Here is a 57671-nt window from a genome sequence, read left to right as displayed (position 1 = left end):
ATCGCGGCCGGAGTGAGGTCGACGAGGGTGCGGCCGAGCGGGCGCAGCACCTCGTCATGGTGGCGGTGGGCCCCGGCCGAGGTCGCGTCGAAGACGATCTCCACGTCGGCGAACTCGTCCAGGCCGATGAGCCCTTCGACGCCCTTGTGGGTGGTGGCGACCTTCAGGCGGCGGGCGCGGGCCAGGCCGTCGGAGTCCGGGTCGATGCCGGCCATCGCCGCGATGTCGAGGGTCTCCGACAGCCGCAGCAGCTTGATCATCAGGTCGGTGCCGATGTTGCCCGAGCCGATGACCGCGACCTTGGTGCTCATCGCTCACTTCCTTCCTTCACGAAGCCGACCCGTACGGATCCCAGGTCCGAGACGTGGGCCTCGAACACGTCGCCCGGGGCGGCGGGGGCCATCGGGCCCAGGGCCCCGGTCAGCACCAGGTCGCCCGCACGCAGCGGGTCTCCCCGCTCGGCGAGCGCCGAGGCCAGCCAGACCGCCGCGTTGAGGGGGCCGCCGAGGCAGTCGGCGCCGGTGCCCTCCGAGACCGTCTCGTCGTTTCGGGTCATGGTCATCGTCACGGCGCGCAGGTCGATGCCGGTAAGCGGTACGGGCGTGCCGCCGAGGACGTACAGCCCGCTGGAGGCGTTGTCGGCGACCGTGTCGACGAGGGAGATGTCCCACCCCTGCACCCGGCTGTCGACGATCTCCAGAGCGGGGAGAGCGAAGTCGACCGCCCGCAGCACGTCCACCACGGTGCACTCGCGGTGCGGCAGATCACGGCCCAGCACCAGCGCGACCTCGGCCTCCACCTTGGGCTGCAGCAGCCGCCCGGCGGCCACCTCACCGCCGTCGGGTACGGCCATGTCCGCGAAGAGCGTGCCGAAGTCGGGCTGTTCGACGCCGAGTTGCCGCTGCACGGCAGGCGAGGTCAGGCCGATCTTGCGGCCGACGATCCGGCGGCCGGCGTCCAGGCCGCGGCGGACGTTCAGTTGCTGGACGGCGTACGCGGACGTCAGGTCGCCGTCGTCGAAGAACGTCCGCACCGGCGGGCAGGCGGCCCGGGTGCGGGTGGCCTCGGCCAGCACGTCGGCGGCCTTGGCCACGGCCGGGGGAACGGCGTCCGCAGGGACGCGGTCGGGCGGAGTCGACACGGGCTGCCTCCAGGGGAGTGGTGCCGTCGGTGCATCCGTCGGCCTGTTCTGGTATAGACAGAACACCCTCGCGGCGACAAACTTTGTTCCGTGACACGGAACAACGCGAGCGGCAGTATGCTGGAGAAAGCTGCTCTTATCCTCGACAGTTTCACTCCGAGCGGTGGTCCGTACCGTCTGTCGGAACTCTCGGAGCGCACGGGCCTGCCCAAGCCGACCGTGCACAGGCTGGCGGCCGACCTCATCGGGCTGGGCTGGCTGGAGCGCACGGGCCCTCAGTACAGGCTCGGTGCGAAGCTGTTCGAACTCGGTTCGCTGGTCCCGCACCGGCTCGATCTGCGCGAGGCGGCCCTGCCTTTTCTCCAGGACCTGTTCGAGGCGACCCGTGAGACCGTTCACCTCGGCGTCCGCGAGGGCCTTGAGGTGGTCTACCTCGAACGCATCCACGGCCACGAGGCGCTGCGGCTGCCCTCCCGGATCGGCGGCAGCCTGCCGCTGAGCTGCACCGGCGTGGGCAAGGCCCTGCTCGCCTTCTCCGGTACCGAGCTGACCGAGGACGTGCTGTCCCGGCCGCTGCCGCGCCTCACGCCCCACTCGATCACCGACCCGGCGCGTCTGCGCACGGCCCTGGAGAAGATCCGGGTCTCCGGCCTGGCCTACGAGGAGCAGGAAGCCGCGTCGGGGGTGAGCTGCATCGCGGCTCCCGTGTTCGCCGGCGGCACCATCGTGGCCGCCCTCTCGGTGGCCGTACCGCGCTCCCGCTTCAGCCCCGCCCAACTAGCCCCCGCGGTGCGGACGGCGGCCCTCGGACTTTCCCGCGTCCTGCGCGGGGGCGGTTGACCGCATGGCGGTGCGGCACGTCCTGGGCCAGGGTGACCTCGACCGGCAGATGCCGATTGCGGTTGAGGAAGTCGAAGAAGTCGAAGCGGATGAGGGGGTCGGCTCCGGGCAGGTGGATGGGAAACCGCGGCGAAATCACAGTCGCTGAGGCACGTGCCGAGGGAGGCGTTCTCGCAGCGGTCGTCAGGATGTCGCGCAGTCACTCGTGCGCCGGGTGGTAACGGTTCAGCGGGGCTACCACATCGTCTCGAGGAGCGGGCCAGAAGTGTTGCGTCCGTCGGTCGTGAGTGCGAGGCATGTCGTCACCGGATCGCTGTCTCGGGCGATGACGTCGGGGCCTGGCGGTAGCCGGCGACGGCCGCGGGGCGAGAGTCCGGTGTTTAGATCGGCCTGACGTGGCGAGGGCGCCTCACCGCAACACCCGATGCTTCGGCCATCTGGGCGGCCGCGTGATCGTCGACGTCCGGCTGGGGTGACCGGAGCCCCGCTCACCCCAAGACGTCTGCGCCATCGGGTCTTGGTTCTGGTCCTCGTCGAGCATCGCGAGGTGCAGTTCGGCGATGAGGGAGGGGGCGTCGCGGTTTCGGCCGGGCGCGGAGCAGCCCGGTTCAAGTGGTCACGCACGCGGCACAGCCAGATCATTCACGCGTGATCACTGGACGTGAGCGGGGGCCTGCCGGTGGTGGCTTCGATCGCGGGGCTGGTGCGGCGTCGCCAATCGCTGCGGCCGGCTCCCGGCGCGACCCCTTCCGCGTGGGCAACTGTGGCACGTGGGGCACGCGTGGCCACCTCCTGACGCCGGTCGGCACATCTCCGCCCGTCCGGCGTTCGATCCGCAGCGGCCGGTGAACCGGCATGCGCACGGTGCCTGAGACGTGACGGATACACAACTGAGTAGGGTTCGAGCCGTGGCCGCTACCGAGGGCAAGAGGAGCGGATACCTGGAGTGTCGATCATCGACGGCACCACAGATCCAGCACCACAGGAGTGCCATGAATGCCTTGCCTTCCACCGAAAGGCTCCAGGCGCCCGCAGCCCCGCTCCCTCGTATCGTCGGGCTCGATGTCGCCCGCGGACTCGCGGTGATCGGCATGCTCGCCCAACATTTCGCCTCGCTGCCCCCGAGTCCACCGTCCCTGTTCCAGCCCGGCAGTTGGGCCGGGTTGGTCAGTGGCGGATCGACCATCCTGTTCGCCGTCATCGGCGGGATCTCGATCGGCATCATCACCGGCGCCGCCCGCCGGCTCGACGGTCAGCAACTCCTCCGGGCCAAGATGAAACTCCTCGCCCGGGCGGCGGTCATCTTCCTTCTCGGCGCGGTGCTGAACGCCATCAGCCCCGGGGTCGGCGTGATCCTCTGCGTGTACGCGTTGTGCTACATCGCGGTGATTCCGCTGCTGCGTGTCCGGCCCCGGACGCTCGCGCTCGGCGCCGTGGCCGGCATGGTCGTGGTCCCCGTCCTGCTGGCCTACCTCACGGCGTTCAAGCAGTGGCGTCTTCCGGTCAACGCGTCCTTCGAGGAGTTCGATCTGCTCTTCGCCCTCAACGGGCTGTCCGTGGCCCCGCTGACGCTGTACTTCCTGCTGGGCATCGCCCTCTCCCGGTTCGACATCTCGTCGGGCCGTACGGTGCTCGGCATGCTCGTCAGCGGGGTCGTCCTGGTCGTCGTCGGCTACGGCGGTGGCTGGGCGGTGACCGAAGGGGAGGGCGCCGGGACGGCTGCCGTTCCCCCGGCGCCCGCGGGCGGGCCCGCCACGGCCCCGCCCGACAACGCCGCCCTCACCCGCGGCCTGCTCTGTATGCCGGAGCCCGGCCAGGTCACCTGCATAGACCCGAACTTCGACCCCGACACGTACAAGCCGGCGTGGCAGGCTCCCGAACTCGCCGATCAGGCCCGGCGGGTGCCGCACTCCAACCACGTTGCCGAAATGCTGGGCGGAACGGGAGTGGCGCTGCTGGTCACCGGGCTGAGCCTGGTCGTCGCGCCCCGCGTGCGGCGCTTGGTCGTGCCGTTGGCGGCGCTCGGCACCATGGCACTGACCGCGTACTCGCTGCAGTTCGTGCTGCTGTACACCGTCTCCTACCTCGGCGGCTCCGACCTGCTGTCCGACAACCAGAGCTTCCTCGTCATGACGGTCGCCCTGCTCGTCGTCTGCCCGGTCTGGCGGCGGCTGCTGGGGCAGGGACCGTTCGAACGGCTCCTGTCCGCCGCAGCCCGCCGCGCCGCGCACGTCGGCTGAACCCGGTTACCTCTGTTCCAGCGCTCGCGCCACCGTTCCCGCGTACAGCCTCGCGCCCGCGGGACCGGGGTGCACGCCGTCGTCCGCCAGGAGGTCGTCCCTGCCCCGGACGGCACGGTCCCAGTCCGCGACCACGACGTTCGGATGTGCCGCGGCGGTCTGCCGGACGGCGGTGTTCACCTGGTCCTTCCAGGCGAGCGGGCCGTGCACGGTGACCAGGACGACCGTACGGCGGGCGCCGGCTTCCCGGACGACCTGTTCGAGGTCCGTACGGCCGCCGACGCCGTTCGTGCCGAGGCCGACGAGCAGGACCGGGTTCAGACGGTCCTCGGATCCGAGGGAACGTACCTCGGAGGGGGCCGCGGACAGCTGGCGGCTGACCTTGGCGTCGATTTTGATGCCGGGGAAGCGTTCCTTCAGCGCCGGGGCCGCGGCGAGCATGACGGAGTCACCGACGGCCGTGATCCTTTCGGCCCGTGCGCGCGCGGACGTGCCCGGCGGCACCGGGTCGTCGCCCTGTACGGCGCGTTCACCGGCCGCGATCCGGTCGGCGGCGCTGTCGCCGCCGCCGGCCGAGGCGATGCCCCAGGCGGCGACGAGAACGGCCGTCCCGGCGAGTACCGCCACCGCGCGCGGACCCCACGAGCGCCGGTCATCGGTCCCGCTGCCTTCGGAATCGCCCGGTCCATGAGGACCACCGCTCGGGCGGCGCGAAATGCCGCCCACTCCACCGAGGTCGCCGCCCGGGACACGAGCCCTGTCCGCCGTACCGCCCCACGACTTCCCGCGCTCCCCGGACAGCGCCCCGCGCACCGCTGCCGCAGTCCGGCGCAGGCCGTGGCGGCGTACGGGTTTCTCCACCCAGCGGTACGAGGCGGCGGCCACGGCGACGGAGACAGCTGCCGCGAGCAGTCCTCGTAGAGGTGCCCGGCCCGGCCCGGGCCCGTCCGGCACGGCCAGGGCGATCAGCGGCATGTGCCACAGGTAGATCCCGTAGGACCGGCGGCCGATCCAGCGCAGCCACGGGGTGCTCATGAACCTGGCGAAGACCGATCCGCTCTGCGCGGCGGCCAGGACAACGGCTCCGGCGGCACACGCGGCGACGGCGAAGCCCCACGGGTACAGGTGCGGGGTGTCGGAGTGGATCCCCCCGGCCAGCACTGCGAGGACCACCGATCCCATGACACCGGCTGCTCCGTACAGGAGGGGTGCCCGATGGTGGTTCCGGGCACCGGCAGCGGGAACCGCGAGGGCGAGCGCGGCGCCGAGCAGGAGGCCGAAGGCGTGGGTGTCCGTGCCGAAGTAGGCACGGGACGTGTCCTCGCCGGGCCGGTGCAGCAGCGCCATCGCGGTGAGGGACGCGATCACCGCCGCCGGCACGACGGCCACGCGAATTCGGGTACGGGCGCAGGGGCCGGTCATCCGCAGCAGCCCCAGGATCACCAGGGGCCAGGCGAGATAGAACTGCTCCTCCACGCCGAGGGTCCACAGGTGCTGGAAAAGGGGCGGCGGCCCGAAAGAGGCGAAGTAGGAGGCATGGGTGCTGATCTGCCACCAGTTGTTGGTGAAGGTCAGCGCCGACAGCACGTCCCGCCCGGAGGCGTCGATCCGCTCCGGGCGCCACAGCGCCGCCGCGGCGGTCACGGTGACCAGGAGGACGACCAGCGCGGGGAGCAGCCGTCGCGCCCGCCGTACCCAGAACCGCGCGAGGTCGATCCGGCCGGTGCGCTGCCGTTCGGCGCACAGCAGGTCGGTGATCAGCCAGCCGCTGAGTACGAAGAACACGTCGACGCCGAGAAAGCCGCCGGGCAGCCAGGAGGGGGCGATGTGGTAGACGACCACCAGGAGCACGGCCACCGCGCGGACGCCGTCGAGTCCGGGCCGGTACAGGCGTAGGGCCTCAGGCGGCTCAGGGGCGGCGGGGCGCCGCATCATCAGGGTCGCGGAGTCGCTCACGACTGCTCACCTCCCGGCAGAGGCCGGTCCTCGATGAGCGCTTTCCATACGGCGTTCGCCTTCGGTTCCTCGGGGACGACCCGGTTGGGGTCGTGCGGGGCGGGGGCGACCGGCAGGGTGCGGAAGTCGACCTGGCCGGCGTCGAGGCCGTCGAGGGAGCGGGCGAAGGACGTCAGCGACGAGAGGGAACCGAGGCCCTTGTCCGTGCTGATGGCGCTGGTGAGGTCGTCGAGCAGCCGGTAGAGCCGCACGGGGTTCGTCAGCAGGTCGGTGGAGCGTATCTGGCCGATCAGGGCCTTCATGAAGGTCTGCTGGAGCTTGATGCGGCCGAGGTCGCTGCCGTCGCCGATTCCGTGCCGGGTGCGTACGAGCCCGAGGGCCTGTTCGCCGTTCAGGCGCTGAGGGCCCTTGCGAAGGTGGGTGCGGCTGTCGGGGTCGTCGATGTCCTGCGGGACATTCACCCGGACCCCGCCGAGCGTGTTGATCATCTTTTTGAATCCGGTGAAGTCGATCTCCACGACATGGTCGATCCGCAGCCCGGAGAGCTGCTCGACCGTGGCGACCGAGCAGGCCATGCCGCCGACGGAGAAGGCGGAGTTGAACATGACGGATTTCGCGGCCGGTACGACACCGGACCCGGTGGCGCAGGCGGGCCGGTCGATCAGGGTGTCCCGGGGAAGGCTGATCACCGAGGCGCCCCTGCGGCCGTCGGCGAGGTGGACGACCATGGCGGTGTCGGAGCGGGCGCCGCCTTCGTCGCGGCCGTACTCGCTGTTCGCCCCCGACCGGGAGTCCGAGCCGAGCAGCAGCACGTTCACCGCTCCCGGTGCCTGCCGGTCCGGTCGGGATCCGGTGTTCAACTGCCCGTCGACGTCCTGGGAGTCGATGTTGCCGTCGAGGTTCTGGTAGGCGAAGGCGGCGCCGGCCGCCATGAGCGTGACGAAGACGGCCGTCGTCACCAGGAGCCGGCGTTTCCGGTGGCGGGACGGGCGCCGGGAGGCCGGGCGGGCCCTGATGCGTCGCCGGTGTGCCGAGGGGTCCCTGGCGTGCCGGCGCGGCTCACGGACCGGAAGGCGTGGGTCGGTCATGCGCTCTCCCATTCGGACAGCCCGCGAACGTGCTTCGCGGTGGGTGCTGCCGATGGTCGATCGCGCAGGTCTACGGCCTGCCTCCGGCGGCCGTCCGCGGGCGATCGAAACCCGCTCCGTTGTGTATCTGTTCTGTACCGGCGAGAGTTCGCCGCGGGTTACAGGGGCTCGTCAGGGGCCGCGGGCAGGGTGAGAACGGCCTCGGCGCCGCCGTCGGGCGCGTTGCCGAACCGGAGCCGGGCACCGATCACCTCGGCCTGCCCCAGGGCGATGGTCAGCCCCAGACCATGTCCTTTGCCGCGCTCCGGAGCGTGCGTGCGGAAACGCTGGGGGCCGTCGGTCAACAGCTCCTCGGGGTATCCCCGCCCGTGGTCGCGCACGGTCACCGAGGTCGCCGTGACGGCGACCTCCACCGGGGGCCGGCCATGCCGGTGCGCGTTGGCCAGCAGATTGGCGAGGATACGGTTCAACCGACGTGGGTCGGTGCGGACCAGAGTGGCCGTGTGTCCGTCCTCCACCGGGTCCACGCGGACCGGGAAGTCGGCGCGCGCCACGGCCTGTTGGACCAGCAGGCCCAAGGACCAGGCGGCCAGGTCGGGTTCCTCGGCGCCGGTGTCCAGCCGGGAGATCTCCAGCAGATCGTCGGTCAGGGAGCACAGGGCCCGCACCCGCTCGCGCACGTGGTCGGTGATCCGTCCCTCGGGCAGGTTCTCGGCAGCCGTCAGCAGCCCCATCAGGGGCGTACGCAGTTCGTGGGCGACGTCGGCGGTGAACCGCTGCTCCGTCAGCAGGCGGGACTGCAAGGCTGCCGCCATGGTGTCGACGGCGTGCGAGATCTCGTCGATCTCGTCCCGGGGCCGTTCGGGTACGCCGATCCGCGCGTCGAGTTCGCCGTGGCTGATCCGCGTCGCCGTGGCCGCCGCGAGCCGCAGGCGCCGGCTCAGGCGGGAGGCGGTGAAGGCGCCGGCCGGGAGCAGCACCCCGGCGGTCAGCGCCCCGGCCACGGCGATGCTGGCGTCCAGCGCCTCCAGGTCGCGCAGCGTCGGCTCCACGTTCGCGGTCACCGACAGCGTCCGGTCACCGGCCGGGCGGGCCGCCCACATCTGTCGCCCCCGAGGCCCGTCGACCAGTTCGGTGCCGTGATGCCCGCGGCGCACCAGCCCGGCCAGCCCCTCGGGGAGCTCGGCGTCCAGGCGGGCACCCGTCCCGCGTACCTCGCCGGTCCGGGCGTAGACCGATGCGGCCCGGTCAAGATCCGTGCGGACGGCTGACCGGGCCTGCTTCAACTCCCGGTTGTAGGCGTCCACATGCACCCACACGCCCACGCACGCCACCGCGGCGGCCGTCGTGGAGACGACCAGCGTGCCGATGCGCCACCGGAGATTCATCGACGCATCTTGTAGCCGAAGCCACGCACCGTCTCGATGTACCCGCCGCCGATCTTCGCGCGCAGCCGCTGCACATGCAGGTCGACCACCCGGGTGTCGTGGTCCCACTCGTGTTCCCACACCCGCCGCAGCAGAGTGCCCCGATCCAGCACCGTGCCCGCGTGGGCGGCGAACTCCAGCAGCAGACGCAGCTCGGTCGGGGTCAGGGCGACCGGCGCGCCCGCCCGGGTCACCTCCATCCCGTCGGTGTCGATGCACAGATCACCGAACCGCAACAGCCGCTCCGCCCCGGCCTGCTCCGATGCCGGGGACGGTCGCCCGTTCCCCTCGGGGGAGGCCTGGGCCGCGTAGGAGACCCGCCGCAACAGGGACCGGATCCGGGCGACGACGACCGAGCTCTCGCACGGCTTGACGACGTAGTCGTCGGCACCCGACTCCAGACCGGAGACGACATCGAGGGCGTCGCCCCGGGCGGACATCATCAGGATCGGCACGGTGCTCGTCTCCCGGACCCGGCGGCACAGGCCGATCCCGTCGAGTTCAGGCAGCATCACGTCCAGCAGCAGAAGATCGGGCCGGAGCTCGCGGAACAGCTCCAACCCCGTCAGCCCGTCCCCGGCGGAGAACACGGTGAAGCCGTAGCGCTCCAGCGACACCTGGAGCATGTCGCGGATCACCTCGTCGTCCTCCACCAGAAGCAGGCGGGCCTCGACCGGCGTGCCGGAGGTGTGCGACGTCACGACGCCCCCGGCTCGGGAAGGTCGGTCCGGTCGGACCGGGTTGCGTCGCGCAGGGACAGGATCTCTCCGTTCCATCGGTAGCGGCTGACCGTGGTGGTGCGTGTGCCGGGGTCCGACGACGTCACCAGCAGTTCGCTGCCGATCGTGGACGCCGTGGTGCCCAGCGGCAACCACGTCGACAGAACGGGACGGACGTCCGCCGGACCGTTGATCATGTAGACCTCCAGAAGGGTCCGGGAGTCGACGGGATCATCCAGTGCCACCACCGCTTCGGCCTCGCCGTCCCCCGTGAGATCCCGGTTCGCCACCGGCCGCATCCGGGGGCACTCCTCCCTCGCCGCACCGGCACAGGCGCCCGCGGCACTGCGGAAGTAGGAGGACAGATTGGTGTCCGCCGCCACCAGATTCCAGGCATCGGCGCGGCTCACGGGCGTCGAGACCCGCACGCCGACGATCGGCGCGTACCGGTCCTCGTACGGCGCGTTCTGGCCGCGCGTGACGGGCGGGGTGTAGCCGGGCCACAGCGGCTTGGGTTTCGCCGGGGGTGTCAATGACGCGGCCGGGCCGTCGTCCACCGTGCCCTTCCCGCCCGCGCACGAACACAGGGCCAGTGCTCCCGCCACAGCGGCGACGACGGCACACCAACTGCGCGCACGCCCGAAGCGCTGCTCTGCTGACGACATCCCGGGTATCACGACGAGCTTGTACACCTCACTCCGCGAGCGTACCAACAGCACCAGAGCACACTCCGGCCCGGAGTTGAGTCCTCGTGTGGGGAGATCACCGTCGAGGACGTCCGGACGTACGTGTCCGAGCACCGGGCCCGCTACAAGCTGCCCCGGCGCCTGACCGTCGTGCCCGTCGTCCCCCGCAACGCGTCCGGATAGCCGGACAAGGTGGTGAGCCGTCAGCTGGTGGTCCAGGACAGCGGAACCCATGGTTGCTGACTCCTGCACGACCGACGCTGACAGCTTGCTGACCCTCACCGGTGAGGAATACCGCGGACCTGCACTGGTGTGCGCAGGGTCCGCTATGTTCTGGAGCTGGATCGGGGGGCCGCAGCAGGAGATCGAGCAGCCGCGCCGGGACTGGATGGAGGGGACGCGGTTCGGGGAGGTGAAGGGGTACGACGGTGCCCCACTGGCTGCTCCGGAACTGCCGCCTGTGCCGTTGAAGCCGCGAGGCAGAATGCGCTGACCTGTGGCGGCTGTGGTCCAGCCCGATTTCGGGGCACTGTCGCGCCGCCGCGAGCGCCGCCGCCTGGGACCGGTTGCTGCTTGAGGGGCTGCGGACCGACCCCGTCGGCACGCGGCCCGGACGACGACTCGGTGCGGCCGGCCGGCCACAGCAGATATGTGGCAGGTACCGTCAGGCCCCGGCGTCGCCCCGGTCGGCCAGGAGGCCCAGCAGGATGATGTCGAGCGCGCCGGCGATGCGCTGGTGGAGGTCGAAGGGGGGCGGTTCCTCGCGGACCCAGCGCAGGATCGTCGAGAAGTAGCAGGCGGCCAGCAGTTGGCCGACCTGGTCGCAGTCGGAGCCTGCCCTGATTTCCCCGCGTCGCCGTCCCTCGTCGACGATCCTGCCGAGTTCCCTTTCCAGCGACGGGTCGTGCAGGAGGTTTCCGTAGCGCGCTGATGCGTCCATCAGGACGGTGGTCTCGGCGCGCGAGGCGACGTTGAGGTCGCTCATCTCCTTCAGATAGCGCCGCAGTCGGTCGCCGACCGGCAGGTCCTCGGCGTGCTCCGCGCCGAGGATCTCGGCGACACGGGCACGGCGGCGGACTCCCCATTCCTCGAGGAACCCCACCTTCTGTGCGAAGTGGTTGAAGACAGTCGCCCGGGCGACATCGGCGGACTCGGCGATCTGCTCCATGGTGGTCGCCTCGTATCCCTGGACGACGAAGAGGCGGATCGCCGTCTCGTACAGCTCGTCGTGCAGCTTGCGGCGTCTGCGCTCCTGGCGTCCGACGGCCCTACCGCCTTCGGCTGCCCCGTCCCCGGTTTTCATGGCCCTCAGTACAACACAGGGCCGCACACCTCTTGACCCCTCCCTGGCGACTACCTAGATTCCTCTCCACTGCTGGACTTCAGTCCAACAATGGATGCAAGTCTCGCGCTGTTGATCGCGCTGGACGCTGACAAGGAGGCAACGTGGCTTCCGTGACATCCCGGACAGGCTGCGTCGATCTCGGACACGGCTGTCACGCCTGGATCGCGGGCGATGTCGGATGGGGCATGAGCAACGCCGGGTTGATCACCGGACGGGGTGAGTCACTGCTCGTCGACACCCTCTACGACCTGCCGTTGACCAAGACCATGCTCGACGCGCTCGCACCGCTGACGGCGGGCGCGCCGATCTCCACCGTGGCGAACACCCATGGCAACGGCGATCACTGGTTCGGCAACCAGCTCGTCGCCCATGCCGAGATCATCGCGGCGCGCGGGTCCCTGACGGACATGCGTCAGGTCGGCCCGGCCGAGATGCGGGCGCTGACCGGCATGGACAGTCCCGCCGGACGCTTCGCCCGCCGCATCTTCGGCCGCTTCGACCACACCGGCATCGACCCCGTTCTGCCCAACCGGGTCTTCGACGGCGAGACCGTCCTGGACGTCGGCGGCACCGAGGTCTGCCTCATCGACGTGGGCCCCGCGCACAGCGCCGGGGACACGATCGTGCACGTGCCGCATGCCCGGATCGTCTACACCGGCGACATCGTCTTCGCCGGGGCGGCCCCGGTCGTCTGGCACGGCCCCTTCGCCCGCTGGCTCTCCGCCTGTGACCTGCTGCTCGCCCTCGACGCCGACATCGTCGTACCCGGCCACGGCCCCGTCACCACGAAGCAGGCCGTCCACCGGATCCGTGACTACCTCGAGTACGTCCATGAGCAGGCCGCCACCCGGTTCGCCGCCGGTATGCCGGCCATGGACGCGGCGCACGACATTCCCCTCGGCCGCTTCGCCGACCTGGACGAGAGCGAACGCCTCGCCGTCAACGTGCACACCGTCTACCGGGAGCTCGACCCCTCACTACCCCCGCTCGACGGTCCCGGGCTGTTCGGTTGCATGGCCGAGCTCTGCCCCCGCGTCTGACGAAGCTCCCCGCACCAACAGTCCCCTTCGTTCCGCGGGCCGTACGTCCCGCCGCCCCTCCAAGGAGGAGACATGGTCTCCACCCCCGCCTACGACCCACCGGCCGCCTCGTCCGACACCGCACCAGCCACAGCGGCACGGCACACCGGCACGATCATCGCCGGCTGTCTGGCCGTCTGTCTGGCTCAGATCGGGCTCGTGCTGCCCGCCGCGATCAACGGCGTCATGCAGCGCACACTACAGGCGTCCGGCTCCGAACTGACCTGGATCAGCGACGCCTTCCTGGTGCCCGCCGCCGTCCTCGCCCTGACCTTCGGTGTCGTGGGCGACCTGTACGGCCGCAAGAAGCTGGTCGTGGGCGCGTCGTTGCTGGCCGCCCTCGGCTACCTGGTCTCCGCCGCCTCCGACACCCCCGCTCAGCTGATCACCGGACAGGCGATCTCCGGCGTCGGAGCCGCCGCGCTCTTCCCCGCCTCCCTGTCGATGATCACCGCCATCACCACCACGCCGGCCGCACGGGCCAAGGGGCTGGCCTCCTGGACCACGGCCCTGTCGCTCGGTGCCCTCATCGCCCCGCTTCTGTCCGGCAGCATCGTCGAACACGCCTCATTCCAGTGGGCGTTCGGCATGACCGGAATGGTCGCCGTCGTCACCGCCGTGGCGGCCTGGCTGCTGGCCACCGAGTCCAGTGCCCCCGAGGGCCGCTCGCTCGACTGGCTGGGGCAGATCACCATCGCCCTGGCTATGCTCAGCTTGCTGTACGGCATCATCCAGGGCCCCTCCGTCGGCTGGGGCTCGGGGCCCATTGTGCTGTCGTTCATCGCCTTCGTCGTCTTCCTCGCCGCGTTCGTGGCGGTGGAGCACCGCAGCGCGGCTCCGATGCTGAGGCTGGAGCTCTTCCGCATCCCGGCCTTCGCCGCCTCGGCCGCGATGGCAGTGATCGGCATGTTCGGCTTCCTCGGCGGCGCGTACGACCTGAGCATCCGCCTGGGCGTCATCCAGCACCAGAGCCCTCTCCAGGCCGCTGTGCCCTTCCTGATCATTCAGGGCATCACACCGTTCATCTGGCCCCTGCTGGTGCGCCTGCTGCACCGCGTCGGCCCCGGCCCCATGCTCGTCACTGGCTTCGTTTCGCTGGCCGTCGCCCAGATGTGGCTGCGGGCAGTGCCGGTCCATGAAACCGGCCTGGTGCCGCTGCTCGGACCGCTGGTGCTCAACGGTGTCGGCTTCGGCCTGGTCGTCGCCGCGATCACCGCCGCCGCCGTCAACGTCGTACCGCACAGCCTGACCGGCATGGCCGGCGCCACCACCAGCCTGGTTCGCGACCTCGGCCAGACCCTCGGCCCGGCCGTCGTCGGCGCGGTCGCCCTTGGCATGGCCGCGAGCCAGCTCACCGGCGGCCTCGCGGGCGCCGGACTCACCCCGAAGGAGCACGGCATCGCCACCGCCGTCCTGAACGAGGGCGGCCCGCTGGCCCTGCACACCGCCGACCTCGGCCCGCTCAGCGCCAAGCTCGCCCCGTTCACCACGGACGCCCTGGCCCACGGCTACAACAACGGACTGCTGCTCACTGCGGGCGCCTGCGTCGTCGCCGCCGTGATCGCCGCCGCTTTCGTCGGCCGCCGGCCCGGTGGCACCGCGCCGGTCGAGGCGGCGGAGAGTGCGGCGTGAAGTTCGCGACCTACATCCACGCCGGGAAACGGCAGTCGGGAGTCATCGCCGACGACCGGGCCCACCCCTTCGAACGCCCCGTCGACCTGCTGGCCCTCATCATGGAGGGCAAGGATTCCCTGTGCAGGGCCGGAGAACGCGCCCTTACCGGCTCCCTGCCGGTGCCCCTGGCAGACGTACGGCTGCTACCGCCGCTTCAACCGCCCACCGTTCGTGACTACATGACCTTCGAGAGCCATGTCGCGGGCGTGGCGCGCGGGTACGGCGACACGGTCCCCGACGAGTGGTACGCCGCGCCCGCGTTCTACTTCACCAACCCGTACGCGGTCATCGGCGCCCACGACGACGTACCCATGCCGCCCGGCTGCCTCCGCTTCGACTTCGAACTCGAAGTCGCCGCCGTCATCGGAAAGGCCGGCCGGGACCTCACCCCCGAGCAGGCACACGAGCACATCATCGGCTACACGATCCTCAACGACTGGTCGGCCCGCGACCTCCAGGGCCGCGAGATGAAGGTCAAACTCGGCCCGGCCAAGGGCAAGGACACCGCCACCACCCTCGGCCCGTGGCTGGTCACCGCCGATGAACTCGAACCCCACCGCAACACGGAGGGGTTCCTGGACCTTGCCCTGAGCGTCGCCGTCAACGGCGAGACGGTCGGACGGGACCGACTGGCCAACATGGCCTGGACGTTCGAGGAGATGGCGGCTTACGCCTCCCGCGGCACCTGGATCCGCCCCGGCGACGTCCTGGGCTCAGGCACGTGCGGCAACGGCGGTTGCCTGGCCGAACTCTGGGGCCGCAACGGCGACTTGCGGCCACCACCGCTCACCCCCGGGGACACCGTCACGATGGCGGTCGAGGGCATCGGCACCCTCAAGAACACCGTCACCGAGGGCGTCCCGCCGATACCTCTGCCACCTGCCCGCCTCAGGCAATGAACCCTGGGCCCTGGGCGGCCCTGCTCGTCGGCTCGGGCCTCTCCGGCGCTCACCTGGCCGGGACGCGCATGTCCGTCCACGGCGCCTGCCCCGAACAGGATAAGGATGAGCGGTACCCGCTCATCGCTGACAAGCATCCCAAGCCTCGCGGAGGAGAGGATCTTCTGTCCGCTCGGGATGAACGACACCTCCTGCGGTCTGCCTCCCAAGGAGCCGCGCCGGGTGCCCGTCGTCATGACCGGCACCTCGTCGGGGCCGCCTCGACGGCCACGGCCACCATGGAGAGTCTGCACGAGGTCGCCTCAGGACCCGCGAACCGTGTCCGTCACCCGGGCGAGCAGCGTCTTCAGTTGAGCGGCGTCGTCCGGGCCCAAGGCGTCGGTGACCGTCTGCTCGATCCGGGTGATCACGGTGTCGGCCGCCCGCAGGGCCTCGCGGCCCGTGTCTGTGAGGTGGAGCTCCTGTACATGGCGGTGGCGCGGGTGGGCGTGACGCTCCACCTGGCCCCGGTTCTCCAGGCGGGCGACCAGGGACGCCACCGCCTGAGGAGTGACGTTCAGGCGGCGGGCCGGCTCCGCTCCGGTCAGGCCGGGCTCGGCGTAGATGAGCACCAGCAACTGGTAGTGCGCCACCCCCATCCCCAAAGAGCGCAGTTGCTGCTCCTTGAGCCCTTGCACGACCACCTCGGTCCGGCGCAGCGCCCGGATGACCCGGTCCTGCGCGTCGGCGGCCACTGGTTTGTCGGGCGCCTCCTCCGGGATCGGCGCCGCCTACGCCCGCCCGACCACGACCTCGTCCTGGTGGCCCGGAGCTGGTGGTATCCCGTCCTTGTGGTGGGGAATCTGCGGTTGTCCAGCAGCGCTCCGGTCGTGGTGACCACCGCGGCTGCATGGACGTCGTTGTGGGTGTCCACCCCGAGCACCACCTCCTCGCTGGGGTCAGTTGTGCCGCGGTGACGTGGATGGGTGTGCTGGGTCATGCTGGTCACGGTCGACTGTCTCCTGAACGCTCGGGGAACACCGGCCGACGCCGGGCCGAGTGCGGCGGTCACGACTGTGACGGTGCCTGTCGCGAAGGCCCCTATCGGGACACGCCCAGCGGTCCGGTGGCAGCATGCGCCGCCCCAGATAGAGGTCGGCAGATCAAACGCAAGGCACAAAGGCCAGTCGTACCGAGGGCCAGACCACCACCCGCGGCGGCACCCTCACATCCTCACAGTGGTATCTCGACAGCGAGGTGTCGATAGGAGACGGGCGTCGTGGCCAGGGCGCCGGCGTCTGTGGACGTGGCCGCTCGGGAGAGGGGCGCTCCAAGACCGCCCAGAGGAGCGGTTCCGACGCCGACAGCGGTTGCGGCAGTGAGGAAGCTCCGCCTGGGCAGCCGGGGGTGTCAGATGTCACCGATCGGCCCCTTTTTGGTGGGTGGGGTGGTAGGCGTGTAGGAAGCCGCACATGCCCAGGGTCTGCCAGGACGGTCGGGCGATGCGCGAGAGCTCGGCGTCGAACAAGTGGCGGAAGTCGCCGCGCCGCAGCGCGTCGATCTGCCGCAGTGCCGTGTGCGCGGCGGCCAGCGCGCCGTCGTTGACCGTCTTCTCCCAGGTGTCCAGGTGGGGCTGGACAAGCCGTGCCGCCGCCGCGCAGAAGTTTTCGTACGCCGAGCGGTTTCCTCGCCGCCACTGCCGCTTCAGCTCGGTGAACCCTTCGACGGCCAGATCCCTGCGTGCCCGCGCGCGCTCGTGGCTGGGGTTGCCGTCGGCGTCGAGGAGCGAGGACGCGTCCGGGTAGGTCTCGGGGGAGAGGTACTCGGGCGGGAACGTCATGACCGCGTCGCCTGCCTCGGGGAGGCCGCTGTTCTGCATGACGACGATCACGCGGAGGTCCTCGTCGTTGACGGCGCGGTGGATCGTGCCGGGGGTGAACCAGACGACGTCTCCGGGGTGCAGTTCGGTCGTCGTGTGCCCTTGGTCGTTGAGGGTTTCCAGTCGGCCGCGGCCACTGACGACGACGTAGCACTCCGAGCAGGTGAGGTGCATGTGGGGCGAGCCGCCGTGTTCGTCGTCCGCCGCGGGCCAGGGATACACCTGGAGCTGGCTGAGTCCCACGGCTCCGGGGAAGCCGGGCACGGAGGTCACAGCGCGAACTCCCCTGCGATCACTTCGACTTCGCGGCGGTCCATCCTGCGGTCGAGGAACACGAAGCGGTGGCTCAGGGACAGGGTCTCACCAGGTTCCAACTTGATCTCCGTGTCGAAGGCGGGGGAGGGGTTGAGGCAGGCGAAGGCGCTGCTGCGGGCGAACCACGTCAGCGGGGTGGCGGCGCTGGTGGTGCCGGCGTAGGCGAGGACCGTGGCGCCGCCGTCGATCTCGTCGTGCTCGCCGGTGATGGCCACCCAGGCACCCCGCGTGCCCATCACGGCGTCGCCTTCCTCGCCCCCTTCGGCGATGACGTCCGCACCGGTCCAGGCCCGGGGCCCGCGCCAGAACAGCCCCGTGTAGCCGGCGTTGGGGCGGCCGTGGGTGGTGGGGCTGCCCATCTCCAGCGGCTCGTGGTGCACGTTGGTCAGGGCGGTGGTGAAGTCCAGCGCCCAGATACCCTCGTCGGCGTCGGCGCTGTGGAAGCGCAGGGTGCGGGTCTCGTCGATCCACACCTCGTCGCTGGAGGCGAACCAGTCCAGGCCCTGGACGACCGACACCTCGCTGCCGCCGTTGTCCTGCCGCTCGAAGGCGCGGTGCACCTGCTGGCCGTGGTTCTCCCGCCAGACGTAGCCGTGGCCGGGCGCGCCCTGTTCGAAAGTGGGCCCGCCCCAGAAGTTGTCGCCGGACAGATGCGACCAGGTCATCTGCAGGCCCTTGTGCCAGCGGTGGTCCCAGGGCCGATAGACACCCACGGGCGCGCCGGAGATGGTCTTCAGCGGATAGAGGTAGGGCTTGGGGGATTCCTCGAGCAGGGTGTCCGGCCGGTACACGTACGTGGCGAGGTCGGTGCCGGCGGCCGACACCACGAACTGGGTCCCGGCGTCGTCGTAGTCGATCGTGAAGTGAGTGTCAGACACCGGTCTTCTCCTTGGCGGCGTTGTCTCTGGCGGCGCCGGGGCGACCGCTCATGGAGTGGTAGAAGGGGTTGGCCGGGGTGATCATGTCCGGGGTGACGGGGCGTCCGGTCGTCGCCGACTCGTACAGGGACGCGATGAAGGCCAGGACACGGCGGCCGTCGTCGCCACTGGCCTCGGGGCGTTCCCCGGCGCGCAGCGACCGCAGCAGCGCGCGCAACTGCGCGGCGTGCGAACTGGCTTCGTCGTCGAGCGGTGCTCCCAGCTCCGTGGCCGTGGCGTCGGCCCGATGGGGTGCGGGGGTCCACGTCCAGTGGGAGTTGTCGTAGCCGTAGAGGTGGGACAGCTCGACCGTGGCCTCGGGGAAGTCGAAGCGCAGGTAACTGGTCTCGCGGGGGGAGAGGAGGCTGTTGACCATGGAGACCATGGCGCCACCGGCGAAGCGGACCATCGCCATGGAGACGTCCTCGGTCTCCACGTCGCGGGCCAACGTGCCCATGGCGGCGCGGACTTCGGTCCATTCGCCCATCAGGGACAGCATGAGGTCCATCTGGTGGATGCCGTGGCCCATGGTGGGGCCGCCGCCCTCGGTCTCCCATTTGCCGCGCCAGGGGACCTCGAAGTAGGCGTCGTCCCGGTACCACAGGGTGTGGCAGACGCCGACCAGGGGAGTGCCGAGGCGGCCGGTGCGGATGTGTTCGCGCAGGGCTCGGGCGGCGGACCCGAAGCGGTGCTGGAAGACGTAGGAGACGTACGGGCCGCCCTCGCGCTCGTGGGCGGCGATGGCGTCGTACTCGGCCACCGAGAGGGTGGGGGGCTTCTCGCACCACACCCACACACCGGCGTCCAGACAGGCGGTGATGGCCGCGCCGTGGGCGATCGGGGGCGTGCAGACGACGGCCAGGTCGGGGCGCTGCTCCTGGAGCATCCGATCGAGGCTGGTGTAGGCGGCGGGGACGTTCCAGCGGGCGGCGAAGGCCTCGGCGCGCTGCTGGTCGACGTCGACGACCGCGACGACGGTGGCCTCGCCGCTCTGGGCCTGGACGGCGGGCATGTGGCAGCCGTCGGCGATGTTTCCGGCGCCGACGATCGCCACCCTCACGGGCTGGCTGTACTCGGTCATGTGGCTCTTTCGTGAAAGCTCGGGCGGTGCCGTGGGCGCGACACCGGGTCTGGGAACCGCTGACGAAGAAGGTCGGTTCGACCCGCCCGGCCCAGGGCGTGCACGCGTGGTCGTGCGGTCGAAGAGGGAACGGCACTGATCGGATGACCCCGGCGCTCGCCGTGTGACGCGGCGGCAGCCTGAACGTAGTGAACGATCACCTTTGGGGTCAAGAGGTGGTGCAGTGATCGTTCACATTCCATGGTGGATCGCGTCGTGCGGGCACCCGACAGCGGACCCGTCGAGGGGCGCCTAGCGGGGGGCCGGGCCGCTCGACTCTCGCGGAACGATGTGGAACAGCTCGGCGACGTCGGCCACCGGCGCGGGCTCCCCGCGCAGGAGGGCGAGCAGCGACAGCATCGCCCGGCGGCCGACCTCTTCCTTGTCCATGTGCACCGTCGAGATGGTCGGCGAGAAGTACCGGGTGAACTCCTCGTCGTCCCAGCCGAAGACGCTCATGTCCTGGGGCACGCGCGTGCCGCGGTCCTGGAAGCCGCGGATCACGCCCATGGCGACGTAGTCGTTGGCGGCGAGTACGGCCGTCACGCCGGAGTCGGCGGGCAGGTCCCGGGCGGCCTCGTATCCGGAGCGCACGGACCAGTCCCCGTCGACGACGCCGTAGGACTCAAGGCGCAGTCGCTCGATCGCCTCCACGTAGACCGCCCGGCGGTTGCGCGCGGAGGCCCACTCCTGCGAGCCGGCGACGTGGAGGAACCGGCGATGCCCCTGGTCGGCGAGGTGACGCAGGATCTGCTCGGCGGGCCGGCCGTCGGCCAGCCGTCCCCGGGCGTGCAGATCGTCGTCGTACTCGCCCAGCACCACGACGGGCCGCTGCCCGGCGTCCGGCCCGCCGGTGAGCTTCCCCAGCGGCACCAGTGACAGCACGCCGTCCGCCTGCCGGGTGTCCAGCAGGGACAGCACGCTCCGCGCACGCCGCGACTCCCCGCCCTGCAGGCCGATGACGTCCGTCAGGTAGCCGGCCTCGTGCGCGGCGGCCGAAGCGCCCCTCAACAGGGGGATCGGAACGAAGCCGCTCAGTTCGGGCAGCACGATCGTGATCCGGTGGGACCGCCGGGTGCGCATCGAGCGCGCAACGAGGTTGGGTCGATAGTCCAGCTCGGCCACGGCCCGCTCGATCCTCGCCCGTGTCGTCGGCCGCATGCCGCTGTCGTTCTTCAGGTACCGGGAAACGGTCTGATGCGACACCCCGGCCCGCTCGGCTACCTCCCAGATGGTCGCCCGCTTCCCCTGCGAGCCGGCTGTCCTGGTGGCGGCCCGGGCGGCCTTCCTCGCGCGCAGGGGGCGTCCCGCCTGCTCGCACAGGAACTCCAGCAGCTCCGCACCGGACGCCTCCGCGGGCAGGCCGTAGGCAGCGGCGAAGGGCCCGACCCGCGCCGCCAGGTCGTCGACACGCACCAGGTCACGGGAGACTGCTTCGGCGAGGACCGTGCCCACGCGGGCGGCGTCGGCACGGGCGTCGAGCAGGTCGACGACGGTGCGCGGCACCGTGGTGACGGGCAGACCGTCGACGACGGTGATGTCGTCGGCATCCATGCGCGCGCGGTGCAGCACGACGGTCTCGTCACGAGTGGTACGGCGTGACGAGACCGTCAGCTCCACAGGATCGGTGGGCCGGCCGCCCAGGCCGTGCACCGCACACGCGGAGGCGTGGGAGACGACGCCCGCCCCGGGGCCCTCGATGTCGCGGTCCCGCGCCGGCGTCCTGGGATCCAGCCGCAGCCACGCGACCTTGATCCCGAGGTGCTCCGGCGGGGGAGAGGCGAGGATGCGGTACACGCCGTGGCCGACGCTCTCCAGCAGCCCGGCCCGCTCCAGCCTCAGGAGCTGCACGCCCTGCACGGCGTCCAGCTTCGCCTGGGCGGTGGTCACCAGGCCCCACTGGTCGGCGGCCCGCGCCTCCAGCACCTTCAACACGTCGGCCCGACTCATCCAGCAATCATTACAGAGGCGTCGTGCATCGAATATTTCATTGCGCGAGGGCCTGCGACTATTTCAGTGCGCGAGGGCCTGCGACCCGCCGCCGAGACGGCAGAAGGGCGTGCGACCCCCCTGTGACGGACGAGGAAGCGTGACGCCCTCCCTACCGGATGCCCCCGCCACGCAGGGGCCGCCGGCTACCTCGGCTGGAATTCCCAGACGGTGCTCGCGTCCTGCGTTCCCGTGTTCCACTTCGCCTCACCCGCGGAGTTCCCGTACAGGAACGCCCTTCCCGTGAGGGTGTTCCTGACGCGGAGCCCGCCTGCCCCGACGCCTTCCAGGTTCCAGAGCGAGGCGTCCGAAACAGCGCCGGTGTTCCAGATGACGTTGTTGTCGGTGGCGCTGGTCTCCAGATAGAAGCGTCCCGTTCGCACGTTCCTGATGGTCCAGGATCCGGAGGAGTCCTTGGCGACGATCCAGTCCTGGTCGTCGTAGGTGGTCGCGGCCGCGACGATGACCGCACCGTTCGCGTCGGTGTCGAGGTACTCGCCCGAGGACGTGTTCCTCAGCTTGTACCGCGCGCCGCTGACGAGGTAGGCGACCCGCACGCACTCGCCGGCCGCCAGGGCGACGACGGTGTCCCCGGACACCGTGCTGTACGTCTTGGTGCCGGACTTCACCCAGGTGTCGTTCGCGTCGTACCGGCCGGTTTCGACGGACCGTACGACGCCGATGGTTCCCGGCAGGGTGAACGTGGCCTGGGTCGTGGTGGCGAAAGCGAATTCGGCCGCACCACGCCTGACGCCGAATGCCTGCGCACCGCTCGATGTCGTAAACGTGATGTTGACGCCGCCCACGGGCTTGGTGGTCGTGGTGCTGGCCGTCGCGTTCCGGTTGAAGGTCTGCAGGTCGGTTCCGCCGCGTTCCACAGGAGACTTGCCGGCGAGGTCCCGGTGGATCTTGTTCAGCACGTGGTTGAGTCGGGCGACCTTGTCCGAGATGGCCTTGCGGGTGACCACCTTGGTGGTGGGGTTGAAGTTGTACAGGCCGTAGTTGCTGCTGCCCGTGCTGGAGTCCGGGTCCAGGGCGGCGTACAGATTGTGGGCGCTGTTGCCGGCGATGGCGTTGAACTTCTCGACGTCCGCCGCCGCGGTCCCTCCGAAGTTCTCCATGATCATGGGGAAGTTCTTCCCTTGGGCCCAGACGGCGTCCTGCCCGTAGTTGTAGATCGTGTCGAGGCCCGTGGTGTACGGGTCCTTTCCGAAGAAGTCGATGGTCGCCGTTCCCTGGGCCCGGAGGGCCTCGTTCTCGGCGACCGGCACCGTGTCCCCGCTGCCGGCGATGTTGGTCCGGGTATAGACCGAGTAGTCCGACTGCTTGATCACCTGTCCCAGCTGGGTCAGGTAGTCCAGCAGCACGTCCTTGCGGAACTTCGTCGCGTCGGTGTATCCGCCGCTGTTCCAGCGGGCGGTGCTGTAGGTGCTGTAGCTCCGGTCGATGGACTGGCCGCCCTGCTGTTTCGACACGTTCGGTTCGTTCAGCACCTGGATGCCCACGACGGTGTGCGCGGTGTCGGCGGACGCGAGGTGGCTCATGAGTCGGCCGAGTACGAACTTCTCCCTGGCGAGCAGGTTCGGATCGGTCTTGTCCAGGAGGGGGTTGCCGTTCAGGGTCAGCCTGGTGCCGTCGGATCGCACCACGAACTGGTGGTCGTTCATCACGTAGTCCGGCATCCGGTCCGGCATGGACGAACCGGTCGATTCGTGGCTGAACCACAGGAGTTCCAGCTTGAGGCCGTACTCCTTGCACCAGGCCAGGTACTTGTCGAGGTCGGTCCAGTCGAAGGTGTCCTTCGAGGGCTCGATCTGCGACCACCAGATCGGGATGTTCACCACGTTGAACCCGTCGTCGCGGATCATCCCGAGCACCGGCTTCAACTGGGCGTCCGTCCAGCCGAACGTGTACTTGTGCTTCTCGTACCGGAACTGGACGCCGCTGTGGTAGAAGGGCTTCCCGTCGACCATGAGGGTGATCTTGTCGTAGGTGGACCTCGACGTGTCGACGTAGGACACCACACTGCCGGCCGCGGCGGCCCGCGGGAGGCCGCCGACGAGGTTCAGCGCCATGCCCCCGAGGGCTGCCGCCCCGCTCGTGGCGAGGAATCGACGGCGCGACCAAGGGCCGGTGTTCGACTTCATTGCACTACCTCCGTGTCAGGTGAACGTGTGCCGGATAGTGAACGATCACGATTAGGGGCTTCGATGGCGCCCGTCAGGAACCTTCGAGGCAGGGGTGTCGGGCGCAGCGCGATCAAGTCGACAGGCGACGGCGCGGCCCTGGCGATCAGCGGTTGACTGAAGCCGGGTGGCGCACATAAGACTGGCTGAGACGCTTGTGTGTCAATGGTGTGAACGAGATGAGTTCCGCGGCGTCCCTCGCAGGTCGGCTCGGCTCGAAGGGCTGACGGCGCAGCGGGGTGAACGAGCGCGCGCAGACATCTTGACCGTCATGGTGAACGATCACTATCTTGCCCGTGCAGTCGTCGGAACCTCATCTTCCCGGTGGTTCGTGGCTTTCTGTGGCGCCTTCGGGCTGACGCCACGGCCTGGGACCTCTCTCCCCGCCGGGCACAGGTCGGCATCACCAGAGATCAAGGGAGATCATGTGTATACGGTCATGCGCAGATGGGGCATACGGCCCCGAAGATGGGCCGGCCCCCTGGTCGCCGGGTTCCTGGTGGTCCCGGCCCTCCTCGTCCCTCCGGCCGCCTCGGCCGCCGAAACCCCGGGTGCGACGCTGATCAACGAGACGTTCGACGCTCAGACGGACCCGGCGAACTTCGGTTTCCCGACCGGGGCCGCCATCGGCAACGGCGTACTGACCATCACGAAGGGCATGCCCAATTACTCGACGTCCGTGCGGCCCTTCGCGTCGTCCGTCACGCAGGAGAAGACGCTCGATCTGCGCTTCGACTGGAAGACGGACATCGCCAGTACCGGGATGAAGACCGGCCTGGAACTGCGTGACAACGCCGGACACCTCGTCTTCGGGCTGGCCGCGACGGCGGCGGAACTCCGCTACGCCGTGACCGGCCTCGACTCGGACTCCACCGCCGCCCCGGACACGCTCAATCCCACCTGGACCAGAATCGGCTTCGACCGGTCCAAGTGGTACACGGTCGATCTGCACATGGACTTCACCCTCCGCAAGGTCCAGTACACGATCACCAGCAAGGAGTCAGCGCCGGTCGTCCTGGCTTCCGCCACGGGCAGCATCACGGGGACCGGCCTGGCGAAGCTCGTCGCCTGCAACTACTACGGAACCGGCGTGCAGTCGATCGACAACTTCCGGCTGACCCGCCCCGCGAACTCCGCCTACGGAAGCCTCGCCGGCTCCTCCGTCTACGCCTTCGGGGACAGCATCGTCTACGGGCACAAGTACTCCCGCGGCTTCATGAACTTCCTCGCCGAACGGGAAGGCATGACGCTGACGAAGTACGCGGTGAACGGCGCGACCGTGGGGCCGACCAGCAACCAGATCCTCACCCAGGTGCAGAACGCCAACGCACAGGCGCCCGACTACGTCGTCTTCGACGGCGGCACGAACGACGCCATCCAGATCCACGACAACCACACCTACACGGTCGGCACCGTCAGCGCCTCCCAGGACCCCGCCACGTTCGACACCGGCACGTACGCCGGATCGCTCGAGACCACCATCCGCACGATGCGGCAGAAGTGGCCGTCCGCCCAGCTGGTGTACGTGGCCGCCCACAAGATGGGCTCGCGGGACTGGGACACCCAGCTCGCCCTGCGCGAGGTGTACCTGCAGGCAGCCCAGAAGTGGGGCGTGGCGGTGGCCGACGTCTTCGCGGACACCTCCCTCGACACACGCGTCGACGCGCAGCGGGTGGCGTACACGTTCGACGACCTCGTCAACACCTTCCCGGGCAGTGGCGGCACCGGTACGCACCCGAACATCGCCGGCATCAACTCCTTCTTCCTGCCGGTCGTCACATCGGCACTGTCCCAGCTCGCCGACACGACCACGCTCAAGGCGCGGCACTCGGGCAAGTGCGCCGATGTGGCCGGCTCTTCGACCGCCGCCGGAGCCGAGGTGCAGCAGTGGAGCTGCTCGGGCGGCGACAGCCAGAAATGGCAGCTGCACTCCGTCGGCGGGGGCTACTACCAGATCCTCAACGGCAACTCCGGCCGGTGCCTGGACGTGACCGGCTCCTCCACGGCCGACCAGGCCGGGATCGTCCAGCAGACCTGCGACGGCCGCACCAGCCAGCAGTGGCGGCTGAGCGACACCGGTACCGGCTACTTCGAGATCGTCGCCCGTCACTCCGGGAAATGCCTCGACGTGGAGTCGGCCTTCACCGCGGATGGCACTCGCCTGCTCCAGTACACCTGCTGGGACAGCGAGTTGCACAAGAACCAGCACTGGAGTCTCCAGCTGTGACACACGGGATCCGTACCGCCGGGCGATCACCGGAACAGCGGTGCTCGCCCCGGCGGGACGGGAGAGTGCCGGCAAGACGACCGGAGCCCAGGAAAAAGGCTGCCTCGGCCTGCCCGGCACTAGAGTACTGGGCATGCGGGGCGGAGAGAGGCGGCGGGGGCAGACTGTGAACACAGAGAAGATGCCGGAGCGATCTGATCCGGACGCGCAGCCGTCGAATCCTCCGAACAGGAAGCGTCCCACCATCCTCGACGTCGCGGCGCACGCGGGTGTGTCGCATCAGACCGTCTCCCGCTTCCTGCGGGGCAACGGCGGGATGAAGCCGCAGACGGTGGCCCGCATCGAGCAGGCGGTCGCCGAGCTGGACTACCGGCCCAATCTGGTGGCGCGGTCGATGCGCACCCGCAAGTCGAACCGCATCACCGTGGTCCTGCCGATCATGACGACCTTCGTGCCCTCGCAGATCCTGCGCGGAGCGTCCGCGGAGGCACAGGCGGCCGGTTACATGCTGGACATCGTCGGTCTGGAAGGCGACGAACAAGTCCGGGGAGACCGCGTCCGTGCCCTGCTCGACTCCGGTCAGGCCGATGGAGTGCTGACCTTCACGCCCATCGGCGATGTCCAGAAACTCGGGCTCGAGCACACGCCCACCGTGGTCATCGGCGAGTACGACGACCAGATGCGCTCCCACGGCATCACGGCTGACGGTGAACCGGCCGCCAAGATCATCGACTATCTCGCCTCCATAGGCCACCGGCGCTTCGTCCACGTCGCCGGCAGCACGGACTGGATGTCGGCACGCAAGCGACGCGAGGTCTACCTGCGGACCATCGCCGAGCGCGGCCTGGAGAACTACGCCGTCATCGACGGCGACTGGTCCGTGCGGTCCGGATACGACGCGGCCCAGAGCCTGTCGGCGGATTCCGGCGTCACCGCGGTTCTCGCCGCGAACGACGACGTCGCCATGGGCGTGATCCGCGGGTTCCAGGACCGCGGCTGGCGTGTCCCGGACGATGTGAGTGTCTTCGGCTGGGACAACCACGAGTTCACCGCGTACTTCAACCCGTCCATCTCCACCGTGGACCTCGACCGCGAAGCCATGGGCCGGCAGGCCATGAAGGCCCTGCTCGCCCGCATCCGCCAGGAGGCGGAGCCAGAACTCCACATCGACCTCAACTCCCGCTTGGTGCTGCGCGAGTCGAGCGGACCGGCGAGGAACGGCCACTCCGTCCGCTAGGACGGCCCACCCAACCCGCACCAGAACACTCCGGCGTTCGCCGAACGGGCACCCCTGTGTCCCGTCCGCACCCGGTCACGACGCGGTCGCGGCGGCGTGCTCGCGCGCCCCGTCACCCCGCTGTACGGGCCGGAACCGGTGAACTGCCACCAAGTGCTCAAGCGTTACGTACAGAGCCTTGACCGAAATCTCGTCCGTTACTACGCTCACCGCAGTGAACGTTCACTATCGCTGACGTCCCCCGGATCCCAACTCGGCGCGAAGCTGGCGGTCAACCCGGCGCAGCAACTCGGCACACCGAGAACAAGGTTCAAGCGCACGTTCACAACAATCCATGTCAGAGCCGCAGTAGTCCGCCCGATGTCCGACGACTCGGAGCGGGCCCCCCGGACCGCAGGTGACTCTCGCGGGCCGGAGAACAGCCGAGTTGTGCAGCCCCCTCGCCGCGTGGCGAGACGGACCGCGTCGGAAGCCGGCTTCCTGACACGACGGATCCCCAGTCTGGGCGCACCGCCCACATACGGCAGCAGAGGAGCCCTCAACATGAACCACTCTTCCCGCCTGACCAGACGTACGCTCCGTGCGGTCGGGCTGACCTGTTCGGTCTTCGCCCTCACCCTGTCCGCGGGCTGCGCCGGAGACTCCTCCGGGAGCAACGGCGGCAAGACCGTCATCCGGTTCAACTGGTGGGGGTCCGACTCCCGGCACGAGATGACCAAGCAGATGATCGCGGTGTTCGAGAAGGAGCACCCGAACATCGACGTCCAGCCCGAGTACTCCAACTGGGACGACTACTGGAAGAAGCTGTCGACCGGCGCCGCCGCCGGTGACATGCCCGACGTCGTGCAGATCACCGACCCGTACATGTACTCCTACATCGACAACGGGCAGCTGATGGACCTGAAGAAGGTCAAGGACGTTCTGCACACGGACAAGCTGCCCGCGAACTCGATGGCGATGACGACCGTCAAGGGGGGCCTGTACGGCGTCCCGGCCGGCGACAGCGGGTTCGGCATCGTGGCTGATCCGGTGGCGTTCAAGAAGGCCGGCGTACCCCTTCCGGACGACACCAAGTGGTCGTGGGACGACTACATCAAGATCTCCAAGGCCATCTCCAAGACGAAGGGCCTGGTCGGCACCGCGATGCCGCTCTACACCAACGACCTGGGGACCTGGCTGCGGCAGCACGGCGAGGACTACTGGACCAAGGACGGCAGCAAGATCGGCTTCACCGAGGACACCATGACCGCCTACTGGGAATGGGTCGTCAAGCTGCGTGACAGCGGTGGCACGACCAGCCCGGAGGCCGCGATCGAGCAACTGTCGTCGGGAGCCGGTGTCGAGCAGGGCCTGGTCGCCCAGCACAAGGCTGCGATGAGCGACCTGTCCGTCACCCAGCTCGGCGCGATCGAAGGCGCCAGCGGACGCGAGGCCAAGCTGCTCCTCTTCCCCGGGGAGAAGGGGGCCACCCAGGTCGGCGCCTACACCAAGCCCGGCATCTTCTACGGCGCCTCCGCGCGGACCGAGCACCCCAAGGAGGCCGCGGAGCTGCTCGACTTCCTGGTGAACTCGCCGAAAGCGGCCAAGATCCAGAAGTTCGACCGCGGCGTTCCCAACAACCCCGACGTGCTGAAGGCGATCACGCCCGAGCTGTCCCCCTCGGAGAAGCGGATCGCCGACTACCTGGCCCGCGCCAACGCCCTGAAGCCGACCGCGCTGCACATCCCCAACGCGAAGGCCGGACCCGCTGTCCCGGAGATCTTCCAGCGACTCAACGAGGACGTGCTGTTCAACCGTGTGTCGCCGCAGGAGGCAGCCGAGAAGTTCATCTCCGAGATCAAGTCCCAGCTCTGAGCCGCCACCTGCAGTAGTACTTCCGGAAGGAACCCCCGCCGTGTCAGAACCGCGCATCAACGATCCGCGCATGCACGATCCGCGTACGAACGATCCGCGCATGACCACCTTTCGCCGTCGACTGCCGGGAGTGGTCTACGGCGGGGACTACAACCCGGAGCAGTGGCCGAGGGAGGTCTGGCAGGAGGACGTCCGGCTCATGCGGGCCGCGGGTGTGCGGCTCGTTAGCCTGGGCATCTTCTCCTGGGCCATGCTGGAGCCGGCCGACGGCCGGTTCGACTTCTCCTGGCTCGACGAGATCATGGACCTGCTGTGGGCGAACGGCATCCATGTCAACCTCGCCACCCCGAACGCCGCGCCGCCGCCGTGGCTCGCCACGGACTTCCCCGAGATCCTGTCGGTCGACCGGCAGGGGGTGCGGCACGGCATCGGAAGCCGGGGGCACTTCTGCCCGTCCTCCCCGGTCTACCGGGACCGCAGCCGGCGCATCGCCGGCGCGCTGGCCGAGCGGTACGGGAAGCATCCCGCCCTGGCCATGTGGCACATCGGCAACGAGTACCACTCCGACTGCTACTGCGAGCTGTGCGACGACCGCTTCCGCACCTGGCTGCGGCAGCGGTACGGCACGCTGGACGAGCTCAACCGCCGGTGGGGCACGGCGTTCTGGAGCCAGCGCTACAGCGACTGGTCCCAGGTGCACCTCCCCGGGCCCGTGCGCGGCTCGGTCAACCCCTCCCGCGAACTGGACTTCTCCCGCTTCACCTCCGACAACCTGCTGGAACTCGTCACAGCCGAGCGAAGCCTGCTCCACGCGATCACACCGGACGTGCCGGCGACCACCAACTTCTTCCAGTGCCGGCTGACCGACAGTCACCGGTGGGCGAAGGAACTCGACGTCGTCGCCTTCGACTGCTACCCCGACCCGGGCAAGCCCCACTCGATGGCCGTCGCCGCCTTCCAGTACGACCTGATGCGCTCCCTGGGCGACGGCCGGCCCTGGATGCTGATGGAACAGGCGGCCGGCGCGGTCAGCCAGTGGAAGACCAACCAGGTCAAGCAACCCGGCCGGATGCGCCTGGGCTCCTACCAGGCCGTCGCGCACGGCTCCGACGCGGTGATGTTCTTCCAGTGGCGGGCCTCACCCCAGGGCCAGGAGAAGTTCCATTCGGCGATGCTCCCGCACGGAGGGGAGAAGACCCGCACCTGGCAGGAGGTCAAGGCGCTCGGCAACGAGCTGCGGACCCTCGACGAGGTCGCCACGGCCCGGAGCGGCGCCCGGGTCGCGATCGTGTGGGACTGGCAGAACTGGTGGGCCGTGGAAGGCTGCGCCCACCCCGACAACACCTTCGACTACCGGGACACCGTCGCCCGGCACCACCGGGCCCTGTGGAACAGCCAGGTCACCGTAGACGTCGTCACCCTCGACGACGACCTGTCGCCCTACCGAGTCCTGGTCATCCCAAACCAGTATCTGATGACACGTCAACACAGCGCCTCTTTGCGGGAGTTCGTGGAGGACGGCGGTCAGCTCGTCGTCTCCTACTTCTCCGGGATCGTCGACGAGGACGACCGGATCGTCGAAGGCGGGTATCCGGGGGCGCTGCGCCAGATCATCGGCGCGCACGTCCAGGAGTTCTCCCCGCTGCCCGCCGAAGGCACGGTGCCCCTCCAGGCGGCAGCCGACCAGGCCGCGCTGAACGGTTTCCGCGCGACCGCCTCCGGGTGGCAGGACGACCTCGACCTGAAGACCGCCCGACCGCTCGCCGTCTACCGCGAGGGCCATCTCGCCGGCAAGGCCGCGGTGGTCGAGAACGAACTCGGCCGGGGCCGTGCCGTGTACATCGGCACACGTCTGGACGACGACGCTCTTGAGGCCTTGGTGCGGCACGTCCTGGACACCGCCGGGGTGCGACCGGTGCATGCCGCACCGCGGGGCGTCGAGGTCACCGAGCGGCGGACGGACACGAGCGCGTACCTGTTTCTGCTCAACCACCGGCAGGACAAGGCGACCGTCACCCTTGATCGCTCCGGCACCGACCTGCTCACCGGACGCCGCCTCCACGCCGGGGAGACGCTCGTCCTCGACGCGGCGGAGGTCGCCGTCGTGCGCAGCCCCCTGGCCGCTTCGCAGCACGCCGAGCCGTCGCCGAGCGACTCCTGAATCCCGCACCCGTTCCAAGAACCCAAGGACGATGACAGTGCTCCGCAGACCCCTCAGCCAGGCGGCCAGAAAAGAAGAACGTACCGCTTGGGTCTTCCTGCTGCCGTGGTTCGTCGGCATGGCCGGCGTCACGCTCGGTCCGATGATCGCCTCGCTGTACTTCTCGATGACGGACTACAACCTGCTGAGCTCTCCCGAGTGGGTGGGCTTCGAGAACTACAGCAAGATGCTGGACGACCCCCGGCTGCGCCAGTCCCTGAGCGTGACCTTCCTCTACGTCGTCCTCAGCGTGCCGTTGCTGCTGGCGGTCGCCCTCGCCCTGGCAATGGTCCTCAACCGGGGCATCAAGGGACTGGCGTTCTACCGGTCCGTCTACTACCTGCCCTCGCTCCTCGGAGCCTCGGTCGCGGTGGGCATCCTGTGGCGACAGGTCTTCGGCACCGACGGCCTGGTCAACAAGTTCCTCGGACTGTTCGGCATCCACGGCCCCGGCTGGATCTCCAACCCGGACACCGCGCTGTACAGCCTGATCGTCCTGCACGTGTGGACCTTCGGCTCCTCCATGGTGATCTTCCTGGCCGGCCTGCGGCAGATCCCCGAGCAGTACTACGAAGCCGCCGCCCTCGACGGCGCCGACCGCTGGCACCAGTTCCGGCACGTCACCGTGCCCCTGCTCACCCCGATCATCTTCTTCAACCTCGTTCTGCAGGTCATCAGTTCCTTCCAGTCCTTCACCCAGGCGTTCGTCGTCAGCGGGGGGACGGGAGGCCCCTCGGACTCGACCCTCTTCTACTCGCTGTACCTGTACGACGAGGGCTTCGGCCGGCTCCACATGGGCTACGCCTCCGCCATGGCCTGGCTCCTCGTGGTGATCGTCGGCTTCCTGACCGCAATCAACTTCTACTTCAGCAAGAGATGGGTGTTCTACGGTGACGGCAAGTGAGATGACACTCCTGAAGGCCGAAGACACTCCTTCGCCTGTCCCTGCCCCTTCACCTGCGGCGCAACGCCGCAAGCGGGCAGCTCGCATCCGTGCGTTCCTCAAGCACGCCGTGCTGATCACCTTCGGGCTCGTGATGATCTACCCGCTGCTGTGGATGATCGCCAGCTCGATCAAACCCGACGCCCTGATCTTCCGCGAGCCCTCCCTGCTGCCCACGGACACCGACTTCGGCCATTACGCCGACGGCTGGAACGCCCTGTCGCACCCGTTCGGTGTCTACCTGCTGAACTCGGCGATCGTCGTGCTGGGGGCGCTGCTCGGCAACCTGGTCAGCTGCTCCATGGCGGCCTACGCCTTCGCGCGGCTCAGGTTCCGCGGGCGGGCGTTCTTCTTCGGCATGATGATGCTGACCCTGATGGTGCCGATCTACGTCCTTATCATTCCGCAGTACGTGATGTTCTCGAAGATCGAATGGGTCAACACGTTCCTTCCGCTGATCGTCCCCAAGTTCCTGGCCACGGACGCCTTCTTCATCTTCCTGATGGTCCAGTTCTTCCGGGGTCTGCCCAGCGAGCTGGACGAGGCGGCCAAGATCGACGGAGCCGGGTACTGGCGCATCTACTTCCGCATCCTCCTGCCGATCTCGTTGCCGGCCCTGGCCACTACCGCCATCTTCACCTTCATTTGGACGTGGAACGACTTCCTGAGCCAGTTGATCTACCTGACCAAACCGGAGCTCCAGACGGCGCCCGTGGCCCTGCGCAACTACGTGGACGCCACCAGCGGAGCCTCATGGGGATCTCTGTTCGCCATGTCCGTCGTCACGCTGATCCCGGTCTTCATCGTCTTCCTCGTCGGCCAGCGCTACCTCGTCAAGGGAATCGCAACGACGGGAATGAAGTAGCCGGCCTTGGGCTGGAGTTCCGCAGGACGGACGCGTGTCGCCGCGCAGGACGCGTCGAGGAGCTCGACCGGGCGGACGACGGGGATGTCGGCGTCGCCCGCGTGACGGCGGATCTGTTGGATGCAGCCCCCGTAGCCTGCGGCGATCACTTCGGGCCGGCCGACGAGGAGGTTGTCCGCCTTGCGCCGGCCCAGTCGTTCGGCCGGCTCGGGCTGTACCACGTTGTAGATCCCGGCGGAGCCACAGCAGATCTCCGGCTCCGCCACGTCCACCAGGGCCAGGCCGGGGCTGGTGCCCAGGAGCTGCCGGGGCTGGGCCGTGATGCGCTGCGCGTTGGTCAGGTGTCAGGCGTCGTGACAGGCCACCCGGACCGGCAGCGGACGGCGCGGGGCCACCGGGGGCAGGGACGCGAGCAGCTCGTGGACATCTCGGACCTTCGCTGAGAGTGCTTCGGCCCGCGTGGCGCATTCCGGGTCGTCGCACAGCAGTTCGCCGTACTCCTTGAGCGTGGACCCGCATCCGGCGACGTTGACGACGATCGCGTCCGCGTCGAGGTCGCCGAGGGCGTCGATGGTGCGGCGCGCCCGTCGTGCCGCGTAGGAGTCGGGAACGCGTGCATGCTCAGTGCGCCGCAGCACGGCTGGCGGGGCGGGACGACGACGTCACAGCTCTCGGCGGACAGCACCCGTGCGGTCGCGGCGTTGACGTGGCCGAAGTAGACCCGCTGGGCACATCCGGTCAACAAGGCGACCCGCAACCGCCGTTCGGTCCGTGCGGCACGAAGGCCGGGGTGCGGGAGAACAGGGCGCGCAGGCGCACGGGCGGCAGCAGACCGTCGAGCGCGCGGAGCCGGGGAGGGAGAAGGCGGCGCAGCAGGCTGGTGCGTTGGTAGAGGAGCCCGAGCACGGTGGCGGCGCGCAGACGGTTCGGGTAGGGGAGCAGGCTGAAGATCAGTCGGCGGAAGAGGGCGCCCGCGGGCGCGCGGGGGACGTTGCGTTCGATCTGCGGGCGGGTCGCCTCCAGCAGCCGGTTGTACTTCACTCCGGACGGGCACGCCGTGACACAGGCCATGCGGCCGAGGCGTCCGTCGATGTGCTGGGGGCGAAGGTGGCGCCCAGTGGCACCTCGCCGCGGCCGGCCAGGTCCATGAGGTGGATACGGCCTCGCGGCGAGTCCATCTCCTTCCCCTCGAACAGGTATGTGCGGCAGGTGGGCAGGCAGTGGCCGCAGTCGTCCAGCAGCTCCCGGCGGGGCGGATTGGTCTCGTCGAACGAGTTCAGAACCATGGGGTGAACCTTCCGGCGCCGAATCGGTCCGACGGGTCGAACCGCTGTTTGACGGCCCGCATCACGGCCACCGATGCCGGCGGCGGGGCCCACGTCGGCACGTCGATCCACGGCGCAGGACGACCGTGCTGCCGCCTCGGTCAGCGATCGACACGAGGGCGCAGTGCGCGAGGCGCTTCAGCAGCAGGTCGCCGAGGGGCTGCTGGTGCCCGTGCTCACGGTCGGGCAGCATCACTGGTCGGGCACGAGGAGTGGCCGGACGAGTCGCCGGCCGCGGTGCTCGGCGCGAAACGGATCAACTGCGACCCGACTACGGCGAACCTGCGTGATCCGGGCTACCCCGTGTAGGCGGGCGCCGCAGACGGTGCAACGCCGCTCGGCTCCAAAGGATTTCGGGGCTGCCACCTGTCCGCACGATGCGGCCGGTGCTGTCCGCGATCCTACGGGTGGGGCCCGGGCAGGTCGGCCGAAAGGATGACCCGGCATCGTGGCGTGCGGGAACTGTGGCCTTTTGGGCGAGGCGGTCGTGGGGTGCGGGCGGCGAGGGTGGTTCCCGTCCACAACCGGCCTGGAGGTCAGCATGAAAGCCAGAACAATCATCGCCGTCGCGGTACCGGTGGCCCTCGTCGGCGCTGGCGCGGTAGGCACGGTCGCCGTCGCGGGCATGAACGTGCAGAAGAACATCGCCGATCACGCCAGCGGTGGATACGCCAAGGTGCAAGATCACCCGGGCCTCAGCGGGGATCTCGTGGCGACGCACATCGAGACCTGGTACCACCCGCTGCCGTGGATCGGCAAGGAGATCGACGACGTCTCGTGCCCGGACCTCGCGGCCGTCCGGAACACGAAGATCAGCTGCACGGCGAAGTCCGGCGGCACCCGGATTTCCGTGCCGGTGAGCGTGGTCGACGTCGCCGGGGATGCGGCTCCCCGCGTCACTTGGAAGTTCGAGCGCTGACATGCGCGCGCTTCCGACCGGGCCCGGCACGGCCCGAACCGACGACAGCACCACCGCGGGAGAGCGAGCATGATCGAAGCCACGGGCCTGTACAAGCGCTACGGCGCCACGGTCGCTGTCGACGACCTCTCGTTCGAGGTCCGCCCGGGCCGGGTGACGGGGTTCCTCGGCCCGAACGGGGCCGGCAAGTCGACAACGATCCGGCTCATGCTCGGCCTGGACGCCGGGGGCGGGCGGACGCTGTTCAGCGGCAAGCCGTACCGGGAACTCCGTCACCCGATGCGCGAGGTGGGAACCCTGCTGGACGCGAAGGCCTTCCACCCGACTCGCAAGGCGCGTAACCACCTCCGGATGCTCGCCGCGGCCGCGGGCGTGCCCGATACGCGAGTCGACGAGGTACTCCACATGGTCGGGCTGGAGGAGGTGGCGAAGAAGCAGCCGAAGGGCTTCTCTCTCGGCATGGGCCAGCGGCTGGGCCTGGCGGCCGCATTGCTCGGCGACCCTCACACCCTGATTCTCGACGAGCCGGCCAACGGACTCGACCCGCAGGGCATCAATTGGCTGCGCGGCTTCCTCAAGGACTTCGCCGCCTCCGGGCGGTCCGTGTTCGTCAGCAGTCATCTGCTCGCTGAGATGGCCTTGATGGCCGACCACCTGGTGGTGATCGGCAAGGGCCGGACGATCGCGAACGAGTCGGTCGCGGACTTCGTGACGAAGAGCTCTCGCAGTGTCGTAGTGGTCCAGAGCCCGCACATCGACAAGCTGGCCGCACTGCTCTCGGTGGAAGGCGCCGGGGTCGAACGTGTGGACAGCACCGCGATCGCGGTCAGCGGCGCGGGCCGGGCCGTTATCGGGGAGCTCGCGTATGCCCACCGGATCATGCTGCATGAGCTCACGGACCGCGTGGCCACGCTGGAGGAGGCGTTCCTCGAAGCGACCGCCGACGCCGAACAGTTCGTCGCCACCCCGGCGGCACCTCGATCGACGAGGGTGGCCGCCGCGGCGAGCCACCCGGACACCCTGGAGGGAACGCGATGACCAGCGCGCTGCGCTACGAATGGGTTCGGCTCACCACCGTGCGGTCCACGTGGTGGCTGATCGGGGTGTCCGTTGTCGCCCAGGGGCTGTTGGCGCTCGTGCTAACCCTCAGCGGCACGAGCCACAACGAGCCCCTCACCGTCGACTCGGCCGCGCTGGCGCTCAGCGGCGGTATCGGCGTTGTTCCGCCGCTGATCTTTGTTTTCATGGGGTTGATCGGCGTTTTCGCCTCGGGGCACGAGTACCGGTACGGGACGATCCGCGCCGCGGTGACGGCGTTCCCGCGCCGCACCGATCTGTGGGCCGCCAAGGTCCTGGTCGTCGCCGCGGCGGTCGCGGTGGTCGGAGGGCTCCTGGCCGCCGAGAGCGTGGGGATCGGCCTGCTGGTGGGCGGACCGAGCGCCGGGGAGGTGTTCACCGGACCCCAAATGGGCCGGGTGGCCGCCGGCTACGTGGTGTTCCTCGTGATCTGTGCGTTGTTCGGGCTCGCGCTCGGCGGCATGGCCCGCAACGTCCCGGCGGCCATCGTCCTGCTCATCACGGTCCCTATGATCATTGAAGGCCTGATCTCGCTGATCCTCGGGATGGAAGCCTTCGAGTCGATCCGATCGGTGTCCGCCTACCTCCCGTTCACAGCGGGCGAGCGGATGATGGCCGTGAGCTCCGAGACGCCCCTGGATGGTGGCCCGGCGCCGCTGCGACCCCTCGCGGGCGGTCTGGTCTTCACCGCCTACGGCGCCGCCCTGCTCGCCCTGTGGGGGACCCTCTTCAACAAGCGGGACGCCTGAGCCGCAGTAGGTCCTGTAGAGCATCGACGACTTGGTGCAGGGTTAGGCCGGTTTGTGGGCTTTCTGGGCCCAGCCGCCGCAGGGCGAGGAAGGCCTGGGCGGCGGTGACGAGGGCGTGGTGGTGCCCGCCGCGCCAGGTGCGGTCTTCGAAGTGGTCTGCGCCGAGGCCGTGTGTGAGTTCGCGGTAGTCGTACTCGATACGCCCCCGAGCTCGTCGGCGGACACCGGTCTGGAGGCGTCCGTGGCGGTCATCACCGTACGTCGAGATCCGTGGCGAGCAGGGCCGCCAACTGGTCGAGCGCGGGCGCGGCCGTCTCGTCGTCGGAGGTGAGAACGACCTCCTCACCTTCCTTGAGGCCCAGACTCATCAGCATGAGAGTGCTGCTCACCGGGACCGGGTCGCCGCCTGCCCTGCGAATGGTGATGCGATGGCTCATCTTCGCTGCCGCGCGGGCGAAGGCGGCCGCAGGTCTGGCATGCAGCCCCTGTGAGCAGAGGATGGTCGCGTAGCGCTCCGGCATTTTCACTCCTTGGGTTCTGTCTGCAGGCGCCGTTGAATTCACAGCACCGGGAAAGGTGGAGATTCGGCAACGCCGGGCCGCCGGACGGGTGTGGGAGATACGAAACCCGATGACGATCTCTGTGCGGGACTGGATGATTGCGAAAGCCGACACACGTCCGCATTCACCACTCCTCGTCGCGTTCAGCCGCCCAGGCGTATCCGCACAAAAAAAGACCCGGGAGCAGCTGTCGTACGACAACTCGTCCCAGGTCTTGCCCGGCGGCGCCGGTCACAATCCGTGCCGCGTACCGTAGCCGCGACTCCGTCCCGGCGTCAATGAGACCACCGCCACACTGTATGGATCACCTCTGGGGAAAATGTGATGCCCGGCGTCTGGACATCGAACGAGGACAGTGTCTAATGTCTCGCCGCAAGGCATCCACGGGTGTCTTGCCAAAGCTGGGATTGTTACTGGACCGCAGGCAAAACCCAAGCCGAGACCCGCCGCTTCCCAAGTGGCTTACAGGGTCACGGCTTGGGTTTTTTTGTTGCCGAAATCGGCACGCGGTTCCGGGGCAGCGGGGCTCGAGGAGGAGCCGTGACAACCACAAGCAAGTACGCATCGATCGCTGAAGACGTCCTGCGAGGCGTCGGCGGCAAGGACAACGTCAGATCCCTGAGCCACTGCGCGACACGACTGCGTTTCGTGCTCGTCGACCCGTCCAGGGCCGACAAGGCCGGCGTGGAGTCCACGAGCGGTGTCATCACGGTCGTCGAGGCGGGCGGCCAGTTCCAGGTCGTCATCGGCAACACCGTCGGTCAGGTCTACGACGCGGTCGTCGCCCAGGGCGTGGACGGGGCGGGCGGTGGCTCTTCCGGTGGTCCGCTCTCCCGCGTGATCGACCTCGTCACCAGCATCTTCCTCCCGTTCCTGTGGACCCTGGCGGCTGCCGGGCTGCTCAAGGCGCTCCTCGCGGTCGCGGTGAAGATCAGTCCGGGCTTCGGCACCACGTCGACGTACGCCATCTGGTTCGCCGCGGCCGACGCCGTGTTCCAGTTCCTGCCTATCTTGCTGGCCGTCACCGCCGCCAAGCGCTTCAGGGCGAACCAATTCACGGCGATCGTCATCGCCTGCGCCCTCGTCTACTCCGCCACCATCGCTGTCATGCCCGGCGCGCACGGCGCGAGTGTGACGCTGCAGGCCTTCGCCCAAGGAGGAGGCAAGCTGACCTTCCTCGGCATCCCTGTCGTCATGGCCAACTACCTGTCCGCCGTCGTCCCCACCATCCTGGCGGTGTACGTCCAGTCGCACGTGGAGCGACTGGTGGAGCGAGTGCTGCCCGCGACGGTCCGTAACTTCGGTACGCCGCTGTTCACGCTCGCGCTTGTCGTGCCCGCCTCCTTCCTCGCCATCGGGCCGGTCTCGACCTGGGCCGGCGACAGCCTCGCGTCCGGTGTCGGCGATCTGTGGGGTCTGTCCCCCTGGGCGGCCGGCACGGTGCTCGGCGGTCTGTGGCAGGTCTTCGTCGTCTTCGGCCTCCACTGGGCCTTCATTCCGATCGCTTTCCAGCAACTGGCGACCACGGGCCACACGGACCTGGCGGGGGCGTTGTTCGCACCGGTACTCGCCCAGGCCGCGGCCACGTTCGCGGTGTTCCTCCGGACGCGCAACCGCGACCTGAAGGGGGTGGCCGGACCGGCCGCTGTGTCCGGCCTCCTCGCGGGGGTCACCGAGCCGGCGATCTACGGTGTCACGCTGCGGCTCAAGCGCCCGTTCGTCTTCGCCTGCGTGGGCGGCGCGGTCGGCGGTGGCATCGCGGCGGCGGGCGGCTCGGCGGCGACGAGCTTCGTTCTGCCCGGCGCGATCACCCTGACCTCCACCCTGAACGCCGGCAGCTTCGCCCTCCAGCTGATCGGCTGTGCCATCGGCATGGTCATCGCCTTCGTGCTGACCCTCGTCATCGGATTCAAGGACCTGCCCGCGACGGGCGGGACAGCAACCGACACCGCGGACGAGGCGTCCGACGGCAAGGCGTCCGACGCCGTGACGGCGACTCTCGCGGCACCTGTCGCGGGGAAGGTCGTCGCGCTCACCGAGGTCCCCGACAAGGTGTTCGCCTCCGGCGCGATGGGCTCCGGCCTGGCGGTGATCCCCAGCGAGGGCAGGGTGTATGCGCCGCTGAGCGGCACCCTGGTGAGCGTCATGCCGCACGCGTTCGGCATCCGCAGCGACTCGGGCGTCGAGGTGCTCGTGCACATCGGCCTGAACACCGTCGAGCTGCAGGGCCGGGGCTTCGCCCCCGTCGTCGCCCAGGGGCAGCGTGTGAACACCGGCGATCTGCTGACCGAGGTCGACCTACAGGTGCTCACGGACGCGGGCTACGACCCGATCACCGTACTGATCGTGACCGACCAGGGCGGACACACCGCCGTCGTGCCCGCGATCACCGGTGACATACAGGCCCGCAACGCCGCACTCGACCTCGTCGGCTGAGGAGACACGTATGACCGACCTCACCGCCCCCCGCCCCTTCCCGGACGGTTTCCTCTGGGGCGGCGCGACAGCCGCCAACCAGATCGAGGGCGCCCATGACAAGGGCGGCAAGGGTCTCTCCATCCAGGACGTCCTGCCCCGCGGCCTCGCGGGCTCGCGCACCGCACAGCCCACGCCCGACAACCTCAAACTGGAGGGCATCGACTTCTACCACCGCTACGCCGAGGACATCGCCCTCCTCGCCGAGATGGGCTTCTCCGTTTTCCGTTTCTCGATCGCGTGGAGCCGGATCTTCCCGCACGGCGACGACGAGCTGCCCAACGAAGAAGGCCTGGCTTTCTACGACCGTGTCCTCGACGAACTGGACAAGCACGGGATCGAACCGCTGGTCACGATCTCCCACTACGAGACGCCGCTGGCGCTCGCGGAGAAGTACAACGGCTGGGCGAGCCGCGACATGATCGGCTTCTACGAGCGCTACGTCCGCGTCCTGTTCGACCGCTACGGCCGGCGCGTCAAGTACTGGCTGACCTTCAACGAGATCAACTCCGTGATCCACGCGCCCTTCATGAGCGGCGCCATCACGACGCCCGAGGAGGAGCTGTCCCGCCAGGAACTCTTCCAGGCCATCCACCACGAACTCGTGGCCAGCGCCCTGGCCACCAAGATCGCCCATGAGACCGCGCCGGACGCGCGGGTGGGCTGCATGGTGCTCGCCCTGCCCGTCTACCCACTCACCCCCGACCCAGCAGACGTCCTCGCCGCGCTGCACGCCGACCACGCCAACCTCATGTTCGGCGACGTGCACGTACGCGGCGCGTACCCGGGCTACGCGCTGCGGTACATGCGGGAGAACGGCATCGAACTCGACATCACCGATGAGGACCGCGAACTGCTCACGCACACCGTGGACTTCGTGTCGTTCAGCTACTACATGAGCGTCTGCGAGACCGCCGATCCCAAGCGGCGCGAGGCGGGCGAGGGCAACATCATGGGCGGTGTCCCGAACCCGACGCTCCGGGCCAGCGCGTGGGGATGGCAGATCGACCCGACCGGTCTGCGCCTCGTGCTGAACCAGTTCTGGGACCGGTGGCAGAAGCCGCTGTTCATCGTCGAGAACGGTCTCGGCGCCAAGGACGAACTGATTCATGCGGACGGCCGGCCCACGGTGAACGACTACTACCGCATCGCCTACCTGAACGACCACCTGGTCCAGATCGCGGAGGCGATCGCCGACGGTGTCGACGTCCTCGGCTACACCGCCTGGGGCTGCATCGACCTCGTCAGCGCGAGCACCGCGCAGATGAGCAAGCGCTACGGATTCGTCTACGTCGACCGCGACGACGACGGCAACGGCAGCCTCGCCCGCCACCGCAAGAAGTCCTTCAGCTGGTACGCCGACGTCATTCGCAGCCAGGGCGCCGTCCTGCTGCGCCGCGGCGGGAGACCGTAGCACCCGCAACCCGACCCGGCCGTGCCCCGGGGGCCAGGTACCCTGCCCCGGGGGCCAGGTCAGTGAGGACTCCGTAACCATGCTCGTCAAGAAGATCTTCAACAACAACGTCGTGCTCGGGATCGACGAGCACGGTGCTGAAACCGTGTTCCTGGGACGGGGGCTCGGCTTCCAGGTCAAGCCCGGGGACGTCGTGGACGCCGGCCGGGTCGAGCGCCGCTTCGTGGCGCAGGCGATGCCCGCCGAGCGCCTCGCCGCCCTGGCCGCCGAGATCCCGCTCGGCGTGATCGAGGTCATGGAAGAGGTCGTCGCCGCCGCCCGGGTGCGACTCGGCGAGAAGATCAGCGAGCACATCCTGCTGCCCCTGGCCGACCACGTCCATGTCGCGCTCGCCCGCGCCCGCACCGGAGCCGTGATCGTATACCCGCTCAAGTGGGAGATCGAGAACCTGTACCCGGCGGAGACAGAGATGGGCACAGCGGCCCTGGAGATCATCGAGAGACGGCTCGGGGTGCGGCTGGACGAGACCGAGGCGCTGCCGCTGGCCCTCCACTTCGTCAACGCGCAGATCGGATCTGGCGACATCGCGGCGACCATGCAGATGACGCAGTGGCTGAGGATCGCGCTCCAGACGATCGGTGAGGACCTGGGAGTCGCGATCGACCAGCGCTCGCTGGATGCGGCTCGGTTCCTCACGCATCTGCGCTACCTCTTCCTACGCGCCCGGGACGGCAAGCAGGCTCCCGACGTGGGCGACCAGATCGGCGAGGCGGTCCGGAACGCCAGGCCGCAGGAGTATGCCTGCGCCGAGCGGCTGGCTCGCCGGCTGGAGGAGCTGTTCGACTGGCAGGTCGGCCGGGAGGAGATCCTCTATCTCGCGCTGCACGTCAGTCGCCTCACGGCGCAGTGCGACCCATCGGAGGGCGACCGCGTCGATGCCTAGCGACGTCCCCGTAGCAGACGCGATCCTGCGCGAGGTGGGCGGTCGGGAGAACGTCACCCGGCTGACGCACTGCTTCGTCCGTCTCCGGTTCCGGTTGCGCGACCCGGCAGCCGTCGACATCGACGCGCTGCGCGCTCACCCCCTCGTGGCGTTCACCGCGTGGCAGGCGGACGAGTTGCACATCGCGCCCCGGCGTGACCTCTTCCGGCTGTTCGCGGAATTGCGGGACGCGGTAGGCGACACCGCCATTCCCTGACACGTTCCCCAGGCGACTTCCACCCTTCGCCCCGGCAGGCAGCCCCCGGACGCCCGGCGAGACCGTGGCGTGTGCCCCTGGCCACCCGAGACCATGCCCCTGTTCGGCTTGGGATCGTCGATGCGCTGCCGTGCCGCCGCATCAATCCGGCGGGGGAGTGGCAGGAGAGCAGCCGTCCTCTGAGCCCGTCGAGGACTATCTTGCCCAGCGAGGGCGAGGGCGAGGGCGAGGGCGACGACCGGACAAGGACGGCGGTCGCAGCCCCCCGATCCGGACGTCGCGGACGGGCACGTCGAGTCGGCCGTACTCACCGATGAGTGGCGGCACGCGCCGAACCAGAGTGCACGACGCGGGCCTGCTCGTCATGCTCCGCGAGCCCGCCGACCTTGGAGAACGGAGATCAGGACTCCGCAGCCGCTGCCTGAACGCCTCCTGGCCGCCGGGGGCCGATGCCGTTCCGCCCGTTCCGCGATCGGCTCGGTGCCGGAGGCAGCGGACGGTGGCGAGGATCGTTGGCGGCCATGGCGTGGTAGCGGCGCTGGTCTTCGCAGTGGACGGAGACCAGCGCTGTCCGCACCGCCACGAGGCACGCAGCTGGAGCCACGCCGCCCGCCGGGGCGCGGATGGTCACCCACAGTTTGTCGGGGCGTCCCTCCGTCGAGGAACGCCCACGGGTTGTCCCGGAGAGCAGCTCGTCCGCAGGGGCCGTGGAGGAGGCAGTTCAGACGATGAGATCGGTGCTGCCGAGTTCCTTCAGGGCAGCTCCGGGCGCTTGGGCGTCGCTGTCGATGTAGCGGTGGGCGCCGAGTTCGCGGGTGAGCTTCTGCCCAGGCGGGTGAAGGCGGGCTGTTGACCGAGGTGACCCTGGGCCGTGCAGGAGCGGGCCTGGTCGCAACGGGAAGGCGGCCCAGACATTCCAGCCGTTCGGGTGCCGCGGACCGCAGTGCAGTTGTCCGCCCAGGGAGTTCACTCGCTCCTTCAGTCCGACGAGGCCGAAGCCGCCGCCGCGGGCCGCGTCCGGAAGCCGGGTGCCCCCGCGACCGTCGTCGGTCACCGTGACCTCCAGACCCCGCCCGTCGTACCGCAGGGCGACGGTGACCTCGGTGGCGTCGGCCGCGTGCCGGCGTACGTTGGTCAGCGCCTCCTGGACGACGCGGAAAGCCGCCGCCTGCACCTCGTGCGGCAGCTCGTCGGACACGGAGGGATCACGATGCAGGGTGACCTTCTGGCCGGGAACCGCGAAGCCCTCGATGAGTTCGCCGATGCCCGCCAGGTCACCGACGGGTCTGTTGCCGGCCGACTCCGTTCCCGTGTCGCGCAGTACGCCGACCGTGCGGCGCATGGAAGACAGGGCCTCGGTCGCCGCGCGCTCGATGCCCGCGAGCACCGGACCGAGTTCGTCCGGCCGGCCGGAGGCCATCATGCGGGCCATTTGCGTTTGCACGAGGATGCCGGTCACATGGTGGGCGACGAAGTCGTGCAGGTCGGCGGCGATGGCCAGGCGTTCGGCGCGGCGCGTCTCCACGACAGCCACGGTGCGTCGGTAGTCCATAGAGCGCAGATAGCCCGCCAGACCGGCAGTGACCCCCACCAGCAGCAGCAACGGTGTCTCGTCCGCCAGGGTCCCCGAGGGGCGGACCGGAATGGCGAGCAAGGCCGCTCCATCCAGAAACCCGCAGACCAGGACGCAATGGGCCGGGCAGTGCCGGACTGCGACGAACAGCAGGCAGAGCAGGATGAGGATCTCGCCCGGGACGAACGACATTTCCCACCCGGCGTGCACCGACGCCGCCGTGTAGAGCGCTGAGAGCAGCGCGGGTACCGCAGTGCGCAGTTCCACCCCGAGCCACTTGGGGTGCCGAGCGGTCGGCCAGAGCACGGCGGCGAGACCGACGAGCAGCACGACGGCGGTCGGCCATGCGGGGACGCGGGCGCCCCGCGCAACGAGCAGGTCCCCTGCGGAGCCCAGGAGGAGGGCGCCGACCGCGAAGCCCCGTGCCCAGACCCGGGCGGAAGCGGTTTTCATGCGGTTCACCGTAACCCGGGACGTCGGTGGGGAGATCAGCCGAAAGGCCGAGAGACCGAGGAGCCGTCGAGCGGGGCTGTGGCCATACGGCCGAGGCGTGGCCAGGGGCTTGCGGGTGCGGTGTGGACGATGGTCAAGGATCTGCTGGGTCACCGGTCGGAGGTGACCACGCGGGAGATCTACCTGGAGCCGGTGCGCGGGCTGTCGGGCACCGCACCGCGCTGGGTCAGGTAGTCCAGCGCGGCGAGCAGTTGGGTGCCGCGCGGGGTGTCACCGTCGGTGGGGTTGGTCGCTTCGAATCCCATCACCATGAAGCCGTACGAGGCCAGCCATGGCCCGGTCCACTCCAGTGCGGCCCACGCACCGTTGTATCCGGGCACGAACGCGATCGCACCGAAGGTGCCCTGGCCGGTGTCGGTCGGGTAGTAGATCACTCCCTTCCTGAAGCCCGCGTCGGCGGGCAGCGTCATCGAGGCGGTTGCGAGGGTGCCGGGCTTGGTGACGCTCTCGCGGTTCGGGTCGGGGCCGCACTGGTAGGGGGTGCCGGCTACCGACGCCGGGTCCTGCTGGTGCTCCGCGGCCAGTGCCGGGCCCGCCCGGCCAGGGCCGTGAGGAGCACGAGACCGAGCACGGACGCGAGCCACCTCACCACTCGGCTCGCCGTGCGGGGCCCCGCACGGCCGGTGTGCACTGCGCTGCGAGCATGAGCTCAACCTCCGGATGATCGTTGGCGGGAGACTCTTTCGTGCCGGAACCCTGGCGGCGCTCGGATGCTGGCGTGCCGCTCGCCCGACCGAAGTGCCCGGCGCTGCCCGGCACTTCGGTCGGGCTCTTTCAGGACTTGCGTTCAGCCCCTCCCCGCTATCGCAGGGTCCACCGCTGGTTGGAGCCGCCGTTGCCGGTCCACAGGACGGCCTGGGTGCCGTTTGCGCCCACGTTCCGGCGCTGGTTCTGTCCGCCGTGGTTCCACACGTCGGTGGTGCCGAAGTGCATGATAACGATGTCGGGACGGGTTGCGGCGAGCCGGCCGGGCAGCAGGTTCCGGTTCGCCACGTCGGTGACGAGCTCACCGCCGTGGCCCTCGTTGTCACCGTCCAACGCCTGGGAGCAGCCCCGTTGGTTGAGGGTGCCGACGAAATCGATGTTCCTGTAACCGGTGCTCTGCAGACGGTTCCACAGCACGGCCCGCCAGCACCTCGGTGAACCGGTGATCGAGTCGCCCAACGGCATGATGCGCACGGGGGCCGCGGTGGGGGAGGCGGTGGCCGACGGGGCGAGGGCCACGCCGAGCGCGAGCACGAGTGTGGTCAGGAGGATCCGGAGGAGCGGTAGATGCCGGGTTCTGCGCATGCCAGTCCCTTCCTGGAGCGCGGGAGCAGTTCGACGATGTGGTGCGGCCACCAGTTGGTGGCGGCACGCTCGCCCCGAGCAACCGGTGCTGTGGTGCAGGCCAACGAGGGAGGAGTGGGCGCCGCCGAGGCCGGTCGCCTCGTGCGTCAACCGCCGTTCGAGTGCGGCGTGTTCAGGGTGTGTCGACGACGGGGCTGGACTGGGTGGTCATGTCGTCGTTGACGACGCAGCCGGGGCGCGAGGGCTGGTTGTAGGCGCTGTTCTGCCAGGCTGGCGTGGTGCGGTACTGCGCGTCGTGGAACAGTGCGGTGATCCACGTCCCGGTCTGGTGAGGCGTGCTGTAGGTGCGCACGGCACGGTTGCCGGTGGGGGCCAGATGACTTCCTCGTGCCAGTCGCCCAAGACGTCGCCCGACGCGGACGGGGCCACCTTGGAGCCGTTGTCGCAGCGGACGCCAGGGCCGGGCAGCGGGCGCTGACCGCCGCCGGTGCCGTACTCGGCGAGACGGGCCGGCGCAGCGGCGGTGGTGACGCCGCAGGTCAGTTGGCCTCTCGGGCGGTCTCTCGCCTTCAGCGGTCGCCCCGTGAACGCGGGGCGCCGACGTGCGTCGGTCACGATGACCTCCGATGCGTGGGGGGATGCTCACGCCGCCCGACGATTCCGGCCAGCCCTCACGCGCCGATCGCGACGCGTCCGATCGCGACGCGTCCGATCGCCGCGCATTCCTCAGGATCGGCGCCGCTGATCCCGATTGCGCCCGTCACTCGACCCCCTGCCTGAGCGGAAGGCCACCCGGAACAGGAAGGTATTTGAACGGGGTCACGCTCGCGAGGGCGTCCAGGTTGGGGTAGTTCGCCGCAGCGCTGCTGGGAGCACGGAAATTTACGGCCGTGACCGCCAGCGCTTCCGCTGCATCCGGGGACATCGGTGCAGCGTGGTCCATCCGGTCGATCTGGACCACATCGCCATGCCGGTCGACGACGACGACACAAATGAGTTCGTTCCGGCGCGCGGCCTCCCCGATCGCCTTGTCGCACAGGCGGATCGCCGCATCGAGTTCAAGTTGCTTGGTCGACTTCGGTGACTCGTCGAGCCCCGTCCCCCGTCCCTCCGGCGGCCCGCCATAGGCGGCGATCCACTTCGGGAGGTCATCGCCGTGCTGTGGCTCATAAGGCGTGCGCAGCGCATAGGAACTGCAAAGATCCTCGGCATTGGCGGGCTTACCATCCACGACAAGCTTCGACGGTTCGAGACCGGGAAACCTCACCAGGGGAGCGACGCCACCACCGGTGGACATGGCGCCAATCACAAGGTTGTCCTTCATGATTGGCCTTCCTCCCCAACCCGTAAAGATCGTGTCCCGCATAAAATTCTGAAAGCCCATCCCCATGAGGGTGCCAAGATGGTCAGCTTTCAGAACTTCATACCACCATCAGGTGGGTTGGCGAGACGTCGCCGACCAGTAGGCTTTGGCTCGTGAGACCGGGTAACTAACGGCGCCCGTCCCGTCCATGCGGGAGGCCGTAATGACGATCCCTCCATCATCGACCACCGTGAAGGTCCCGCACTGCCCGAGGTCCTCCGCCTTCTCAATCGCGCGCCGAGCAATCGCCCGGGCTTCTTCGAGCGGTAGCCTGAGATCGAGTTTGGACATAATTGCTTCCCTCCCGATATGCGTTGTAGTTCAGTCGCGACCGCTGACCCAAAACGCCTGTCGCCGTAGGCCACAACAGCCTCGGCCTCAGATGCCGGAACCACGATTCTTTGCTTCCTTCGGTTCGAACCCGGCGAGGATCTGGGGTGGTTCAGCCTTGGTTAGCGAGCATCTGTTCGAGGGTGTGCGAGGTGATCTCAATGATCGTGCCGAACGGGTCCTCGCAGTAGGCGAACTGATAAGGCTGCCCTTCGAACAGCTCCAAGGTCTTGGTGCGGATCTTCCCACCGGCCTGCTCGATCCGCCCCGCTAGGCCGGACACGTCGGGGTCGACGACGCAGAAAGGAAGATGCCCTGCCGCCAGTACCGGAAGTTGTCGTCCGGGGTCTCCGTGCCGGGGTCGATGAACTCGCAGATCTCGAGGGCCGTGCCGTTGGCGGTGGAGAGCTGGGCAAACCTCCACCTGCTGCAGCCGGGGCCGAAGATGTCCTCGGTGTGGCGGGCAAGAGGGCCGCCGTTGCTCACGTCGATCTCGGCAGGCGGCCCGATCAGTCGAAAGCCGAGGACCTCCTGGTACCAGTCAACTGCCGCGGCGAGATCCGGAACGGTGATGCCGATGTGTCCGATTGCGCGAGGGGGCGTGTTCATGTTCGTTCCTCCTGGTTGGTGAGCTCGAGCCGGCCGGGCTGGGAGTGGGGAGGGTGGGTCATAGGTCCAGCTCCAGGACGGGTGAGTGTGCTCGGGACGCGCATGTGGTGAACATGCCTTCGGCGTGCTCGTCGTCGGTGAGTACGTCGTCGCGGTGATCGGGCTCGCCGGCCAGCAGCCGTACGACGCACTCCCCGCAGATGCCCTGCTGACACGAGTACGGGGCATCAACGCCGTTCTCCAGCAGGACATCGAGCACGCTGCGCCCGTCGGGGACTTCGTACTCGGCGCCCGTGGAAGCCAGGCGGACGGTGAAGCCGCCCGATGCGCCCGCGCCTTCGTCCGGGGCCGCGTTGCCGAACCGTTCCTTGTGCAGGGCCTCCGGGGGCCAGCCCAGCGCCTCGGCCTTGCCCAGGACGTGGTCAATGAACCCGGCCGGGCCACAGACGTAGACCGCTGTGTGCGGTTGCGGATCGCCGAGGTCACGGGCGATGTCGAGCATCTGGCCTGGGCTCCCGTCATCGAAGTGAAAGATGACCCGGGGCTCGCCGGCCAGCTCGGGCACGAAGGCGGCGTGAGCACGGCTGCGCGCACAGTAGTGCAGCACCCAGTCGCCGCCCTCGGTCTCAAGCTGCCGCACCATCGCCAGCAGGGGGGTGATGCCGATTCCGCCGGCGAGCAGGACATGCCGCCGCGCCGTGACGAGGGGGAAGCGGTTGCGCGGCGCCGAGATCAGCAGCTGGTCGCCGACCTTGAGCGCGTGCATCGCCCGGGACCCCCCGCGTGAGGCGGGTTCGTTCAGCACGGCCAGGCGATACCGCCCGCTCTCGGGCGGCCCGCACAGTGAGTACTGGCGGACCAGGCCCGAGTCGAGCCGGACATCGACGTGCGCGCCCGCGGTGTAGGCCGGGAACTCGGCCGCGTCGGCCGGGGCGAGGTCGATCACCGCGATGTCCGGGGTGGCGAGGGAGTGGGAGACGATCACCGCCTCCATCCAGGTCACGGCCGTGTCCTCCTCAGGCTCCGGCAGCGGGAACAGCGGACGCGGTCTCGTCCGCCGTCGCCGTGGACCGGGTGAACAGGCCGGCCTCCACACGGCGGGGCGGCTCGTCGACCATGCTCACAGCCAGCGGGTCCCGGCCGGCCTCTACGTCGTCGACCATGGTCCTCAGCAGCCTGCGGAGCATCACCACGCCTCGGTCGGAGGTCGCCAGTGTCTCTTCGGAATGCAGCGTGATCGGGCCCTGCGACACCTGCGCCTCAGCGTCGCCGGGGAAGCGCTGGCGTTCCTCTTCGGTCAGCTCCCACGGCTGTTTGCCGTTCTGTGTGATGAGGAGAGCGAACCGGCTCATGCGCTCGGGATCGCCGGTACGGACCGAGAAGAACAACCGGTGGTGGGTGTCGTCGCTCGGAACGAACCAGAGCACCAGGTCGGGTCGCGCGTCGGGGGCCAGCTTCACGCCCTCCGGCAGCACAAGGACATTCGGCAGGTGAAGTTCCGCGCAGAAGCCCAGCACCGGCCGGACACCGTTCTCCGCCTTGTCCAGGAAGCGGATCTCGCTCTTGGCCCCGAACGCGGTCCGGGCGTAGCTGACGTTGTCGGGGAAGGCGTCGGGATCGAAGAAGTTCTCGGGGAAGCCGGTGGTGCCGACTCCGACGAACTGGTAGCCGCTGTGCTGGGAGTGCAGCCAGTTCGTGTGGCCCGGGTCGATCGAGTTCTCATAGACCTGAAGCCAGTTGCAGTCCTGCACCAGGCCGGTCACGCCCATTCCGGGCACCGGCCACTCGGCGTAGTACTGGTCGCCCTCTTCCAGGGGTTCCAGGCAGTCGTAGCGGGGGAGAGCGGGCTTGCGCTCGGGCGGTCCCATGTAGACGAACACGAGGCCGTACCTCTCCTCGACCGGGTACCACGGCTGGCGCGCGGCGTCCCGACGGCGGCCACGACCGGGTTCGAGCGCCTGCGCCAGGCAGTGCCCCTGGACGTCGAACTTCCAGCCGTGATAGCAGCAGCGGATGCCGTCCTCTTCGATGCGGCCGTAGTACAGGCTGCTGCCACGGTGAGCGCAGCGCTCGTAGACGACGCCGGGTCGGCCCTGGCCGTCACGGAAGACGATCAGGTCTTCGCCCAGGATGCGGGTACGGTGCGGTACGTCAGGGGTGAGCGTCGCCGACGTGGCGATCGGGTGCCAGTACCGTCGCAGCGCCTCGCCCATCGGCGTGCCCGGGCCGACCTCGGCCAGCCGTGCGTCGTACGAAGGGGTCGCGCGGCCGTAACCGGTGCCGGTGTCCACAGTGGGGGATTCGGTCATGTCGATCTCCTCGGCATTGGGGTGGGGGGAAAGCCGGCGAGATGTTCACCGGCTGCGGTGATCGCGCGCGGAACTGGCTGGGCACGCGTCGCGGAGTGGCATGCGTCATGCTGAACGCCTCAATGGCCTTTCAGGCCATTGCCGATCGTGCGGAACCGTCGGCGAGCAGGTCCCCCCACCGGACAGTGCATGGCGACCACCGGGCCGCCGGGATGAGCAGCAACGACGGCCCGGCACCGCACTCCTCCTAGCAGAGACAGGCAGCATTGGCCTCAAGACGGCCAGTACCGGTGGCCGATGCGAGGGCCATGCCTGGTAAAATATGCCCATCACTGGCACTTGTCAAAGAGAGGCACTTCTGTGAGTGGACAGGCCCCGCCTGCGGGCGGGTTGCGGGAGCGGAAGAAGGCGCTGACCCGGGCCACGATCGAGGCCAAGGCACTCGAGCGGTTCCTCAGCGAGGGGTTCGAGCAGGCCACACTGGAGGACATCTGCGCCGACGCCGTGGTGTCACTGCGGACGTTCTTCCGCTACTTCACCTCCAAGGAAGACCTGGTGTTCAGCCGGCTGCGGTCCCATCTCGGCCTCATCGAGGAACTCTTCGCCCGCCGCCCGGCCGACGAACCGCTGCTCACGTCGATGAGTGCGGTGATCGACCAGGCGGTGGCGGACTACGCCGCCGAGCCGGAGCGGGAAGTAGCCCGGCTCCGGCTCGTCGCCGACACCCCGGCACTGCAAGCCGGGAGGGCCACTGTGTTCTCCGGCTTCGAGAAGCTCACCCGTCGCGTCACCGCAACCCGCCTCCACGAAGCCGACGATTCCCGGCGCCCAAGGCTCGTCGCCGCAGCCACCGTCGCCGCATTCCAGGTCGGACTCGACATGTGGGTGGCCAGCGACGCCCGATCCGACCTCGCCGAACTCGTCCTCGACAACCTCGACGACCTCACCACGGGCATCCTCCCCCGACCGACAACAGGAACCGACGAGGACTCCCAGTCCACAAGATCACGATGATCACGGTCCGTGACGGTCAACGGCGGCCGAATGCGGGCGGCGTGTTCGGGCGCTGGAGCGACGGCACACCACCTGTGCTGCCCCTCCAGACACACACCTCACCCTCCGCTGTCCCGATCAGAGGCCCAGACTTCGGCCGGGCGGAGGTGCCGCCGCTGCCGACTCCGGTGGCCGACGCCGCGCGCAGGCGATGCAGGTACTGGTCCGACCGGAATCGGCGTTGACCACTCGCATCGGCGCCACCTCTGTCAGCAGCGGCCGTAGGCCCCGGAGGGCGTCCGCTTCCTGGTCCGCTCCCGGGGGGTCCTCACCGACGAGGAGTGGAAGCGCGTGAAGGCGGAGCCACCGCTGCCCACCGGGGGCGATGACGGGTGAACGACCGCGCGCGCCGGGCGTGCAGGGCACCCCGGCGCGGGAGGGCTCGGTCAGCGTCGAAGCGGGGTCCTGAGAGTCCAGTTCGCCATCTCGGCTCAAGGAAGTCGGCGCGCCGCATGGGATGGATAGTCGATCAGATCGTCAGCCGGATAATTCACTCCAGCCCACGGCCGTGCATGCCCCGTCCCCCATCTGTGGCGGTCGTGCTCGATGTGCACACCGGGTCCGTGCCGCACGCGGTCGCACGGACCCCTGCATACCTGGTGTCCCGGGTGCCGATCCGCGTCAGCGGTTGCCCAGCCACCAGGCGCCGGCGGTGAACAACGTTGTGCCGGCTGCCGCCGACGCTCCCCGCACCAGTGCAACAGCGCGCTGCGCGCGAGGCGTTCCAGTGTCCTGCCGGATGTCCTGATCCGCTTCGAAGTCATCGTGGTCTCCTTCGCGCGCCGCCCTGAGGGAGCGGAGCGTGTCGTTGTGGTGACGACCTTCTCCTGCGGCAACTGCCGCTGGACGGTGCGCTGTTGTTTCCGATGTCTTCGGATGACACCCCTGCGATGGCATGATTCCTGGATTGAATCGGACGGTCTGGGACGGCGGGGGTCGGGATGGGGCGCGCGGGGCAGCTGGGAAAGACTTAGGGCTCGCAGAGAATCAACGTGTTGCTTCCCGTGATGCGACTCGTTGTTGTGGTACGAGCGTCTCCGATGAGGTGCGCGGTCAACTCGCCGTGAAGTTCGGGGTGTTGTTTCCGCATCTGGACGAGCGGCAGCGGCGGCTGGTGATGGGGGCCGAGGCCCGGATCCTGGCGCACGGCGGTACCCGGACGGTCGCGAGGGCGGCCCAGGTCAGCGAGACGACGGTCCGCAAGGGCGTGGACGAGTTGGAGGCCGGCGAGGAGCCTCTGGGCCGGGTACGAAGACCCGGTGGCGGCCGCAAGAAGGCCGCGGACCTTGATCCGGGTCTGCGGCCCGCACTGCTGGCCCTGGTGGAACCCGATGAGCGGGGCGATCCGATGTCGCCGCTGCGCTGGACGGTGAAATCGACCAGGAACCTCGCCGCCGAGCTCACCCGTCAGGGACACAGGGTGAGCGCGGACACGGTCGGGGACCTGCTGCGTGAGGAGGGCTTCAGCCTGCAGGCCGGGGCCAAGACCATTGAGGGCAAGCAGCACCCTGACCGGGACGCCCAGTTCCGCTACATCAACGAGCAGGCCAGACAGCACATGGACGCCGGCCAGCCGGTGATCAGCGTGGACACCAAGAAGAAGGAACTCGTCGGCGACTACAAGAACGCGGGCCAACAGTGGCGGCCGGCCCGTGAGCCGGTACACGTCAAGACGCACGATTTCCTGGACCGGCAGGGACCGGGCAAGGCCATCCCGTACGGGATCTACGACATCGCCGCGAATACCGGCTGGGTCAGTGTCGGCACCGATCACGACACCGCCGCCTTCGCTGTCGCCTCCATCCGCCGTTGGTGGCAGGCACGAGGCCGGCACGACTACCCGGCCGCCACCCGTCTGCTGATCACCGCGGACGCAGGCGGGTCCAATGGCTACCGAACCCGCGCCTGGAAGACGGAACTCGCAACACTGGCCGCGGAGACGGGTTTGGACATCACGGTCTGCCACATGCCGCCGGGCACCTCGAAGTGGAACAAGATCGAGCACCGGCTGTTCTCCCACATCTCCATGAACTGGCGTGGCCGCCCTCTGACCAGCCATGACGTTATCGTGAACAGCATCGCGGCGACCGCGACCCGCACCGGGCTGACCGTTCACGCCGAACTCGACCCGGGCACCTACGACACCGGCATCAGGGTCACCGACAGCGATATCGACGCCCTGCCCATGCACCGGCACCGCTTCCACGGCGACTGGAACTACACCCTCCACCCTCAACCTCGCGACACCACAGCCGATGCGGCCAAGAACCCGCGGTCAGCCGGCTCATCCGCACAGCCCGGTACTAGGTGTCTGCGTAGCCCGGAGCTGACCGGGATGCCCGAACCGGCACTGGACGAACTCGTCGACCAGCTCACCTCGAAACTCGATGAGTTACGTGAGCAGGGACGGCTCCAGCAACGCGGAGGTGAGCGTATCCGTGCTCGCGGGGCAGGGGCCAAGGACAAGCTGACCACCGCCGACAGAGTCCTGGCCACCGTGCTCTACCTGCGCAAAATCGGCACCCGAGACCTCCTCGCCCAGCTCTTCGGAGTCAACGGCAGCACCCTCACCAGGGTCGTTGACCAAGTCCAGCCCCTCTTGGCCGAGCACGGCCACACCATCCCCCCTTCGCCGATAGCAGATGAGTGTGGCCGCGATGCCGGCGAAGGCGAGGAAGTGTTCGGCCTTGCGTTCGTAGCGACGGTGCAGACGGCGGCACCCGGATAGCCACGCCACCGTCCGCTCCACGGTCCAACGGTGACGGCCCAGGCGCTGGGAGGACTCGATACCCTTACGGGCGATACGGGGTGTGAATGTTCCGGGATCGGAGCCATTTCCGCAGGTGGTCGTAGTCGTAGCCCTTGTCTCCGTGCAGCTTGGTGGGGCGGCGTCGACGCGGTCCACGGCGAGATCGGATGGGCGGTATGCCGCGGACGAGGGGTTCGAGACCCTGGCTGTCGTGGGTATTAGCTGCGGAGATGCCGATGGAGAGGGGCAGACCGGTCCGCTCCGTGATCAAGTGGATCTTCGAGCCCTTCTTGCCGCGATCGACAGGATTCGGGCCTGTCAGCTCCCCCCTTTGAGGGCTCGCATGTTCACGGAGTCAATCGCGCACTGCGACCCGTCCAGATCTCCCCGGGCGCCGAGTTCGTCCAGCACCAGACGGTGGAGCTTCGCCCACACCCGCGCAGCGGACCACTCGGAGAACCGTCTGTGGATGGTCCGCCACGACGCGCCGAAGACCGGCGGCAACTGCCGCCATGTGCATCCCGAGGTAGCGACAAAGATGATCGCGGCAAGGACAGCGCGATCGTCAACTCGCCGGCGGCCACCGCCCTGCGGCCTTGTGGGAATCGGCGGTCTCACAGCCCGGAACAACTCCCACAACCCCTCCGGCACCAGCCCCTCAACGAAGCCCATCGAGTACAGCCCCCTCCGTCGGTACCGGACTCACCGAATCGTCAACGGCCTTCCCAGGCGCCCCGAAACGCGCGAGGTAGTGCCACACCTTCTTGATCGCCTGGGGGTCGTGGTGGTCGGCACGCGCTGCCTCCCCGACGATGCGCGGATTGAGTACGCCGTCGACGGCGATCTGTGCGCCCAAGTCGACGTACTCCTGACCGCGGTAGCCGGGATGACGGAGGAGTTCTGCGACATTGAGTCGGAAGCCGGGGTGCCACTCCACGGGGCAGCCCAGGCGTAAGGCCGCAACCTCCACAGCCGTCCCTCGATAGCAGGGGTCGAGGACCAGCGCCTCGGCGTGGCAGTTCGGTCGCACAGGCCCGTGGACCTGCGCCTCGATGTAGTCGTCAAGGTTGTCCTGGCGATCGGCGAGGGCAAGCTCGATGAGCCCCATGCGGGCCGCGACACCGAAATCCGAGGGTTCAAGGAAACTGTCCGGGTAGCAGAACGTGGTCCGCGTCAGCGTCTCGGCCGTCAGCCGAAAGTGGGCAGAGCCGAACCGCGGTGCCCCGCCGACGGGCTTGCGACGGAAGTTCAACGCCCCGTAGACGGGCCGCTCATGAGCGGGCGCTTCGTCGTAGGCTCCGTCGAAGATCCGGCTCTCCCAGCGCCACCGGTCGCCGCCGGGATATGCGGTCAGTCCGCCGTTGCTGGTCCCCGTGACGAACTGTGAGCGGTAGACACCGTCCTCGGCCATGGCATCCAGGATCGGCTTGTCGTGCAGTAGCCGGTCCGGGTGGAAGTTGAGGGTCACCCGCAGCGTCGGGTCCATCGGAGGGCCCGACGCCAGTCCCGCGACATGGCCAAGGGCCCGTTCCTGTGGTGTCTGGGAGGCTGCGGAGCTCATCCGCACAGTGTTCCTCAAGCTGATCAACCGCTGCACGCGGATTGTCTACCGACAGTCCGGCCATGCGGGAGACGGAGTTGAGCACCAATCGAGACGATCTCTCAGCGCGGCGTTTAACGTGGGCGGGCTTGGTGTTCCTTGATTGACTCGGCGCGTTTGACCGTCTTGCCGACGTGGTGGCGCCTGGCCCGGCGTTTGTTTTTCGAGCCTGCAGGCCGTCCCGGCCCCGGCCGGGATGGTTTCGGTGCGGCTGCCGGATGGGTCGTGGTCGCGCGGACGTTGCGAAACCCCCGCCGCACTCGGGCGGGGGTGAGCCGGCGGGGCTCGGTGCGGCGTTCCCAGGGCCGGCGGAGGTCCTCGGCGAGGGGTCGGGCGAGGCGGAGCTGGGTGTGGGCGGCGATGATGAGCCAGGTCCACAGGTCGGCGGTGTCCGCGTGGCGGACCTTCGGGGCGGTCCAGCCGAGGGTCTGTTTCATGAGCCGGAAGGTGTGCTCGAGATCGAATCTGCGGAGGAAGGACTGCCACCAGCGGTCCACGTCCACCGGCGTCGCGGCGGTGGCCGAGCACCACAGCCAGACCGGTTTTGGGTCACGATCGCCCGGCAGGTACTCGACCTTCAGGCGGATCAACGTGCCGTGCAGGATGGGCAGTTCTTCTTTCGTGTGCTCCAGCCAGGGGCCGCGGTGGGTGAGCCGGGGGTGCATCCGGTCCCAGGCTCTGGCCTCGGCCTTGCCGTAGCGGGTGGTGTCTGTGACCGTGTTGACCTCGGGTTCGTGCCAGCTGTCGGGCTTGGCGAAGGTCAGGACGTCGCCGTGCCGGCGTGGCCGTCCGCCCTTCGGCCCGGAGCGGGCGGGGCCGGGGTCGCGGAGCATGACGCGGTCCGAGCGCAGGCGTCCGACCAGGACGACGGGCAGGCCCGCCAGGGCGTGGGAGAGGTAGGCGACGTCGTAGCCGGAGTCCATGACGATCCAGATCTCCGGATCACTGGCCTGCCACTGCCCAGCCTTGATCAACCGCTCGACGACGCCTCGCAGTTGGGCAGCAGTGACGGCGGTCGCGTCGTCCGCCGGCCCGAGGCGCACCGCGTCCAGCAACGCGACCCAGGAGGTCCGGCCGGTCTCCAGGGCGGCAACGAAGGAGTACGGCCAGCCCGGCACGAACTGATCCGTCTTGCGATCGCCGCGCCCGTAGACGTGGCAGAACAGCCGGTCGTCGCTGGTCGGGGCATCGGGGCGGAGCCAGTTGCTCACGTCCACGGCCAGCACGATCCGCCCGTCGGCCGCCCTCGGCAGCGGCAGGCCGACCAGGGTGCGGCGCAACCGCGTCGGCTCCAGCCAGCCCCGGTCCAACGCGGCATACAAGGCACCGTGCCCCCGCTGGTGCTCGACCGCCAGGCAGAGCTCGACCAGGGTCTTCACCGGCCCGTCCGCGCACAGCACGGCGTCTGTGAGCTCGAAGAGCGCGTCCTGGCGAGCGTAGAGGCATTCGTAGAACTCGACCAGAAAGCGGGACAACGCGCTCAATGCCTCGCCCGCGGGCGCATCGACAGACAGACTCATACACAGCGGCCGTTCTCTCGTGCTTCGTTACTCGACATCTCGAAGCGTGGGGAACGGCCGCCTCCGCTGTCCCGGGAAGAACCGCAGATCAGCAGGTCGGGTGACCTGCGAGGTTAAACGCCAAGCTCAGTCTTTGACAGTGCCCTGAGCGGTGAGCGCGACCCGGGTCAGGAGGTCTCGGAACTGGGTCCGCTGTTCCTCGCTCAACTCCGCAAGCAGCTTCGCTTCAGCGGCCGCGA

At 69.0% G+C, this 57671-nt stretch carries 50 protein-coding genes and 5 pseudogenes (1 of these 55 running past the window's edge); 21 read left to right on the top strand and 34 right to left on the bottom strand.

The annotated features are described in order from the left end of the window. Together AB0E85_RS28640 and mhpD are read right to left on the bottom strand one after the other, a co-directional pair. A protein-coding gene (locus AB0E85_RS28640; RefSeq protein WP_361932907.1) for an acetaldehyde dehydrogenase (acetylating) crosses the window boundary here: on the bottom strand, positions 1-311 show its 5' end (the start). Its footprint begins 622 nt before the window's first position; only the first 311 of its 933 coding nucleotides appear in the window; it begins with the start codon at positions 309-311; its stop codon lies off the left edge, out of view. Then, on the bottom strand, positions 308-1141 hold the full coding sequence (gene mhpD, locus AB0E85_RS28635; RefSeq protein ID WP_361932905.1) for a 2-keto-4-pentenoate hydratase: 834 nt from the start codon (positions 1139-1141) through the stop codon (positions 308-310). Before mhpD ends, AB0E85_RS28640 begins: the two co-directional genes overlap by 4 nt. A 117-nt stretch (positions 1142-1258) precedes the next feature. On the opposite strand from mhpD, the gene AB0E85_RS28630 reads away from it, so the two are divergent. Together AB0E85_RS28630 and AB0E85_RS28625 are read left to right on the top strand one after the other, a co-directional pair. Further along, entirely contained in the window at positions 1259-1981 is a 723-nt protein-coding gene (locus AB0E85_RS28630) for an IclR family transcriptional regulator (protein WP_361932930.1), read from the top strand. A gap of 1001 nt (positions 1982-2982) precedes the next feature. After that, the gene (locus tag AB0E85_RS28625) at positions 2983-4221 is read left to right on the top strand and encodes a DUF418 domain-containing protein (RefSeq protein WP_361932902.1); all 1239 of its coding nucleotides are present in this window, start codon (positions 2983-2985) and stop codon (positions 4219-4221) included. 6 nt (positions 4222-4227) lie between these two features. Here AB0E85_RS28625 and AB0E85_RS28620 read toward each other — a convergent pair whose 3' ends face one another. The 5 genes from AB0E85_RS28620 to AB0E85_RS28600 all read right to left on the bottom strand — a co-directional run bounded on the left by AB0E85_RS28620 (position 4228) and on the right by AB0E85_RS28600 (position 10076). Further along, on the bottom strand, positions 4228-6177 hold the full coding sequence (locus tag AB0E85_RS28620; RefSeq protein WP_361932899.1) for an acyltransferase family protein: 1950 nt from the start codon (positions 6175-6177) through the stop codon (positions 4228-4230). After that, on the bottom strand, positions 6174-7265 hold the full coding sequence (locus AB0E85_RS28615) for an LCP family protein (RefSeq protein WP_361932896.1): 1092 nt from the start codon (positions 7263-7265) through the stop codon (positions 6174-6176). Before AB0E85_RS28615 ends, AB0E85_RS28620 begins: the two co-directional genes overlap by 4 nt. Positions 7266-7423: 158 nt before the next feature. Continuing rightward, positions 7424-8653, bottom strand: a complete 1230-nt coding sequence (locus AB0E85_RS28610; protein WP_361932893.1) for a HAMP domain-containing sensor histidine kinase — start codon at positions 8651-8653, stop codon at positions 7424-7426. Next, positions 8650-9393 (bottom strand): two-component system response regulator CseB, encoded by a 744-nt coding sequence (cseB, locus tag AB0E85_RS28605; RefSeq protein ID WP_361932890.1) that lies wholly within the window; start codon positions 9391-9393, stop codon positions 8650-8652. Before cseB ends, AB0E85_RS28610 begins: the two co-directional genes overlap by 4 nt. After that, positions 9390-10076, bottom strand: a complete 687-nt coding sequence (locus AB0E85_RS28600) for a hypothetical protein (RefSeq protein ID WP_361932887.1) — start codon at positions 10074-10076, stop codon at positions 9390-9392. The genes cseB and AB0E85_RS28600 overlap by 4 nt, the downstream gene beginning before the upstream one ends. 349 nt (positions 10077-10425) lie before the next feature. Between AB0E85_RS28600 and AB0E85_RS28595 the strand changes: the two are divergent. Further along, positions 10426-10590: pseudogene (locus AB0E85_RS28595) on the top strand (pirin family protein); the annotation flags it as partial. 171 nt (positions 10591-10761) lie between these two features. On the opposite strand, the gene AB0E85_RS28590 reads toward AB0E85_RS28595, so the two are convergent. Continuing rightward, the gene (locus AB0E85_RS28590) at positions 10762-11400 is read right to left on the bottom strand and encodes a helix-turn-helix domain-containing protein (protein ID WP_361932885.1); all 639 of its coding nucleotides are present in this window, start codon (positions 11398-11400) and stop codon (positions 10762-10764) included. A 143-nt stretch (positions 11401-11543) separates the two neighbouring features. On the opposite strand from AB0E85_RS28590, the gene AB0E85_RS28585 reads away from it, so the two are divergent. From AB0E85_RS28585 to AB0E85_RS28575, 3 genes are all read left to right on the top strand, one after another. Further along, positions 11544-12482 carry an MBL fold metallo-hydrolase gene (locus AB0E85_RS28585; RefSeq protein ID WP_361932882.1) on the top strand — a complete coding sequence of 313 codons (939 nt, stop codon included), beginning with the start codon at positions 11544-11546 and terminating at the stop codon, positions 12480-12482. 72 nt (positions 12483-12554) lie between these two features. Then, on the top strand, positions 12555-14153 hold the full coding sequence (locus AB0E85_RS28580; protein WP_361932879.1) for an MFS transporter: 1599 nt from the start codon (positions 12555-12557) through the stop codon (positions 14151-14153). Further along, entirely contained in the window at positions 14150-15094 is a 945-nt protein-coding gene (locus tag AB0E85_RS28575; RefSeq protein WP_361932876.1) for a fumarylacetoacetate hydrolase family protein, read from the top strand. The genes AB0E85_RS28580 and AB0E85_RS28575 overlap by 4 nt, the downstream gene beginning before the upstream one ends. Positions 15095-15396: 302 nt before the next feature. On the opposite strand, the gene AB0E85_RS28570 is transcribed toward AB0E85_RS28575, so the two are convergent. From AB0E85_RS28570 to AB0E85_RS28545, 6 genes are all read right to left on the bottom strand, one after another. Further along, positions 15397-15828, bottom strand: a complete 432-nt coding sequence (locus tag AB0E85_RS28570; RefSeq protein ID WP_361932873.1) for a MarR family winged helix-turn-helix transcriptional regulator — start codon at positions 15826-15828, stop codon at positions 15397-15399. Positions 15829-16490: 662 nt separating this feature from the next. Then, positions 16491-17225, bottom strand: a complete 735-nt coding sequence (locus AB0E85_RS28565) for a cupin domain-containing protein (protein ID WP_361932870.1) — start codon at positions 17223-17225, stop codon at positions 16491-16493. Then, positions 17222-18145, bottom strand: a complete 924-nt coding sequence (locus AB0E85_RS28560) for a PmoA family protein (RefSeq protein WP_361932868.1) — start codon at positions 18143-18145, stop codon at positions 17222-17224. Before AB0E85_RS28560 ends, AB0E85_RS28565 begins: the two co-directional genes overlap by 4 nt. After that, positions 18138-19265: a Gfo/Idh/MocA family oxidoreductase gene (locus tag AB0E85_RS28555; RefSeq protein ID WP_361932866.1), complete on the bottom strand. Its 1128-nt coding sequence runs from the start codon at positions 19263-19265 to the stop codon at positions 18138-18140. The genes AB0E85_RS28560 and AB0E85_RS28555 overlap by 8 nt, the downstream gene beginning before the upstream one ends. A gap of 291 nt (positions 19266-19556) precedes the next feature. After that, positions 19557-21254 (bottom strand): substrate-binding domain-containing protein, encoded by a 1698-nt coding sequence (locus AB0E85_RS28550; RefSeq protein WP_361932864.1) that lies wholly within the window; start codon positions 21252-21254, stop codon positions 19557-19559. A gap of 185 nt (positions 21255-21439) precedes the next feature. Then, on the bottom strand, positions 21440-23440 hold the full coding sequence (locus AB0E85_RS28545) for a DUF4978 domain-containing protein (protein ID WP_361932861.1): 2001 nt from the start codon (positions 23438-23440) through the stop codon (positions 21440-21442). A 466-nt stretch (positions 23441-23906) separates the two neighbouring features. On the opposite strand from AB0E85_RS28545, the gene AB0E85_RS28540 reads away from it, so the two are divergent. The 6 genes from AB0E85_RS28540 to AB0E85_RS28515 all read left to right on the top strand — a co-directional run bounded on the left by AB0E85_RS28540 (position 23907) and on the right by AB0E85_RS28515 (position 32805). After that, entirely contained in the window at positions 23907-25706 is a 1800-nt protein-coding gene (locus AB0E85_RS28540; protein ID WP_361932859.1) for an RICIN domain-containing protein, read from the top strand. A gap of 181 nt (positions 25707-25887) precedes the next feature. After that, positions 25888-26943, top strand: coding sequence for a LacI family DNA-binding transcriptional regulator (locus tag AB0E85_RS28535; RefSeq protein ID WP_361932856.1), 1056 nt, complete (start codon positions 25888-25890; stop codon positions 26941-26943). A 543-nt stretch (positions 26944-27486) separates the two neighbouring features. After that, positions 27487-28797 (top strand): extracellular solute-binding protein, encoded by a 1311-nt coding sequence (locus tag AB0E85_RS28530; RefSeq protein ID WP_361932853.1) that lies wholly within the window; start codon positions 27487-27489, stop codon positions 28795-28797. A 100-nt stretch (positions 28798-28897) separates the two neighbouring features. After that, positions 28898-30958 (top strand): beta-galactosidase, encoded by a 2061-nt coding sequence (locus AB0E85_RS28525; RefSeq protein ID WP_361932850.1) that lies wholly within the window; start codon positions 28898-28900, stop codon positions 30956-30958. A 31-nt stretch (positions 30959-30989) separates the two neighbouring features. After that, positions 30990-31901, top strand: coding sequence for a sugar ABC transporter permease (locus tag AB0E85_RS28520; RefSeq protein WP_361932847.1), 912 nt, complete (start codon positions 30990-30992; stop codon positions 31899-31901). 109 nt (positions 31902-32010) lie between these two features. Then, positions 32011-32805 (top strand): carbohydrate ABC transporter permease, encoded by a 795-nt coding sequence (locus tag AB0E85_RS28515; protein WP_361932845.1) that lies wholly within the window; start codon positions 32011-32013, stop codon positions 32803-32805. Here the strand turns inward: AB0E85_RS28515 and AB0E85_RS28510 are convergent. The 5 genes and pseudogenes from AB0E85_RS28510 to AB0E85_RS28490 form a co-directional block, all read right to left on the bottom strand. After that, positions 32766-33146, bottom strand: a complete 381-nt coding sequence (locus AB0E85_RS28510) for a (Fe-S)-binding protein (RefSeq protein WP_361932927.1) — start codon at positions 33144-33146, stop codon at positions 32766-32768. The two genes, AB0E85_RS28515 and AB0E85_RS28510, sit on opposite strands and share 40 nt — an antisense overlap. A gap of 3 nt (positions 33147-33149) precedes the next feature. After that, a complete protein-coding gene (locus AB0E85_RS28505; protein ID WP_361932939.1) occupies positions 33150-33443 on the bottom strand; it encodes a hypothetical protein in 294 nt (97 codons plus the stop codon). Between the two features lie 23 nt (positions 33444-33466). Then, positions 33467-33547: pseudogene (locus tag AB0E85_RS28500) on the bottom strand (hypothetical protein); the annotation flags it as partial. Continuing rightward, positions 33544-33876: a hypothetical protein gene (locus AB0E85_RS28495; RefSeq protein ID WP_361932843.1), complete on the bottom strand. Its 333-nt coding sequence runs from the start codon at positions 33874-33876 to the stop codon at positions 33544-33546. The pseudogene AB0E85_RS28500 and the gene AB0E85_RS28495, both read right to left, overlap by 4 nt. Continuing rightward, positions 33843-34091: a hypothetical protein gene (locus AB0E85_RS28490; protein WP_361932840.1), complete on the bottom strand. Its 249-nt coding sequence runs from the start codon at positions 34089-34091 to the stop codon at positions 33843-33845. Before AB0E85_RS28490 ends, AB0E85_RS28495 begins: the two co-directional genes overlap by 34 nt. Before the next feature lie 580 nt (positions 34092-34671). Between AB0E85_RS28490 and AB0E85_RS28485 the strand changes: the two genes are divergently transcribed. From AB0E85_RS28485 to AB0E85_RS28475, 3 genes are all read left to right on the top strand, one after another. After that, a complete protein-coding gene (locus AB0E85_RS28485) occupies positions 34672-35049 on the top strand; it encodes a hypothetical protein (RefSeq protein WP_361932837.1) in 378 nt (125 codons plus the stop codon). 69 nt (positions 35050-35118) lie between these two features. Further along, positions 35119-36087 (top strand): ATP-binding cassette domain-containing protein, encoded by a 969-nt coding sequence (locus AB0E85_RS28480; protein WP_361932835.1) that lies wholly within the window; start codon positions 35119-35121, stop codon positions 36085-36087. Next, on the top strand, positions 36084-36875 hold the full coding sequence (locus AB0E85_RS28475; RefSeq protein ID WP_361932833.1) for a hypothetical protein: 792 nt from the start codon (positions 36084-36086) through the stop codon (positions 36873-36875). The genes AB0E85_RS28480 and AB0E85_RS28475 overlap by 4 nt, the downstream gene beginning before the upstream one ends. Before the next feature lie 42 nt (positions 36876-36917). Here the strand turns inward: AB0E85_RS28475 and AB0E85_RS28470 are convergent. Next, a pseudogene (locus tag AB0E85_RS28470) lies at positions 36918-37089 on the bottom strand (IS701 family transposase); the annotation flags it as partial. A 37-nt stretch (positions 37090-37126) separates the two neighbouring features. Next, positions 37127-37396, bottom strand: coding sequence for an HPr family phosphocarrier protein (locus tag AB0E85_RS28465; RefSeq protein ID WP_361932830.1), 270 nt, complete (start codon positions 37394-37396; stop codon positions 37127-37129). Positions 37397-37975: 579 nt separating this feature from the next. On the opposite strand from AB0E85_RS28465, the gene AB0E85_RS28460 reads away from it, so the two are divergent. The 4 genes from AB0E85_RS28460 to AB0E85_RS28445 all read left to right on the top strand — a co-directional run bounded on the left by AB0E85_RS28460 (position 37976) and on the right by AB0E85_RS28445 (position 42523). Next, on the top strand, positions 37976-39871 hold the full coding sequence (locus AB0E85_RS28460; RefSeq protein ID WP_361932827.1) for a glucose PTS transporter subunit IIA: 1896 nt from the start codon (positions 37976-37978) through the stop codon (positions 39869-39871). A 10-nt stretch (positions 39872-39881) separates the two neighbouring features. After that, positions 39882-41324: a glycoside hydrolase family 1 protein gene (locus AB0E85_RS28455; RefSeq protein WP_361932825.1), complete on the top strand. Its 1443-nt coding sequence runs from the start codon at positions 39882-39884 to the stop codon at positions 41322-41324. A 79-nt stretch (positions 41325-41403) separates the two neighbouring features. Further along, positions 41404-42267 (top strand): PRD domain-containing protein, encoded by an 864-nt coding sequence (locus AB0E85_RS28450; protein ID WP_361932823.1) that lies wholly within the window; start codon positions 41404-41406, stop codon positions 42265-42267. After that, complete coding sequence (locus AB0E85_RS28445) at positions 42260-42523, top strand: PTS transporter subunit EIIB (RefSeq protein WP_361932820.1); 264 nt, start codon at positions 42260-42262, stop codon at positions 42521-42523. Before AB0E85_RS28450 ends, AB0E85_RS28445 begins: the two co-directional genes overlap by 8 nt. A 721-nt stretch (positions 42524-43244) precedes the next feature. On the opposite strand, the gene AB0E85_RS28440 is transcribed toward AB0E85_RS28445, so the two are convergent. From AB0E85_RS28440 to AB0E85_RS28395, 10 genes and pseudogenes are all read right to left on the bottom strand, one after another. Continuing rightward, on the bottom strand, positions 43245-44549 hold the full coding sequence (locus AB0E85_RS28440) for a histidine kinase (RefSeq protein ID WP_361932818.1): 1305 nt from the start codon (positions 44547-44549) through the stop codon (positions 43245-43247). 179 nt (positions 44550-44728) lie between these two features. Then, positions 44729-45193 (bottom strand): hypothetical protein, encoded by a 465-nt coding sequence (locus AB0E85_RS28435; protein ID WP_361932813.1) that lies wholly within the window; start codon positions 45191-45193, stop codon positions 44729-44731. Between the two features lie 319 nt (positions 45194-45512). Next, a pseudogene (locus AB0E85_RS28430) lies at positions 45513-45899 on the bottom strand (cellulose-binding protein); the annotation flags it as partial. 172 nt (positions 45900-46071) lie between these two features. Further along, complete coding sequence (locus AB0E85_RS28425) at positions 46072-46251, bottom strand: hypothetical protein (RefSeq protein ID WP_361932812.1); 180 nt, start codon at positions 46249-46251, stop codon at positions 46072-46074. Positions 46252-46659: 408 nt separating this feature from the next. After that, positions 46660-47223 carry a heme-binding protein gene (locus tag AB0E85_RS28420; RefSeq protein ID WP_361932810.1) on the bottom strand — a complete coding sequence of 188 codons (564 nt, stop codon included), beginning with the start codon at positions 47221-47223 and terminating at the stop codon, positions 46660-46662. A 108-nt stretch (positions 47224-47331) separates the two neighbouring features. Beyond that, entirely contained in the window at positions 47332-47553 is a 222-nt protein-coding gene (locus AB0E85_RS28415; protein ID WP_361932808.1) for a heme-binding protein, read from the bottom strand. A 151-nt stretch (positions 47554-47704) separates the two neighbouring features. Then, positions 47705-47875 (bottom strand): hypothetical protein, encoded by a 171-nt coding sequence (locus tag AB0E85_RS28410; RefSeq protein ID WP_361932805.1) that lies wholly within the window; start codon positions 47873-47875, stop codon positions 47705-47707. Beyond that, positions 47863-48201, bottom strand: a complete 339-nt coding sequence (locus tag AB0E85_RS28405) for a VOC family protein (RefSeq protein WP_361932803.1) — start codon at positions 48199-48201, stop codon at positions 47863-47865. The genes AB0E85_RS28410 and AB0E85_RS28405 overlap by 13 nt, the downstream gene beginning before the upstream one ends. 58 nt (positions 48202-48259) lie before the next feature. Then, positions 48260-49195 carry a PDR/VanB family oxidoreductase gene (locus AB0E85_RS28400; protein WP_361932925.1) on the bottom strand — a complete coding sequence of 312 codons (936 nt, stop codon included), beginning with the start codon at positions 49193-49195 and terminating at the stop codon, positions 48260-48262. A gap of 22 nt (positions 49196-49217) precedes the next feature. After that, a complete protein-coding gene (locus tag AB0E85_RS28395) occupies positions 49218-50510 on the bottom strand; it encodes an aromatic ring-hydroxylating dioxygenase subunit alpha (protein WP_361932800.1) in 1293 nt (430 codons plus the stop codon). 360 nt (positions 50511-50870) lie between these two features. On the opposite strand from AB0E85_RS28395, the gene AB0E85_RS28390 reads away from it, so the two are divergent. Together AB0E85_RS28390 and AB0E85_RS28385 are read left to right on the top strand one after the other, a co-directional pair. Next, positions 50871-51524 carry a TetR family transcriptional regulator gene (locus tag AB0E85_RS28390; RefSeq protein WP_361932797.1) on the top strand — a complete coding sequence of 218 codons (654 nt, stop codon included), beginning with the start codon at positions 50871-50873 and terminating at the stop codon, positions 51522-51524. Between the two features lie 1102 nt (positions 51525-52626). Continuing rightward, on the top strand, positions 52627-54291 hold the full coding sequence (locus AB0E85_RS28385) for an ISAzo13 family transposase (RefSeq protein WP_361932794.1): 1665 nt from the start codon (positions 52627-52629) through the stop codon (positions 54289-54291). On the opposite strand, the pseudogene AB0E85_RS28380 reads toward AB0E85_RS28385, so the two are convergent. From AB0E85_RS28380 to AB0E85_RS28370, 3 genes and pseudogenes are all read right to left on the bottom strand, one after another. Further along, positions 54193-54984, bottom strand: a pseudogene (locus tag AB0E85_RS28380) (IS5 family transposase); the annotation flags it as partial. The gene AB0E85_RS28385 and the pseudogene AB0E85_RS28380 sit on opposite strands and share 99 nt — an antisense overlap. Further along, positions 54971-55873, bottom strand: a complete 903-nt coding sequence (locus AB0E85_RS28375) for a DUF3626 domain-containing protein (RefSeq protein ID WP_361932792.1) — start codon at positions 55871-55873, stop codon at positions 54971-54973. The gene AB0E85_RS28375 and the pseudogene AB0E85_RS28380, both read right to left, overlap by 14 nt. Before the next feature lie 113 nt (positions 55874-55986). Then, positions 55987-57432 (bottom strand): NF041680 family putative transposase, encoded by a 1446-nt coding sequence (locus AB0E85_RS28370; RefSeq protein ID WP_361932790.1) that lies wholly within the window; start codon positions 57430-57432, stop codon positions 55987-55989. Positions 57433-57671 lie beyond the last annotated feature (239 nt).

It is taken from the genome of Streptomyces sp. NPDC029044, assembly GCF_040637495.1.
Classification (GTDB): Bacteria; Actinomycetota; Actinomycetes; order Streptomycetales; family Streptomycetaceae; genus Streptomyces.
This window is presented reverse-complemented; position numbering and strand designations above follow the sequence as displayed.

Bases quoted from the DNA above. Each gene is read 5' to 3' on its own strand.
- AB0E85_RS28630 (WP_361932930.1), top strand. From the start codon at position 1,259: ATGCTGGAGAAAGCTGCTCTTATCCTCGACAGTTTCACTCCGAGCGGT.
- AB0E85_RS28615 (WP_361932896.1), bottom strand. From the start codon at position 7,265: ATGACCGACCCACGCCTTCCGGTCCGTGAGCCGCGCCGGCACGCCAGG.
- AB0E85_RS28610 (WP_361932893.1), bottom strand. From the start codon at position 8,653: ATGAATCTCCGGTGGCGCATCGGCACGCTGGTCGTCTCCACGACGGCC.
- AB0E85_RS28600 (WP_361932887.1), bottom strand. From the start codon at position 10,076: ATGTCGTCAGCAGAGCAGCGCTTCGGGCGTGCGCGCAGTTGGTGTGCC.
- AB0E85_RS28590 (WP_361932885.1), bottom strand. From the start codon at position 11,400: ATGAAAACCGGGGACGGGGCAGCCGAAGGCGGTAGGGCCGTCGGACGC.
- AB0E85_RS28580 (WP_361932879.1), top strand. From the start codon at position 12,555: ATGGTCTCCACCCCCGCCTACGACCCACCGGCCGCCTCGTCCGACACC.
- AB0E85_RS28555 (WP_361932866.1), bottom strand. From the start codon at position 19,265: ATGACCGAGTACAGCCAGCCCGTGAGGGTGGCGATCGTCGGCGCCGGA.
- AB0E85_RS28550 (WP_361932864.1), bottom strand. From the start codon at position 21,254: ATGAGTCGGGCCGACGTGTTGAAGGTGCTGGAGGCGCGGGCCGCCGAC.
- AB0E85_RS28545 (WP_361932861.1), bottom strand. From the start codon at position 23,440: ATGAAGTCGAACACCGGCCCTTGGTCGCGCCGTCGATTCCTCGCCACG.
- AB0E85_RS28535 (WP_361932856.1), top strand. From the start codon at position 25,888: ATGCCGGAGCGATCTGATCCGGACGCGCAGCCGTCGAATCCTCCGAAC.
- AB0E85_RS28530 (WP_361932853.1), top strand. From the start codon at position 27,487: ATGAACCACTCTTCCCGCCTGACCAGACGTACGCTCCGTGCGGTCGGG.
- AB0E85_RS28525 (WP_361932850.1), top strand. From the start codon at position 28,898: ATGACCACCTTTCGCCGTCGACTGCCGGGAGTGGTCTACGGCGGGGAC.
- AB0E85_RS28520 (WP_361932847.1), top strand. From the start codon at position 30,990: ATGACAGTGCTCCGCAGACCCCTCAGCCAGGCGGCCAGAAAAGAAGAA.
- AB0E85_RS28495 (WP_361932843.1), bottom strand. From the start codon at position 33,876: ATGGCCTGTGTCACGGCGTGCCCGTCCGGAGTGAAGTACAACCGGCTG.
- AB0E85_RS28490 (WP_361932840.1), bottom strand. From the start codon at position 34,091: ATGGTTCTGAACTCGTTCGACGAGACCAATCCGCCCCGCCGGGAGCTG.
- AB0E85_RS28485 (WP_361932837.1), top strand. From the start codon at position 34,672: ATGAAAGCCAGAACAATCATCGCCGTCGCGGTACCGGTGGCCCTCGTC.
- AB0E85_RS28480 (WP_361932835.1), top strand. From the start codon at position 35,119: ATGATCGAAGCCACGGGCCTGTACAAGCGCTACGGCGCCACGGTCGCT.
- AB0E85_RS28475 (WP_361932833.1), top strand. From the start codon at position 36,084: ATGACCAGCGCGCTGCGCTACGAATGGGTTCGGCTCACCACCGTGCGG.
- AB0E85_RS28465 (WP_361932830.1), bottom strand. From the start codon at position 37,396: ATGCCGGAGCGCTACGCGACCATCCTCTGCTCACAGGGGCTGCATGCC.
- AB0E85_RS28455 (WP_361932825.1), top strand. From the start codon at position 39,882: ATGACCGACCTCACCGCCCCCCGCCCCTTCCCGGACGGTTTCCTCTGG.
- AB0E85_RS28450 (WP_361932823.1), top strand. From the start codon at position 41,404: ATGCTCGTCAAGAAGATCTTCAACAACAACGTCGTGCTCGGGATCGAC.
- AB0E85_RS28445 (WP_361932820.1), top strand. From the start codon at position 42,260: ATGCCTAGCGACGTCCCCGTAGCAGACGCGATCCTGCGCGAGGTGGGC.
- AB0E85_RS28440 (WP_361932818.1), bottom strand. From the start codon at position 44,549: ATGAAAACCGCTTCCGCCCGGGTCTGGGCACGGGGCTTCGCGGTCGGC.
- AB0E85_RS28420 (WP_361932810.1), bottom strand. From the start codon at position 47,223: ATGAAGGACAACCTTGTGATTGGCGCCATGTCCACCGGTGGTGGCGTC.
- AB0E85_RS28415 (WP_361932808.1), bottom strand. From the start codon at position 47,553: ATGTCCAAACTCGATCTCAGGCTACCGCTCGAAGAAGCCCGGGCGATT.
- AB0E85_RS28405 (WP_361932803.1), bottom strand. From the start codon at position 48,201: ATGAACACGCCCCCTCGCGCAATCGGACACATCGGCATCACCGTTCCG.
- AB0E85_RS28400 (WP_361932925.1), bottom strand. From the start codon at position 49,195: ATGGAGGCGGTGATCGTCTCCCACTCCCTCGCCACCCCGGACATCGCG.
- AB0E85_RS28395 (WP_361932800.1), bottom strand. From the start codon at position 50,510: ATGACCGAATCCCCCACTGTGGACACCGGCACCGGTTACGGCCGCGCG.
- AB0E85_RS28375 (WP_361932792.1), bottom strand. From the start codon at position 55,873: ATGAGCTCCGCAGCCTCCCAGACACCACAGGAACGGGCCCTTGGCCAT.
- AB0E85_RS28370 (WP_361932790.1), bottom strand. From the start codon at position 57,432: ATGAGTCTGTCTGTCGATGCGCCCGCGGGCGAGGCATTGAGCGCGTTG.